Source organism: Vibrio thalassae (assembly GCF_900089835.1).
Lineage (GTDB): Bacteria > Pseudomonadota > Gammaproteobacteria > Enterobacterales > Vibrionaceae > Vibrio > Vibrio thalassae.
Window position 1 is genome coordinate 1 of sequence record NZ_OANU01000037.1, and the last position, 57,143, is coordinate 57,143.

At 45.4% G+C, this 57,143-nt stretch carries 60 protein-coding genes (1 of these 60 running past the window's edge); 23 read left to right on the forward strand and 37 right to left on the reverse strand.

What is annotated here, in order from left to right:
- Positions 1 to 422: 422 nt before the first annotated feature.
- Positions 423 to 971, forward strand: a complete 549-nt coding sequence (locus tag VTH8203_RS12385; protein WP_096993951.1) for a gamma carbonic anhydrase family protein — start codon at positions 423 to 425, stop codon at positions 969 to 971.
- Here the strand turns inward: VTH8203_RS12385 and VTH8203_RS12390 are convergent.
- From VTH8203_RS12390 to tsaC, 4 genes are all read right to left on the reverse strand, one after another.
- Positions 968 to 1,231 (reverse strand): DUF1488 family protein, encoded by a 264-nt coding sequence (locus tag VTH8203_RS12390; RefSeq protein ID WP_096993952.1) that lies wholly within the window; start codon positions 1,229 to 1,231, stop codon positions 968 to 970. The genes VTH8203_RS12385 and VTH8203_RS12390 overlap by 4 nt on opposite strands.
- Before the next feature lie 3 nt (positions 1,232 to 1,234).
- Positions 1,235 to 2,062 (reverse strand): shikimate dehydrogenase, encoded by an 828-nt coding sequence (aroE, locus tag VTH8203_RS12395; RefSeq protein ID WP_096994019.1) that lies wholly within the window; start codon positions 2,060 to 2,062, stop codon positions 1,235 to 1,237.
- A gap of 79 nt (positions 2,063 to 2,141) precedes the next feature.
- Positions 2,142 to 3,047, reverse strand: coding sequence for an oxygen-dependent coproporphyrinogen oxidase (gene hemF, locus VTH8203_RS12400; protein WP_096993953.1), 906 nt, complete (start codon positions 3,045 to 3,047; stop codon positions 2,142 to 2,144).
- 9 nt (positions 3,048 to 3,056) lie between these two features.
- Positions 3,057 to 3,614, reverse strand: coding sequence for an L-threonylcarbamoyladenylate synthase type 1 TsaC (tsaC, locus tag VTH8203_RS12405; RefSeq protein WP_096993954.1), 558 nt, complete (start codon positions 3,612 to 3,614; stop codon positions 3,057 to 3,059).
- A gap of 183 nt (positions 3,615 to 3,797) precedes the next feature.
- Here tsaC and purE point away from each other — a divergent pair, with 183 nt between their 5' ends.
- Entirely contained in the window at positions 3,798 to 4,283 is a 486-nt protein-coding gene (purE, locus tag VTH8203_RS12410) for a 5-(carboxyamino)imidazole ribonucleotide mutase (RefSeq protein WP_063604588.1), read from the forward strand.
- 2 nt (positions 4,284 to 4,285) lie between these two features.
- Positions 4,286 to 5,416: a 5-(carboxyamino)imidazole ribonucleotide synthase gene (locus VTH8203_RS12415; RefSeq protein ID WP_096993955.1), complete on the forward strand. Its 1,131-nt coding sequence runs from the start codon at positions 4,286 to 4,288 to the stop codon at positions 5,414 to 5,416.
- Between the two features lie 52 nt (positions 5,417 to 5,468).
- Here VTH8203_RS12415 and VTH8203_RS12420 read toward each other — a convergent pair whose 3' ends face one another.
- The 4 genes from VTH8203_RS12420 to VTH8203_RS12435 are packed head-to-tail and all read right to left on the reverse strand — an operon-like array spanning position 5,469 to position 8,738.
- Entirely contained in the window at positions 5,469 to 6,041 is a 573-nt protein-coding gene (locus VTH8203_RS12420; protein ID WP_096993956.1) for a DNA topoisomerase family protein, read from the reverse strand.
- 36 nt (positions 6,042 to 6,077) lie between these two features.
- Entirely contained in the window at positions 6,078 to 6,554 is a 477-nt protein-coding gene (locus tag VTH8203_RS12425) for a DUF494 family protein (RefSeq protein ID WP_096993957.1), read from the reverse strand.
- Positions 6,555 to 6,556: 2 nt separating this feature from the next.
- Entirely contained in the window at positions 6,557 to 7,657 is a 1,101-nt protein-coding gene (gene dprA / locus VTH8203_RS12430; RefSeq protein ID WP_096993958.1) for a DNA-processing protein DprA, read from the reverse strand.
- Complete coding sequence (locus tag VTH8203_RS12435; protein WP_096993959.1) at positions 7,650 to 8,738, reverse strand: LysM peptidoglycan-binding domain-containing protein; 1,089 nt, start codon at positions 8,736 to 8,738, stop codon at positions 7,650 to 7,652. Before VTH8203_RS12435 ends, dprA begins: the two co-directional genes overlap by 8 nt.
- 115 nt (positions 8,739 to 8,853) lie before the next feature.
- On the opposite strand from VTH8203_RS12435, the gene def reads away from it, so the two are divergent.
- The 5 genes from def (at position 8,854) to VTH8203_RS12460 (ending at position 14,594) form a co-directional block, all read left to right on the forward strand.
- Complete coding sequence (def, locus tag VTH8203_RS12440; RefSeq protein ID WP_006073002.1) at positions 8,854 to 9,363, forward strand: peptide deformylase; 510 nt, start codon at positions 8,854 to 8,856, stop codon at positions 9,361 to 9,363.
- A 17-nt stretch (positions 9,364 to 9,380) separates the two neighbouring features.
- Complete coding sequence (gene fmt / locus VTH8203_RS12445) at positions 9,381 to 10,328, forward strand: methionyl-tRNA formyltransferase (protein ID WP_096993960.1); 948 nt, start codon at positions 9,381 to 9,383, stop codon at positions 10,326 to 10,328.
- 89 nt (positions 10,329 to 10,417) lie between these two features.
- Positions 10,418 to 11,695 (forward strand): 16S rRNA (cytosine(967)-C(5))-methyltransferase RsmB, encoded by a 1,278-nt coding sequence (rsmB, locus tag VTH8203_RS12450; RefSeq protein ID WP_096993961.1) that lies wholly within the window; start codon positions 10,418 to 10,420, stop codon positions 11,693 to 11,695.
- Between the two features lie 67 nt (positions 11,696 to 11,762).
- Positions 11,763 to 13,139 (forward strand): Trk system potassium transporter TrkA, encoded by a 1,377-nt coding sequence (gene trkA / locus VTH8203_RS12455; RefSeq protein WP_096993962.1) that lies wholly within the window; start codon positions 11,763 to 11,765, stop codon positions 13,137 to 13,139.
- 9 nt (positions 13,140 to 13,148) lie between these two features.
- Complete coding sequence (locus tag VTH8203_RS12460) at positions 13,149 to 14,594, forward strand: TrkH family potassium uptake protein (protein ID WP_096993963.1); 1,446 nt, start codon at positions 13,149 to 13,151, stop codon at positions 14,592 to 14,594.
- On the opposite strand, the gene trhA is transcribed toward VTH8203_RS12460, so the two are convergent.
- Complete coding sequence (gene trhA / locus VTH8203_RS12465; protein ID WP_096993964.1) at positions 14,591 to 15,244, reverse strand: PAQR family membrane homeostasis protein TrhA; 654 nt, start codon at positions 15,242 to 15,244, stop codon at positions 14,591 to 14,593. The genes VTH8203_RS12460 and trhA overlap by 4 nt on opposite strands.
- Positions 15,245 to 15,312: 68 nt before the next feature.
- On the reverse strand, positions 15,313 to 16,113 hold the full coding sequence (locus tag VTH8203_RS12470; RefSeq protein ID WP_096993965.1) for a sporulation protein: 801 nt from the start codon (positions 16,111 to 16,113) through the stop codon (positions 15,313 to 15,315).
- 302 nt (positions 16,114 to 16,415) lie between these two features.
- On the opposite strand from VTH8203_RS12470, the gene VTH8203_RS24775 reads away from it, so the two are divergent.
- The 5 genes from VTH8203_RS24775 to VTH8203_RS12495 all read left to right on the forward strand — a co-directional run bounded on the left by VTH8203_RS24775 (position 16,416) and on the right by VTH8203_RS12495 (position 20,295).
- Complete coding sequence (locus VTH8203_RS24775; RefSeq protein ID WP_096993966.1) at positions 16,416 to 16,583, forward strand: hypothetical protein; 168 nt, start codon at positions 16,416 to 16,418, stop codon at positions 16,581 to 16,583.
- 116 nt (positions 16,584 to 16,699) lie between these two features.
- Positions 16,700 to 16,966 carry a YihD family protein gene (locus VTH8203_RS12480; RefSeq protein ID WP_096993967.1) on the forward strand — a complete coding sequence of 89 codons (267 nt, stop codon included), beginning with the start codon at positions 16,700 to 16,702 and terminating at the stop codon, positions 16,964 to 16,966.
- A 215-nt stretch (positions 16,967 to 17,181) separates the two neighbouring features.
- Entirely contained in the window at positions 17,182 to 18,600 is a 1,419-nt protein-coding gene (gene ccoG, locus VTH8203_RS12485; protein ID WP_096993968.1) for a cytochrome c oxidase accessory protein CcoG, read from the forward strand.
- Positions 18,601 to 18,661: 61 nt separating this feature from the next.
- Complete coding sequence (locus tag VTH8203_RS12490; protein ID WP_096993969.1) at positions 18,662 to 19,645, forward strand: serine/threonine protein kinase; 984 nt, start codon at positions 18,662 to 18,664, stop codon at positions 19,643 to 19,645.
- A gap of 50 nt (positions 19,646 to 19,695) precedes the next feature.
- Positions 19,696 to 20,295, forward strand: a complete 600-nt coding sequence (locus tag VTH8203_RS12495) for a thiol:disulfide interchange protein DsbA/DsbL (RefSeq protein ID WP_096993970.1) — start codon at positions 19,696 to 19,698, stop codon at positions 20,293 to 20,295.
- 41 nt (positions 20,296 to 20,336) lie between these two features.
- Here VTH8203_RS12495 and yihG read toward each other — a convergent pair whose 3' ends face one another.
- Positions 20,337 to 21,221: a 1-acylglycerol-3-phosphate O-acyltransferase, YihG family gene (gene yihG / locus VTH8203_RS12500; protein ID WP_096993971.1), complete on the reverse strand. Its 885-nt coding sequence runs from the start codon at positions 21,219 to 21,221 to the stop codon at positions 20,337 to 20,339.
- Positions 21,222 to 21,420: 199 nt separating this feature from the next.
- Here yihG and VTH8203_RS12505 point away from each other — a divergent pair, with 199 nt between their 5' ends.
- On the forward strand, positions 21,421 to 22,407 hold the full coding sequence (locus tag VTH8203_RS12505; protein ID WP_096993972.1) for a DUF2860 domain-containing protein: 987 nt from the start codon (positions 21,421 to 21,423) through the stop codon (positions 22,405 to 22,407).
- Between the two features lie 196 nt (positions 22,408 to 22,603).
- Here VTH8203_RS12505 and VTH8203_RS12510 read toward each other — a convergent pair whose 3' ends face one another.
- Entirely contained in the window at positions 22,604 to 24,127 is a 1,524-nt protein-coding gene (locus tag VTH8203_RS12510; RefSeq protein WP_096993973.1) for a YifB family Mg chelatase-like AAA ATPase, read from the reverse strand.
- A gap of 485 nt (positions 24,128 to 24,612) precedes the next feature.
- On the opposite strand from VTH8203_RS12510, the gene ilvG reads away from it, so the two are divergent.
- The 5 genes from ilvG to ilvA are packed head-to-tail and all read left to right on the forward strand — an operon-like array spanning position 24,613 to position 30,905.
- On the forward strand, positions 24,613 to 26,259 hold the full coding sequence (gene ilvG / locus VTH8203_RS12515; protein WP_096993974.1) for an acetolactate synthase 2 catalytic subunit: 1,647 nt from the start codon (positions 24,613 to 24,615) through the stop codon (positions 26,257 to 26,259).
- On the forward strand, positions 26,259 to 26,561 hold the full coding sequence (ilvM, locus tag VTH8203_RS12520) for an acetolactate synthase 2 small subunit (RefSeq protein WP_096993975.1): 303 nt from the start codon (positions 26,259 to 26,261) through the stop codon (positions 26,559 to 26,561). The genes ilvG and ilvM overlap by 1 nt, the downstream gene beginning before the upstream one ends.
- Entirely contained in the window at positions 26,554 to 27,507 is a 954-nt protein-coding gene (locus VTH8203_RS12525; protein ID WP_096993976.1) for a branched-chain amino acid transaminase, read from the forward strand. The genes ilvM and VTH8203_RS12525 overlap by 8 nt, the downstream gene beginning before the upstream one ends.
- A 12-nt stretch (positions 27,508 to 27,519) precedes the next feature.
- Positions 27,520 to 29,361 (forward strand): dihydroxy-acid dehydratase, encoded by a 1,842-nt coding sequence (ilvD, locus tag VTH8203_RS12530; RefSeq protein ID WP_096993977.1) that lies wholly within the window; start codon positions 27,520 to 27,522, stop codon positions 29,359 to 29,361.
- Between the two features lie 5 nt (positions 29,362 to 29,366).
- Positions 29,367 to 30,905 (forward strand): threonine ammonia-lyase, biosynthetic, encoded by a 1,539-nt coding sequence (ilvA, locus tag VTH8203_RS12535; protein ID WP_096993978.1) that lies wholly within the window; start codon positions 29,367 to 29,369, stop codon positions 30,903 to 30,905.
- 31 nt (positions 30,906 to 30,936) lie between these two features.
- Here the strand turns inward: ilvA and punR are convergent, their stop codons facing one another.
- Positions 30,937 to 31,836 (reverse strand): DNA-binding transcriptional activator PunR, encoded by a 900-nt coding sequence (punR, locus tag VTH8203_RS12540; RefSeq protein ID WP_096993979.1) that lies wholly within the window; start codon positions 31,834 to 31,836, stop codon positions 30,937 to 30,939.
- Positions 31,837 to 31,975: 139 nt separating this feature from the next.
- Between punR and punC the strand changes: the two genes are divergently transcribed.
- Positions 31,976 to 33,181 carry a purine nucleoside transporter PunC gene (punC, locus tag VTH8203_RS12545; RefSeq protein WP_096993980.1) on the forward strand — a complete coding sequence of 402 codons (1,206 nt, stop codon included), beginning with the start codon at positions 31,976 to 31,978 and terminating at the stop codon, positions 33,179 to 33,181.
- A gap of 38 nt (positions 33,182 to 33,219) precedes the next feature.
- Here punC and VTH8203_RS12550 read toward each other — a convergent pair whose 3' ends face one another.
- Positions 33,220 to 33,996, reverse strand: coding sequence for a transporter substrate-binding domain-containing protein (locus tag VTH8203_RS12550; RefSeq protein WP_096993981.1), 777 nt, complete (start codon positions 33,994 to 33,996; stop codon positions 33,220 to 33,222).
- 92 nt (positions 33,997 to 34,088) lie between these two features.
- Between VTH8203_RS12550 and VTH8203_RS12555 the strand changes: the two genes are divergently transcribed.
- A complete protein-coding gene (locus VTH8203_RS12555) occupies positions 34,089 to 34,832 on the forward strand; it encodes an amino acid ABC transporter permease (protein ID WP_096993982.1) in 744 nt (247 codons plus the stop codon).
- A gap of 56 nt (positions 34,833 to 34,888) precedes the next feature.
- Here the strand turns inward: VTH8203_RS12555 and glmU are convergent, their stop codons facing one another.
- From glmU to VTH8203_RS12670, 23 genes are all read right to left on the reverse strand, one after another.
- Positions 34,889 to 36,250, reverse strand: a complete 1,362-nt coding sequence (glmU, locus tag VTH8203_RS12560) for a bifunctional UDP-N-acetylglucosamine diphosphorylase/glucosamine-1-phosphate N-acetyltransferase GlmU (protein ID WP_096993983.1) — start codon at positions 36,248 to 36,250, stop codon at positions 34,889 to 34,891.
- Positions 36,251 to 36,403: 153 nt separating this feature from the next.
- On the reverse strand, positions 36,404 to 36,826 hold the full coding sequence (locus VTH8203_RS12565; RefSeq protein ID WP_096993984.1) for a F0F1 ATP synthase subunit epsilon: 423 nt from the start codon (positions 36,824 to 36,826) through the stop codon (positions 36,404 to 36,406).
- A gap of 18 nt (positions 36,827 to 36,844) precedes the next feature.
- Positions 36,845 to 38,248, reverse strand: coding sequence for a F0F1 ATP synthase subunit beta (gene atpD / locus VTH8203_RS12570; RefSeq protein WP_096993985.1), 1,404 nt, complete (start codon positions 38,246 to 38,248; stop codon positions 36,845 to 36,847).
- Positions 38,249 to 38,283: 35 nt separating this feature from the next.
- On the reverse strand, positions 38,284 to 39,150 hold the full coding sequence (gene atpG / locus VTH8203_RS12575) for a F0F1 ATP synthase subunit gamma (RefSeq protein WP_096993986.1): 867 nt from the start codon (positions 39,148 to 39,150) through the stop codon (positions 38,284 to 38,286).
- 41 nt (positions 39,151 to 39,191) lie between these two features.
- Positions 39,192 to 40,733: a F0F1 ATP synthase subunit alpha gene (atpA, locus tag VTH8203_RS12580; RefSeq protein WP_096993987.1), complete on the reverse strand. Its 1,542-nt coding sequence runs from the start codon at positions 40,731 to 40,733 to the stop codon at positions 39,192 to 39,194.
- A 13-nt stretch (positions 40,734 to 40,746) separates the two neighbouring features.
- Positions 40,747 to 41,280 carry a F0F1 ATP synthase subunit delta gene (atpH, locus tag VTH8203_RS12585; protein WP_096993988.1) on the reverse strand — a complete coding sequence of 178 codons (534 nt, stop codon included), beginning with the start codon at positions 41,278 to 41,280 and terminating at the stop codon, positions 40,747 to 40,749.
- Between the two features lie 14 nt (positions 41,281 to 41,294).
- On the reverse strand, positions 41,295 to 41,765 hold the full coding sequence (gene atpF / locus VTH8203_RS12590) for a F0F1 ATP synthase subunit B (RefSeq protein ID WP_096993989.1): 471 nt from the start codon (positions 41,763 to 41,765) through the stop codon (positions 41,295 to 41,297).
- Between the two features lie 82 nt (positions 41,766 to 41,847).
- Entirely contained in the window at positions 41,848 to 42,102 is a 255-nt protein-coding gene (gene atpE, locus VTH8203_RS12595) for a F0F1 ATP synthase subunit C (RefSeq protein ID WP_006073065.1), read from the reverse strand.
- 60 nt (positions 42,103 to 42,162) lie between these two features.
- Positions 42,163 to 42,969, reverse strand: a complete 807-nt coding sequence (gene atpB, locus VTH8203_RS12600) for a F0F1 ATP synthase subunit A (RefSeq protein WP_006073067.1) — start codon at positions 42,967 to 42,969, stop codon at positions 42,163 to 42,165.
- A gap of 8 nt (positions 42,970 to 42,977) precedes the next feature.
- Positions 42,978 to 43,367 carry a F0F1 ATP synthase subunit I gene (locus VTH8203_RS12605; RefSeq protein WP_096993990.1) on the reverse strand — a complete coding sequence of 130 codons (390 nt, stop codon included), beginning with the start codon at positions 43,365 to 43,367 and terminating at the stop codon, positions 42,978 to 42,980.
- Positions 43,368 to 43,558: 191 nt separating this feature from the next.
- On the reverse strand, positions 43,559 to 44,440 hold the full coding sequence (locus tag VTH8203_RS12610) for a ParB/RepB/Spo0J family partition protein (protein WP_096993991.1): 882 nt from the start codon (positions 44,438 to 44,440) through the stop codon (positions 43,559 to 43,561).
- A gap of 23 nt (positions 44,441 to 44,463) precedes the next feature.
- Entirely contained in the window at positions 44,464 to 45,237 is a 774-nt protein-coding gene (locus tag VTH8203_RS12615; RefSeq protein ID WP_038224165.1) for a ParA family protein, read from the reverse strand.
- Between the two features lie 13 nt (positions 45,238 to 45,250).
- Positions 45,251 to 45,886 (reverse strand): 16S rRNA (guanine(527)-N(7))-methyltransferase RsmG, encoded by a 636-nt coding sequence (rsmG, locus tag VTH8203_RS12620; RefSeq protein ID WP_167385819.1) that lies wholly within the window; start codon positions 45,884 to 45,886, stop codon positions 45,251 to 45,253.
- Positions 45,883 to 47,778 (reverse strand): tRNA uridine-5-carboxymethylaminomethyl(34) synthesis enzyme MnmG, encoded by a 1,896-nt coding sequence (gene mnmG / locus VTH8203_RS12625; protein WP_096993992.1) that lies wholly within the window; start codon positions 47,776 to 47,778, stop codon positions 45,883 to 45,885. Before mnmG ends, rsmG begins: the two co-directional genes overlap by 4 nt.
- A gap of 471 nt (positions 47,779 to 48,249) precedes the next feature.
- The gene (gene mioC, locus VTH8203_RS12630; protein WP_096993993.1) at positions 48,250 to 48,687 is read right to left on the reverse strand and encodes an FMN-binding protein MioC; all 438 of its coding nucleotides are present in this window, start codon (positions 48,685 to 48,687) and stop codon (positions 48,250 to 48,252) included.
- 9 nt (positions 48,688 to 48,696) lie between these two features.
- Positions 48,697 to 50,058, reverse strand: a complete 1,362-nt coding sequence (gene mnmE / locus VTH8203_RS12635; protein WP_096994021.1) for a tRNA uridine-5-carboxymethylaminomethyl(34) synthesis GTPase MnmE — start codon at positions 50,056 to 50,058, stop codon at positions 48,697 to 48,699.
- A 111-nt stretch (positions 50,059 to 50,169) separates the two neighbouring features.
- Complete coding sequence (yidC, locus tag VTH8203_RS12640; RefSeq protein WP_096993994.1) at positions 50,170 to 51,792, reverse strand: membrane protein insertase YidC; 1,623 nt, start codon at positions 51,790 to 51,792, stop codon at positions 50,170 to 50,172.
- A 2-nt stretch (positions 51,793 to 51,794) separates the two neighbouring features.
- Entirely contained in the window at positions 51,795 to 52,052 is a 258-nt protein-coding gene (gene yidD / locus VTH8203_RS12645) for a membrane protein insertion efficiency factor YidD (protein ID WP_096993995.1), read from the reverse strand.
- Positions 52,019 to 52,375 (reverse strand): ribonuclease P protein component, encoded by a 357-nt coding sequence (rnpA, locus tag VTH8203_RS12650; RefSeq protein ID WP_096993996.1) that lies wholly within the window; start codon positions 52,373 to 52,375, stop codon positions 52,019 to 52,021. Before rnpA ends, yidD begins: the two co-directional genes overlap by 34 nt.
- Before the next feature lie 9 nt (positions 52,376 to 52,384).
- Positions 52,385 to 52,522 (reverse strand): 50S ribosomal protein L34, encoded by a 138-nt coding sequence (gene rpmH / locus VTH8203_RS12655; protein ID WP_004400210.1) that lies wholly within the window; start codon positions 52,520 to 52,522, stop codon positions 52,385 to 52,387.
- Between the two features lie 218 nt (positions 52,523 to 52,740).
- Entirely contained in the window at positions 52,741 to 53,478 is a 738-nt protein-coding gene (locus VTH8203_RS12660) for an amino acid ABC transporter ATP-binding protein (RefSeq protein WP_096993997.1), read from the reverse strand.
- Entirely contained in the window at positions 53,475 to 54,146 is a 672-nt protein-coding gene (locus VTH8203_RS12665) for an amino acid ABC transporter permease (RefSeq protein WP_096993998.1), read from the reverse strand. The genes VTH8203_RS12660 and VTH8203_RS12665 overlap by 4 nt, the downstream gene beginning before the upstream one ends.
- A gap of 69 nt (positions 54,147 to 54,215) precedes the next feature.
- A complete protein-coding gene (locus VTH8203_RS12670) occupies positions 54,216 to 54,980 on the reverse strand; it encodes an amino acid ABC transporter substrate-binding protein (RefSeq protein ID WP_096993999.1) in 765 nt (254 codons plus the stop codon).
- 393 nt (positions 54,981 to 55,373) lie between these two features.
- Here VTH8203_RS12670 and dnaA point away from each other — a divergent pair, with 393 nt between their 5' ends.
- A complete protein-coding gene (gene dnaA, locus VTH8203_RS12680) occupies positions 55,374 to 56,780 on the forward strand; it encodes a chromosomal replication initiator protein DnaA (RefSeq protein ID WP_096994000.1) in 1,407 nt (468 codons plus the stop codon).
- Between the two features lie 87 nt (positions 56,781 to 56,867).
- Positions 56,868 to 57,143: the 5' end (the start) of a DNA polymerase III subunit beta gene (gene dnaN, locus VTH8203_RS12685; RefSeq protein ID WP_096994001.1), read on the forward strand. Its footprint extends 825 nt past the window's final position; only the first 276 of its 1,101 coding nucleotides appear in the window; the start codon lies at positions 56,868 to 56,870; its stop codon lies beyond the right edge, outside the window.

The window sequence follows — 57,143 nt, forward strand, 5'->3', positions numbered from 1 at the left end:
TGGTCACTTCGTTTCATTGAAACCTAATTTGATACCGCTCTTTATTAAGAGAAATATCTAATTTGATTATCATCAACGAGTGCCCACACAGATTGATAGGTTTATATTGTTAAAGAGCTTGTTTTGAGCTTCACTCAAAACGGACGGCCATTTTAGCGAGATAAGTTGTCGTGTCAACCACTTTTTTCAACTTATTTTGCTAAGCTTCTTTGAAGCTTGAGACCTTCTGACTGGATGCGAACTTTCGTCTGCGTTCCCGTGTCAGCGAGGGGGCATTATAGAGATCGAAATCTTCTTGGCAATAGTCAAAATACATTTTTTTCCGTTTTTTTGTTCGGATGGTTATATTTTGCTCTCAAACACTATAAATAACCGAAATTTATCGCCAAACTAAAGGCTAAATGTAAAATTTAGGGCACATTATGACTTCAATACGTAGCTATAAAGGTATCTCTCCTAGCTTTGACGACTCCGTCTATATAGATAAGACCAGCGTCATTGTTGGAGATGTGCGTTTAGGAAAGGATGCCAGTATCTGGCCTTTGGTTTCTGCAAGGGGGGATGTGAATCATATCGTTATTGGTGAGCGTACTAATATTCAGGACAATAGTGTTCTTCATGTGACTCACAAGAACAACGACAACCCTGATGGTTATCCACTCGTTATAGGAAATGATGTCACGGTCGGCCATAAAGTCATGCTTCACGGTTGTATTATTGAAGATCGCGTTTTAGTGGGGATGGGGACGATTATTCTCGATGGTGTTGTTGTTGAATCTGATGTAATGATTGGAGCTGGTAGCTTAGTACCGCCAAACAAACGACTAGAAAGTGGTTATCTGTATGTAGGCAGTCCAGTAAAACAAGCACGTCCTCTCACAGATAAAGAACGTGCTTTTTTGCAAAAATCAGCGGATAACTATGTTCAGAATAAAAACGATTATATGCATAAGGTCCATTCCATTCGTTAACGAATGATAATCTTACCTTGTTCATCAAAGCTCTCATCTTCTATGAGAGCTTCTGCTATCTCCTCAATATCAAAGCGAACCGAATCAAAAATTGCTACAGCTTCGTGTTTAGCAACCTCTTTTTGGTACGCTAGCTGCGCTAGCTTTTCTAAACTCACTAAACAAACAATAAGCATACCTGACTGATGTGCATGAAACTCTACCATTTCAGTTGTGTCGTCCCACGTCACTTGATCAGAGAATAAAATAGATTGATTCATGACTTAAGCCTCAAGGTTCTTTCGTAACTCTCTAAGAATTTGTTTCGTTCCAGGTCTTAATCCACGCCAGAGTACAAAGCTTTCTGCTGCCTGTCCTACAAGCATACCTAATCCATCATAGACACTCCGAGCGCCGGATGTTTTGGCCCACTGATTAAATGTGGTAAGCCCTTGACCATAAGCCATATCATAACTCACCGTATTGTTATCGAAGATCACGTCACTAATATCAGGCACTTGCTTATATAAGCTTGCAGATGTCGAATTGATGACTACATCGTAGGCGCAATCAATATCGTTTATCCCAACCGCTTGTATCATGCCAAAAGGAGAAAACAGTTCTGTCAGTTGCTGAGCCTTTTCAAAAGTTCGGTTAGTGATGGTCACACAGCTCGGCTTTTGATCGAGTAACGGCTTAAGTACACCCCGAGCAGCGCCGCCAGCTCCTATCATTAAAATAGAAGCGCCCTCTAATGGTACTTGATGCTGCAACAGGTCTTGAACCAGCCCTTCTCCATCGGTGTTATCTCCAATGATTTCACCATCGTCCAATTTCTTCAGTGTATTGACAGCTCCGGCTAGTTTGGCGCGCTCAGTTAATCGACCGGCAAACTGAAATGCCTCTTCTTTAAAAGGAGCAGTAATATTGCAACCTCGACCACCATCAGCAAAAAACTGACTCACAGCTTGAGTAAATTCGCCCTCTTCCGGTTGCAAACGTCCGTATTCAATATTTTGTGACGTTTGACGTGCAAAAAGTGTGTGTATGTAAGGAGACTTGCTTTGTGAGATGGGGTTTCCAAAAACGACGTACTGATCGGGCTTACTCATGTCCTTGCCTGCTGCGTGCCAAAGTGAATAGTTCGACACTATCACTTCGGCACACATTCGCCAAGTTATGCCTGTCGCATTACCAGTCTCGCGCTTGAAGGTAGTGGGCGTAAAGCTCGTGTTCTGGTGAACCCTCTTCAGGCTGATAGCTATATTCCCAACGAGCGAGTGGTGGCATCGACATTAAAATAGACTCTGTTCGCCCACCACTTTGCAAGCCAAATAAGGTGCCTCGATCGTAGACCAAGTTAAATTCGACATAGCGACCACGTCGATAAAGTTGAAACTGACGCTCTCTCTCTCCGAATTCTGTCTGCTTTCGTTTCTGTACGATCGGCAAATACGCCTCGGTATAACCCGAGCCAACGGCTTTCATATAAGCAAAGCTGCGTTCGAAGCCCCATTGGTTAAGGTCATCAAAAAATAATCCCCCCACACCACGAGTTTCGTTTCGATGAGGCAGGAAGAAGTATTCGTCACACCATTTTTTGTGTTCGTTATAGACTTGTTCACCAAATGGCGCACAAATATCCTTCGCCACTTGATGCCAATGCTGACAGTCCTCTGCAAATGGATAAAACGGCGTAAGATCAAAGCCACCTCCAAACCACCAGATAGGGGCTTCACCTTCTTTTTCAGCGATAAAGAAACGCACATTGGCATGAGAAGTTGGAATGTAAGGGTTCTTTGGATGAATAACTAAAGACACCCCCATTGCCTCAAACTTTCGACCAGCTAACTCTGGCCGATGAGCTGTCGCAGAAGCTGGCATCTTGTCGCCAAAAACATGCGAAAAGTTAACGCCACCTTGCTCAAAAACGAGGCCATCTTTTAGTACTCGGCTGCGTCCACCGCCGCCCTGCTCACGCTGCCACTCATCCTGCTGAAATGTTGCGCCACCATCTTCGTGCTCAAGCTTTTGGCAAATATCGTCTTGAAGCTGCAGTAGAAAAGCTTTGACCTGGTGTTTATCCACTTGTTGCATCTAATATCCTCAGCCTTGTCTCAATACTTTTAACGTTCTTGCATCTCGAATTTCACTAGGTTTATTGCGACCACCTGTTTCACCATCAAGGATTTGTGCCAGGCGATCACCAAGTTGCGTTTTGACTTCTCCAGTTGTCATGCAAGATGGCATTCCAGACAAATTAGCACTAGTCGAGGTAATTGGCTTGCCGTAAGAAAGACAAAGTTTCTGTACTAGCTCGTGATCCGTGACACGAACGGCAATCGTATCGAATGCACCACTTAACCACGAGGAAACTCGGTCGCTCGCTGGCATAATCCAAGTATAAGGACCAGGCCACGTTTTTCTCACACTTTCGAGCTGAGACGATGTCAATTGACTCTCATCCACATAAGGTCGAAGCTGTTCATAGTTGGCAGCAATTAGGATCAATCCTTTCTCTGCTGGTCGCTGCTTAACTGCCAATAGCTTTTTAATTGCACTGACATCATCAGGGTCACAACCAACACCAAATACTCCTTCAGTCGGATAAGCAATCACTTCACCTGATTTCAGTGCGGCTACTGTATTTTGAAAATTATCCACCGAGACTTCCTTTTATTAAAAGCTAAACAATTAATTTACATTTCAACGGCACTATGCGGAAAAGCGGCATGAGAATCCAGAAAAAAACACAAAAACCACCCACGCAAACGTTTTCCTTAGAAAAAAATCCTCGTATAATGCGCGCAAGTTAGTCCATTTGCACACGCCTTGAAGGAGCTTCGGATGAAAGTCGGCATTATTATGGGTTCAAAATCAGATTGGCCAACCATGAAACTAGCAGCAGAGATGCTTGATCAGTTTGGTGTAGATTATGAAACCAAGGTTGTTTCTGCGCACCGCACGCCTCAACTATTAGCAGACTATGCAACGACTGCAAAAGAGCGTGGTATCAAAGTTATTATTGCTGGTGCAGGCGGAGCGGCACACCTTCCGGGCATGGCGGCAGCGTTTACCAGCGTTCCAGTACTTGGCGTGCCTGTACAGAGCCGAGCACTTAAAGGAATGGACTCATTACTGTCTATCGTACAAATGCCAAAAGGTATTGCCGTTGGCACTCTAGCCATTGGTGAAGCTGGTGCGGCAAATGCTGGCATCTTGGCGGCACAAATCATTGGTGTTCATGATGACGCTGTGATGGAAAAAGTTGAAGCCTTCCGCAGCCAACAGACCGAAACCGTCCTTGCTAACCCAGATCCGTCTGAGGACTAATAATGAAACACGTCTTAGTACTTGGTGCAGGTCAGTTAGCGCGAATGATGTCGCTAGCGGGTGCACCTCTTAATATCAAGATCTCTGCTTTTGATGTTCATAGCGAAAACATTGTGCACCCACTGACTCTGGAAGTGCTTGGACAAGGTCTAGAGCAAGCAATATCACAAGCTGACGTCATTACCGCTGAATTTGAACATATCCCTCTTGATGTCCTAGCTGTTTGCGAAGCAAGTGGCAAGTTTTTACCATCGACAGACGCGATTAAAGCTGGTGGCGATAGGCGTATTGAAAAAGCGCTACTTGATAACGCTGGCGTTAAAAACGCAAAGTATGCGGTTATTAACGAGCGTAATGGTCTTGATGCCGCTATCGCCTCCGTCGGGTTACCTATGGTCCTGAAGAGTGCGCTGGGCGGCTACGACGGCAAAGGACAGTGGCGACTTAAAACACTCGATAATCTAGAGCAAATATGGACAGAGATGGCGCAATGTATTGCTGATTCAAATAATCAAGCCATCGTAGCGGAAGAGTTTGTGCCGTTCCAACGTGAGGTATCACTTGTGGGTGCTCGCAACCAACACGGTGATATTGCCATTTATCCGCTGGCAGAAAACGTACACACTGACGGAGTGCTTACTCTGTCTACAGCTATTGATGAGCCTGAGCTACAAGCACAAGCTACCCAGATGTTTACCGCTGTGGCTGAGTCTCTCGACTATGTCGGTGTGCTGGCGTTGGAGTTTTTCGATGTGAACGGCCAACTTCTCGTCAACGAAATTGCACCGCGAGTACACAATTCAGGACACTGGACTCAGCAAGGTGCCGATACCTGTCAGTTCGAAAACCACTTACGTGCAGTTTGTAATATGCCTCTTGGTTCCACCGACGCCGTTAGAGCAACCTCTATGGTAAATATTCTCGGCGAAGACTCTGTTCCTGATGCTGTTTATGCTCTAGCTGGATGTCATGTTCACTGGTACGGCAAAGAAAAGCGGGCTGGACGCAAAATGGGCCATATCAACGTCTCGGCTGCAAATCAACGCGACCTCAAAGCAACGCTTATTCAACTTGCCGACCTACTGGATGAGTCGGCCTACCCTGCGTTAAGACCTGCAGCAAAAACTTTGTAAGCATTAGTCGATTCAATACTTAGTAAAACGGCTCCCATTTAGGAGCCGTTTTTTATTCTTGTATTTTCTGACAACGTCTCGAGGCACATTCCAATACCGTTCCTGCTGCGCGTTTTTTCTCCACCAGCAACGAGTAGCCACAATATTGGCACACACCAGTAACCGGCGCATGATTCACGGCAAACTTGCATTTAGGATAGCAATCGCAAGCAAAGAACACCTTTCCATAACGCGATTTTCGCTCCTTGAGCGTTCCCTTGCCACACTCTGGACAGCGAACAGAATCTTTTGCTTCTTGTTCAGGTTCATCTTGTTTATTTGGCGACTGAATAAAATGACAGTCAGGATAATGACTGCACCCAATAAACATACCAAAACGTCCTTGACGTAATAACAACTCTGAACCGCACTCTGGACATGCAACGCCAAGCTCTTTGATGATATGGCCATCATTCTGGTGCAGAGGTTTAATATAATCGCAGCTTGGGTATTGGTCGCAACCTAAGAACGGGCCATGTTTACCATTCTTAAGTAACAATTTGCCTGAATGACATTGTGGACACGGCTCATGATCCAACGCATGTTCATGAGCCGAGAAAAGTTGCTGATTGATTTTACCACTCATGGGTGTCTCTTAACTTACTGCCAATATTGGCCTCGTTTAGTGGACTACACCCCTCTCTGCGGTGTAGATCAACTCTTCCATGAGAGTGTATGCGTTTTCGTTACCAGGAACATTGAACAAAACCATCAAAATAATCCATTTCAGGTCGTCCAATTCAAAATCGTTGGTTTCCAACCCCATGACACGATCGATAACCATCTCACGAGTTTCCGCAGTCAACACGCCAACTTGTTCCAAAAACAGCAGCAAACCACGACTTTTTACATCCATGCGTGACATTTCTTGCGCGGTATAAATGCGTGTCGACGTGGCCGCACTGGTTGCAATCGCCGATTGGTTATCCGCATTTTGCAACTCGGCTAAGTCTTCTAACCACTCCAGCGCTTTGTAAATGTCTTTTTGCTTAAAGCCTGCTCGCAGCAGTTCATCCTCAAGTTCGTCTTGGTCTACCTGCAGATCTGCATCACTATGCACGTAGGTTTCGAACAGGTACATCAGTATGTCCATCATCATAGCTAGCCTCTCCCCTTAAGAATATAACCACCGTTAACTGCAACAACATGCCCTAATAACTCAAGCTCTAGTAGTTGTTGCATGACCTCTTGCACAGGAATATGGGTCTTTTGCGCTAAAATATCAACTGGTGTTGCCTCTATTCCTACGTTAGCCAACAGATCAGGAAATGGCAATTCTTCTTTATCAATAAATTGGTCAAAAAGTGTCGGCTGTACTTTTTTAGACCAGTTGGTGAGCGATTCTATTTCACTCAGGAGATCATCAGGAGACTGCACCAAACACGCTCCTGATTTGATCAGGGAATGACAGCCAGTATGAAAAGGGTGGTGAATCGAGCCCGGAATAGCAAAAACATCTCGTCCTTGTTCAGCGGCATACTTGGCTGTAATCAACGAACCACTTTTCTCTGTCGCTTCAACCACCAGTACCGCTAAAGATAATCCACTTACGATTCGGTTACGACGCGGGAAGTGCTCAGCCCTAGGTTTTACCGACGGTAAATGTTCACTGACTAACGCTCCACGCTCTGCGATACGAGAAGCCAATGACTGGTGACGTGCAGGGTAGACTTGCGATAAACCAGAGCCCAATACCGCAATAGTAGAGCCTTGTACATCCAGCGCCCCTTGATGAGCGTGACCGTCAATACCCAATGCTAAGCCACTGGTCACGCAGTAGCCATGCTGGGCAAATATCCCAGCGTAGCGGCGCGCAATATCTAACCCTTCTACAGTCGCATTTCGACTTCCCACCATAGCAATTTGAGGCTTTGTCAGTAATGGTAACTGCCCTTCAATAAATAACGCTGGTGGCGCCCCCCTAGTTTCACTCAAAAGTGGTGGATACAACGAATCACCGCTAGTAACGATAAAGCGGTGTTCCCCCTCCGCCCACGCGAGTGCTTGTTCGGCTAGGGCTATTGATTGCTGATGGATAAATACGACTTGATTCGGCTTCAAGCCAATGGCTGTCAGTTCCTGTTTTGTGTAATTGACAATATTGATAGGACTATCTATCGCTCGGAGCTTTTCGAATGTAATCGCACCGATTCCTGGACATAGAGAAAGCCTCAACCAAGCGAGAATATGAGCCTCACTCATGCATCGTTCCATCAATATTCGGTGCATTAACCATCACTTGCTGGGTGATGGGCTCTGTCGCTTCGGTAATAAGCGCAACACTAAAGCCTTGATAGCTTTGAATGACCAACAAACGTCCTATTTCTATCAACGGAAACCGAGAATTGGCTGTAGGTGCGTCATCGCTGCCACCCAGGCCTTGTCGACCACCGGAATAAATAAACGTTTCACTGGGCCTTGTTAGTATGTAGCTGCTGCCTTGAACAACAGAAGCGTCTCTGCCTGCATTCAATACTACCGTTTGACCTTGAACCGCAAAATGCAGCGAGCTAAGCATACCGATAATACCAATGTCCTTTACTTTAGGGCCTGTTTTTGGCTCAAAAAGCCTCGTTGTCTTATCGTGAATAAGATCGGAGATGGGAATAGCAATATCTCCTCGCCTAAGTTCATGCGCAACATCGCTCAACTGTAAAATAGCGATACCATCAACCTGTTTCGTCAAACGGGCGGTAGCCAGACGCTTAATCTCTCTCATAGTAAAGCGCTCATCATCATGATGATACGAGTTGCCGACTCGATAAATGACCCAAGTTTGTTCACTACCTTGATAATCGATATACACTTCATCTTGCTGAGAGATGTAATCCAAACCTCGACTGGATCCTATTATTTGGGGATACATCACCAGCTCACTCTCTAATATCAATCTCTCTTGTTCTCGATAATGAGAGAGAAAACGAGGATTAACCGTATTCGATGGTTGTTTTCGCGTAACCGTCATCACAGGAGAAAGATGCTTTACCCTTTTGTTCATTAATTGCGGTTGTCCCGCCACCCAGATCAATAACAGTGTGTCTCCTGGGTAAATTTTGTGAGGGTTGGTGATATGAGAATTCTGCTGCCAAAGTTCAGGCCAACGCCAAGGAGAGGACAAATACCTTCCTGACAGCGCCCAGAGTGTATCGCCGGACTTAACAACATAATGTCGCGGAGCATCTGGTTTGAGAACATCACTGACGTTAGCGTAAGATTGAGTAGCCCAAAAGGTGACAGGGGCAAGAGATAAAAGAGTCAATAACAGACATGTTACCTGCTTCATACACCGCAATCCTTCGCTTTGTTTCAAGGGATGCTGTCATTTAGGTGCGAAAATGTCTAGAATTGAACCAACGAAGTCCATGCCTATTCGGCACAGTTCAACATTTTGAGTGTATATGTCTGTATTACAAGTATTAACTTTCCCGGATGATCGCCTAAGAACGGTAGCTAAGCCCGTTGAAGCCGTAACGCCGGAAATCCAAAAAGTCGTCGATGACATGATTGAAACCATGTATGACGAAGAAGGCATTGGCCTTGCAGCAACGCAAGTTGACTTTCATCAGCGAATTGTTGTGATTGATATTTCAGATACTCGCGACCAACCAATGGTACTGATCAACCCTGAAATTACCGAAAAGCGCGGTGAAGATGGTATTGAAGAAGGCTGCCTGTCGGTTCCTGGTGCGCGCGCACTGGTACCACGCGCCGCTGAAGTGAGTGTCAAAGCGCTGAACCGCGATGGTGAAGAGTTTACGTTTGATGCAGATGACCTATTGGCGATTTGTGTGCAGCATGAGCTTGACCACTTAGAGGGCAAGTTATTTGTTGATTACCTGTCTCCTCTAAAGCGTAAACGCATCAAAGACAAACTCGAGAAAATTAAGCGCTTCAACGCTAAACAATAATATTAAGTGAGGTTTCCGTGAGCCAATCATTACGTATTGTGTTTGCCGGTACTCCAGACTTCGCCGCCCGTCACTTGGCGGCGTTATTGTCTTCGGAGCACGAGGTTATCGCTGTTTACACCCAGCCAGACAGACCTGCAGGTCGAGGCAAAAAGCTAACGGCAAGTCCGGTCAAAAACATTGCTCTTGAGCATGATATTCCGGTTTACCAACCTGTGAATTTTAAATCTGACGAAGCTAAGCAAGAGCTCAAAGACCTTAATGCCGATATCATGGTCGTCGTCGCTTATGGCCTATTGCTACCACAAGCGGTTCTTGATACGCCAAAGCTAGGTTGCATCAATGTGCATGGTTCCATCCTGCCTCGCTGGCGTGGTGCCGCACCTATTCAACGCTCTATTTGGGCTGGAGATGCTCAAACAGGTGTCACGATTATGCAGATGGATATTGGCCTAGATACGGGTGATATGCTGAAAATCTCTACGCTGCCGATTGAAGCTACAGATACCAGTGCAACGATGTACGATAAACTGGCAGAGCTTGGCCCACAGGCCCTAGTTGAATGTCTTGCTGACATTGCCTCAGGTAATGCTTTACCAGAAAAACAAAATGACGATGAAGCGAACTACGCCAGCAAGCTAAGTAAAGACGAAGCGAAGATCGATTGGAATCAGCCAGCAGAATTCATTGAACGCTGCGTTCGTGCTTTCAATCCATGGCCAATGAGCTTCTTCTCTGTAGAAGAGAACAACATCAAAGTTTGGCAATCACGTGTGGAAGCCAAAGCGACAGAGTCCGCAGCTGGGACTATTCTTAAGGCTGATAAAACAGGAATTTACGTCGCTACCGGCCAAGACACCTTAGTATTAGAGCACATTCAAATACCAGGTAAAAAAGCCATGCCAGTGAGTGATGTATTAAACTCTAAGGCCAGCTGGTTTGAAGTGGGTAGCATTCTGAGTTAACAACGCAGGTGCTCATTGATAGTTAGGGCCAGCACGTTAAGTGCAGGCCTTATTTTGTTTTTAATGTCGATAAAATTTAGGTAACCAACATGAATGTTCGCGCTGCTGCGGCCAATATCCTTTTCCAAGTGGTTGATAAGGGTCAATCTCTATCGAGTGCCCTGCCATTGGGCCAGCAACAAGTAAAACCTAGAGACCAAGCCTTATTGCAAGAAATTTGCTTTGGTGCACTGCGCATATTACCTCGTTTGGAGTCGGTTGCCTCCGAGCTGATGGATAAACCCTTAAAGGGTAAACAGCGTGTATTTCATCACCTAATTTTGGTCGGCATCTATCAGATTGGTTACATGCGTATTCCAGCTCACGCAGCCGTAGGGGAAACCGTTGAGGCAACCAAAACGCTCAAAGGCCCAAAACTACGCGGCCTTATCAATGCCGTGCTGCGAAACTACCAACGCAACCAAGAACAGCTTGATGAAATTTCTGTCAGCCACAATGCCGGAAAATACGGCCACCCAGGTTGGTTACTCAAACTCCTACAAGAGAGCTATCCACAACAATGGGAAGCGATCGTCGAGGCGAACAACACCAAAGCCCCAATGTGGCTGCGTGTCAATCACCAACATCACAATCGCGACGACTACCAAGCACTCCTTAAAAATGAAGGCATAGATTCCACCGCTCACCCCGAAGCTTTGGATGCTCTAAAATTGGCCGCTCCTTGCGATGTGAATACTCTTCCTGGTTTTGACAAAGGTTGGGTGTCGGTACAAGATGCCGCTGCTCAGCTTTCTATCAACTATTTAGAGCCTAAAGATGGTGAATTGATTTTGGATTGTTGTGCAGCTCCTGGAGGCAAGACCGCGCATATCCTAGAGCGAACAAAAGATAGCCAAGTAGTGGCTATTGATTGTGATGAAACTCGATTAAAACGCGTTCATGACAACCTTAAACGCCTAAAACTACAAGCTAAAGTAGTCTGTGGCGACGCGAGAACACCAAGTGAATGGTGGCAAGGTGAACAATTTGACCGCATTCTATTGGACGCACCATGTTCTGCAACCGGAGTGATTCGTAGACATCCGGATATCAAATGGCTACGCCGCGCTGATGATATTGAGGCACTGGCAGCGCTACAGAGTGAAATTTTCGATGCCATGTGGCAACAACTAAAAGTAGGTGGAACCTTAGTGTATGCGACCTGTTCAATCACACCACAAGAAAATAAACAGCAAGTAAAAGCGTTTCTTGCTCGCACAAATAATGCAACGCTAATTGGGTCAGACATCGATAACCCAGGGCGTCAGATTCTTCCTGGAGAAGACGATATGGATGGTTTCTATTACGCTGTGCTAAAAAAGGCGTAGAATGCCAACCTACTGATAGTTATGCTAGTGACTCGTTAAGTCGAATTGATCAAAAGAGCGAAATGTTATGAAAATCATCATTCTTGGAGCAGGTCAAGTTGGTGGCACACTCGCAGAAAACCTTGTGGGTGAAAACAACGATATCACCATCGTCGATCGCAACAGTGACCGTTTACGGGAGCTGCAAGATAAATACGATTTGCGAGTCGTCAATGGCTACGCTAGCCACCCTGATGTATTGCGTGAAGCTGGCGCGCAAGATGCGGACATGCTGGTGGCCGTGACCAATATGGATGAAACCAACATGGCTGCGTGCCAAGTGGCCTTCTCTTTGTTCAATACACCAAACCGTGTTGCTCGAATTCGTTCACGTGAGTACCTGATTGAGAAAGAAAGCCTCTTCAATTCAGGGGCAATTCCAGTTGATCACTTGATTGCGCCAGAAGAGTTGGTGACCAGCTATATCGAGCGATTGATCCAATACCCAGGCGCGCTGCAGGTCGTCAGTTTCGCAGATGAACGAGTAAGCTTGGTTGCGGTAAAAGCCTACTATGGCGGTCCGCTCGTTGGTAATGCGTTGTCGACACTACGTGAACACATGCCACACATTGACACCCGTGTTGCGGCTATTTTCCGCCAAGGACGCCCAATTCGTCCTCAAGGCACAACCATTATTGAAGCCGACGACGAAGTCTTCTTCGTAGCCGCAAGTAACCATATTCGTTCGGTAATGAGTGAGCTACAACGCCTCGAAAAACCATATCGCCGTATCATGATTGTTGGTGGCGGTAACATCGGTGCAAGCCTTGCTAAACGTCTAGAGCAAACGTACAGCGTCAAGCTTATCGAGCGCAGTTACCAACGTGCTGAAAAGCTATCAGAAGAATTAGAGAACACCATCGTGTTCTGTGGTGATGCCGCAGATCAAGAGTTATTAACGGAAGAAAACATCGACCAAGTGGATGTATTCATCGCGCTAACCAATGAAGATGAAACCAATATCATGTCTGCGATGTTGGCGAAAAAAATGGGCGCCAAAAAGGTAATGGTACTGATTCAACGCGGTGCGTATGTTGACCTTGTACAAGGTGGCACTATTGATGTCGCAATTTCACCTCAACAAGCAACGATCTCGGCGTTGCTTACCCACGTTCGTCGTGCTGATATCGTTAACGTATCTTCGCTTCGTCGTGGCGCGGCAGAAGCCATTGAAGCCATTGCACACGGTGATGAGACCACATCGAAAGTGGTGGGCAAAGCGATTGGCGATATTAAATTACCTCCAGGCACTACCATTGGGGCGATTGTACGTGGTGAAGAGGTACTGATTGCTCACGATCGCACCGTGATTGAGCAGGATGACCACGTTGTCATGTTCCTCGTGGACAAAAAATACGTGCCTGACGTTGAGGCATTGTTCCAACCAAGTGCATTTTTCTTATAAGGCACTCTAATGGTTAACGCTCGTCCCGTTTCATTTGTTATAGGGCTAGTGCTATCAAAACTAGCCCTATTTATGTATGTACCAACACTCGTTGCTTTTTTCACAGGTACCGATGGTTTCCTTGATTTTGGTTTAGCGGTTGTTATTACCCATTTTGCCGCTTTTGTTTGCCTCTCTTTAGGGCGTACCAAAGACTTCAAACTCAGCGTGCGTGACATGTTCCTGATCACCAGTTTGGTTTGGACCATAGCCAGCGCATTTGCCGCTCTCCCTTTTGTGTTTATCAATCATATTAGTTTTACCGATGCCTACTTTGAAACTATGTCGGGTATCACTACGACAGGTTCGACCGTCCTCAGTGGTTTAGACAACATGGCACCGAGCATTCTATTATGGCGCTCACTATTGCAATGGTTGGGTGGCATTGGGTTTATTGTTATGGCGGTAGCCGTGTTACCTATGCTTAACGTGGGGGGAATGCGCCTATTCCAAACCGAATCGTCAGATTGGTCAGATAAGAGTAGTCCACGAGCCAAAACCGTCGCGAAAAATATCGTGTTGGTTTATTTAGTCCTAACCGTTTTGTGCTTGCTCGGGTATATTTTCACGGGTATGGATCTGTTCGATGCGATTAACCATTCATTCACGACGCTCTCTACTGGCGGCTATTCCACATCCGACGGCTCCATGAACCACTTTTCCGAAGGTGCTCATTGGGTTGGAACCATCTTTATGTTCTTGGGTGGGTTACCATTCCTACTCTTTGTCGCTGCCTTAACAAAACGTGACCCTAAGATACTGCTAAAAGATGCCCAAGTTCGCGGCTTCAGCTATCTATTTTTGATATCGAGCACGGTGGTCGCACTATGGCTGTTTTGGGAAGATGGCTACGCGTTAGATGATGCGTTTCGTGTCTCGATGTTTAATATCGTTTCTGTGGTGACAACAACAGGTTTTGGCTTGGAAGACTTCACCGCTTGGGGCCCGTTACCCTCGGTTATCTTTGCTTTTATGATGATGGTTGGCGCATGCTCTGGCTCTACGTCCGGCGGCATCAAAATATTCCGCTTTCAAATTGCTGTCACTTTGCTCAATAAGCAAATGATGAAACTTATTCATCCATCTGGTGTTTTTGTTCAGCGCTACAACAACCGTCCCGTCAATGACGATATCGTCCGTTCCGTTGTCGCCTTTGTGTTGATGTTTTTTGTCACCATTATCGTCATCGCTGCAGGTTTGAGTGCGATGGGGCTGGATCCAGTGACCAGTATTACAGGCTCCATAACAGCAGTGGCCAACGTGGGGCCGGGGATGGGTGATATCATAGGTCCAACCGGTAACTTTGCCCCTCTTCCTGATGCCGCTAAGTGGTTACTCAGTTTTGGTATGTTGATGGGACGTTTGGAAATTCTTACCTTGCTCGTTCTCTTCTTCCCTGCATTTTGGCGCCGCTAGACCGGCGCTACATACCAATACACTGCAAAAAAATGACAAGCGGCGCCAGCGAGCACAAACAGGTGCCAAATCGCATGATTATAAGGGATCCGTTTGTTGGCATAGAACACAACGCCTAGAGTATAAATCGCTCCGCCCAGTGCCAATAACATCAAGCCGGGAGGAGCTAAATGCTTAGCTAACTGATAGATAACAATGACCGATAACCACCCCATCACTAGATAAGTAATCAACGAAGCGCGCTTAAAACGATACACAAAGAACAGCTTCATAACGATACCAATCAGTGCCAGAGCCCAAATCACGACCATGAGTCCTATCGCTAAAGGTGTCCTGAGACTCACCAACATAAACGGTGTGTAGCTGCCGGCAATCAGTAAAAAAATGGCGCAATGATCGAAGGTTTTTAACCAGCGTTTGCTGTTAGGGTTGCCAATTGAGTGATACAAGGTTGAAGCAAGAAACAAGGTGATCATGCTAGCGCCATACAGACTCATACTGGTAATTGTCAGTGCATCGGCGTGCGCATCCAGTGCTTTTTGTAGTAGCAGCACCAAGCCAACAATGGACAGCAGTACCCCAATACCATGAGAGATACTGTTGGCCCACTCTTCACGTGTGCTATAACTAGAATTGATTACTGAGGACATTAAGGCATACTCTAAACAGATAGTGATTAAAGAGTATGCCACACTCAGCTAACATGTGTTAGCTGAAATTAGGTCGTTTGCTCTAGATAAGCTAGAACTTGCTGACCCGCTTCTTTACCAGAGAGCGAACATGGAAGCTGCATTTCTCGTTTCAACTGTCCTAATCCAATAAGACTCGAGAGCATGCCTTTTACCCCCTCTTTGTTTCTATCGATTTCAAACCACAACTTAAGCTCGTCTTCGCTGCGGTAAGCAATGATCTCAAGTTCGCGCCAGCGACCATGGTAAGGCCCTGTCGTTGGAACAAATTCAAACTCTTGAACAAACGGCATCGCAAAGCCCTTTGCCGCTTCACATTCTACCTGACGAATCCGTAGCCCTTGATCTTCTAACGCAGAGAATATGCCATCAAGTAGAGGATCAGGGCGCACTGTCAGCATGTCTTTGTCGGTTGGATCGGCAGCCAAGGCGATATCTAGCCCGGTTTCCAACCATACTTTAGAGTCGCCAATCGTAACTGGTGTATTCCAAGGTACATCGAGCTCCACTTCAAAATCTCGAGTTTCTCCAGGCTCAATGGTGAACGTATAAGGCAACTTCCACGTTTGCAGTGCAAAGGTTTTTGATACTCGCTTCTTCGGTGTTCCTGGTTGATTGCTGTTATTGTGATTGCTACGTGCCACCTCATCGATGTAGCGACAACAAAGCCTCATATTGATGTTATCCACTGTCTGAGCAGTTTTGCCACCGTATACATGAATCGTGACTTTGGCTGTTTCACCCGGGTAGAGGTACTCTTGGTGAAGAACAGAATCCACTCGCGCGGCGCCAATACCAAAACTTGCTAAGGTTTTCTTAAAAAAAGACATACGCACATCCATTTATATCCCGAGGTAGTGCTACCGTTTTATCGCAATTTGGTAGAGAAAACAAATATCCGACGCACAAATGCACTGTAGAAAAAACAACCAAACAATTCACCCTAAACTATCGAATCCACACAAACTTGATGGTATTCTATGCACGATATGCATGCATATCGTTATTCCTGATTGTTTATTTGGAGTGACATAAGTCAAAAAAGAGTGACATTGAAGGTCATTTCAATGTTCTCATAAGCAATCAGGCCATTAGATTGGCAATGGAATTGCCTGACTTGTTAGGTTAAAAAATGCGCCCAACTCCCGTCAGGTTTTCGTACTCAAATAATGGTGCGTCGCGTCGTCGCAGTGGTTTCACTTCTGCTCTTGTCGCGAAAAACATCGCCCCTTCAATGACGCTTGTTGAGCCTAGTGTTCCTTCAACACCAGCTCCAACTAAAGTTGTTAAAGCGGCATAATAAAAAGCGCAGTCACCCTGCGCTTTTTTTTGTGTCCAATTCCTTCATATATTGGTATTAGCCCTGATTTTTGGTACTTTTACTCAAAAATACTTATAAATATTGTGGAGAAAGTTATGAAGTGCCACCGCGTTAATGAACTGATTGAGTTAATACACCCAGAATGGCAAAAAGAACCAGACCTTAACTTGCTGGAATTCATTGTAAAATTGTCTGACGAAGCAGGATACAAAGGTAAGCTTGAAGAGCTGACAGACGATGTGCTGATCTATCACCTTAAAATGCGTAATAGCGAGAAAGACGAAATGATTCCGGGATTAGCCAAAGATCAAGAGGACGATTTCAAAACCGCCCTACTGAAGGCTCGCGGCATCATCAAATAACCAAATATTCTAAAAACGACTCTCTAAGGGTCGCTTTTTATATGAGGCGACGCTAATTTTGTTGTTAAAGGTTGATAGCGTTAAAGAAATAAAATTGTTATCAGGGTTATAATCGCTGGGTTTTAATACTGCGTACAGAACAAAGAGTCGCAGCAATGTCGGAATAGATAGAGTGCGTCAAAACGCACCGTCAGCCCTAGAAGGACAGCCTCAGCATGAGTCAGGATAAGATTGACGTAAAGGATGTAACACCCAAAACGTTCAACCCCAAAACCCACAAAGGTAACGGCGATCGATTTAACCCCAGCAATCGCATCTACGTTCGTGAAAGTAAAGGCACCTTTCAAAAACTTAGACGCTACGGCGGCTGGTTTTTACTCCTATTGTTCGCACTGGTACCTTGGATACCTTATGGCGAGAGACAAGCGGTATTGCTTGATATTGGTAATCAGCAATTTAACTTTTTTGGCACCACACTTTATCCGCAAGATCTCACTCTACTCGCGTTACTGTTTATGGTGGCCGCGTTTGGCCTGTTTTTTATCACCACGTTTTTAGGTCGAGTATGGTGTGGCTACTTATGTCCACAGACCGTCTGGACCTTTATGTACATCTGGTTTGAAGAAAAGTTAGAAGGCAGCGCCAACAAACGACGCAAGCAAGACAGCGGAAAACTCAGTCCCAATCTCATAGTACGTAAAGGCCTTAAGCATGTTGCTTGGTTAGCGATTGCATTAGCAACTGGCTTTACCTTTACCGGTTATTTTGTACCAATTGGTGCGCTCGTTAGCGACTTTTTCACCTTAAATGCCAGCTTCTGGCCCGTATTCTGGGTGCTGTTTTTTGCCGGTTGTACATACGCGAATGCTGGCTGGATGCGCTCTATCATGTGTATTCATATGTGCCCTTACGCTCGTTTCCAGTCGGCCATGTTTGATAAGGACACCTTTATAGTTGGCTACAACAGTCAACGAGGTGAAACTCGCGGTCCACGCTCTCGTAAAGCGGATCCCAAAACGCTGGGCTTAGGTGACTGTATTGACTGTGATCTTTGTGTGCAAGTGTGCCCAACAGGCATCGATATTCGTGATGGCTTGCAGTACGAATGCATCAACTGCGGCGCTTGTATTGACGCGTGTGATAAGACCATGGACAGAATGGGTTATGAGAAAGGCCTAATCAGCTACACCACCGAGCACCGCCTCTCAGGTAAACACACTAAAGTCATGCGACCAAAGCTGCTAGGCTATGGCTCGGTATTACTGGTGATGATTGCCCTGTTCTTTGTGCAGATTTCGGCCGTCGACCCCGCGGGGCTGAGTGTTCTTAGGGATCGTAACCAACTGTTTAGAGTTAACAGTGATGGTCTGGTTGAGAATACCTACACCTTGAAGGTCATCAATAAAACACAACAAAAGCAACAATATACGCTCAGTGTTTCTGGACTAGAAAATGCAACTTGGTATGGACGACAAACCATCTCCGTTGAGCCGGGAGAAGTTTACAACCTACCAATCAGCTTAGGTGCCGATCCAGAGCAACTCAGTTCACCTGTGTCGACAATTCAGTTTATACTGAACGACAACAATGACTTCTCAACAGAAGTAGAGAGTCGATTTATTAAGAAGCTCTAACCGATGCGTTAGCTACCTATTACAGGAAAAGGGCTCAGTAATGAGTCCTTTTATTTTATACATGACAGATAAAGCCTTTAACTTTGATGCTCTCACTCCCGATTTCATGTGGTATGCCTTAGAAAGCATAGGTGTTCGAGCTGAGTCAGGTTTGCTTGCGCTTAACAGCTACGAAAACCGCGTTTACCAATTCACTGACGAAGATAGAAAGCGCTTTGTGGTCAAGTTTTATAGACCACAACGTTGGAGCCGTGAACAGATCCAAGAAGAGCACGATTTTTCCAATGAGTTGGTCGACAACGACGTGCCGATTGCGGCACCGCTATCGATTAACGGAGAGACCATTCATGAGTATCAAGGTTATCTATTTACTTTGTTCAATAGCGAAGGTGGCCGCCAGTTTGAGGTCGATAACTTAGAACAACTAGAATGGGTCGGACGATTTATGGGCCGCATCCACCAAGTTGGTGCAAAGAAGAACTTTATTCACCGCCCAACTATTGGTCTGGAAGAGTACGTGTATCAACCAAGAAAACTGTTACAGTCGTCCACATTCATCCCTGCGCATTTAGAAAATGCTTTTTTTAGTGATTTAGATTTGTTGATCTCGCAAATTGAAGCGCATTGGCAATCTAGTGAAACCATTCGTCTACATGGTGACTGCCACCCAGGCAACATACTTTGGCGTGACGGCCCTATGTTTGTCGATCTAGACGATGCTCGTAATGGGCCTGCAATTCAAGATCTATGGATGTTGCTCAATGGTGATCGCCAGGACAAGATGATGCAACTTGATGTTCTGTTAGAGGGATATCAAGAATTTAGTGACCTAGCGAACGATCAATTGAAACTAATTGAGCCTTTACGCGGTCTACGTATGGTGCACTACATGGCTTGGCTAGCGAAACGCTGGCATGATCCGGCCTTTCCACAGGCCTTTCCTTGGTTCAATGATGCCAAATATTGGGAAGGACAAGTGCTAGGTTTTAAAGAGCAGATAGCCGCGCTGAATGAAAAGCCACTTTCATTACAACCGCAGTGGTGACAAACTATTCCCATTCCTGTTAAGGATTTGTTTTACACATGGAGAAAATAATGAAAAAAATCATCGCATTATTTGCGACGCTTCTAGTCAGTCTGGGAGTAAGTGCAGCACAATTTCAAGAAGGTACACATTACAAAGTCCTCGATTTAGAAAAGTCCTCTAAACCTATCGTTACTGAGTATTTTTCTTTCTACTGCCCACACTGCAACAGTTTCGAGCCTATCATTGCTCAGCTTAAGAAAAAGATTCCTGCCGATGCTAAGTTGCAAAAGAACCACGTTTCGTTTATGGGCGGCAACATGGGCCTTTCAATGAGTAAAGCTTACGCAACGATGGTGGCGTTAAAGATTGAAGACAAGATGGTGCCTGTTATGTTTAACCGCATTCATAACATGAACAAACCGCCTCGCAATGATGAAGAACTGCGTCAAATCTTCTTAGATGAAGGCGTGGACGCGAAGAAGTTTGATGCCGCATTTAACGGCTTTGCTGTAGATTCTATGGTACGTCGTTTTGATAAACAGTTTAAAGATAGCGGACTATCCGGCGTTCCTGCGGTTATCGTCAACAACAAGTACCTAGTCGAAGCTGGTGGCATTCAGTCTCTAGATGAGTACTTTGAGCTAGTGAACTTCTTACTGAAGAAGTAGTCTCGATTGAGTTAAAAAACGAGCGAATATCGCTCGTTTTTTTATTTGGTATGAATATCTTTCAACGTTTGGTCTTTCTGCCGCCAGACATCGCCTAACCATTTTTGGAAGTCCCGCTTATAACGTTTATCGTTGAAGTAATCTCCCAGTACCTGATCATCGACAGGTAACACCCTCACTTTTACAACGATCCTGTTCATTTTCCCCATTAACGCGTCTTTGAAAGGTTGGTCCGTGTTGTCTGGGTAAGCAAGGGTCACGTCAATAATGGTCTCGAACTGATCTCCCATCGCCGCCAACGTATAAGCAATACCACCCGATTTTGGCTGAAGTAGGTACTCATACCCTGCACGGCCTCGGGCTTGCTTTTCAGCCGTAAAACGAGTCCCCTCCACATAGTTAACGACCGTTGTCGGGGTATCTTTGAATTTGGCGCAAGAGCGTCTTGTCGTCGCTAAGTCTTGTCCGCGCTTTTCTGGATGCCGAATTAAGTACTCGCGTGAGTAACGCTTCATAAATGGCATATCTAAAGCCCAACACGCCATACCGAGAAACGGAACATACAATAGTTGCTGCTTTAAAAAGAACTTGGGCATTGGAATAGTATCTTTAAAAACACTGCAGAGCACCACGATGTCAGTCCAACTCAAATGGTTGCTGATCATCAAATACCAACCATCCTTATTGAGACAATCTACCCCTTCTACTTGCCATTGTAATTTACGGTTTACCAGATGAATAATTCCGTGGTTACACGTCGCCCACAACCACATAAATCGGTTCGCTAAAGATGTGCACAGCCGCTGTAACGGTTTTATGGGCAGCAGAAACTTCAAGAGGCCAAACCCAAGGATAGGAATAGAACAAAATGCGGTATTAATAATTACCAGAGAGGCACTAACAATAAAAAGTAGGTATCCAAGCATAACCAACTATCTATGATTCTTTTGTAACAATTTTATGGCGGTTAATTGTACAAGCCAGACCATCTGTTGCAATGGTTTTATCATTGGTCTGATTTGTGTTGTAACTCATAGAAAACAAGCTTATTCTGAACTAATAACATAGCATAAACATATAATTACATTCTCGACCAAAATAATCAGAATATGATGAGGATCCGTTATGAAAACGACATGGAGTGTCTTGGCAGTGTCGCTTGGTCTTATCTCACAGAGTGCAGTGGCTAAGTTAGGTGAAAGCAACGGCTTTAGTGGTGAAATTGCATTGAATGCGGCTTACGCAAGTAAAACATCAAATCTTACTAACACTGACGATGAGTTTCGTAAATACACAGGCGGTCAACAAGAAGATAGCGGCGCATTGGTGCTACCCTTGGGTAGTCTTCAATACACATTTGGCTCGCAGTCCACTCATCAATTGTTTTTAGGTACCTCACGCGCTGACATTGCCGTTGGTACCGTCGCACTTGAAGCGGGTTACAAGCATCTCTTTAGTGATAGAACCAAAGTCAGTATTTCTTTCTTGCCAACTATTTTAGAAGGCAAAGTCTGGCAAGACCCTTACACCATGGATGCTCGCCAAACAACGAAAGAAAACGGCAACGCTTATCGTCTCCAAATAGACAACATTGCCGGATCATTATTCAGCTTGGACCTTGCTTACGGTAAACGCGAACTGGATGAGGAACGCTCTGGTACGGGGGTTCCAATCTTGTCGCCACAGGAGGCGCAACTACTCAATCGTAACGCCGATATCCTCTACGGCAAGTTCAAAATGATGCTACCCGTAAACCGACAAGTATTGCTTTATCCCGCCCTAATTTATACCCAGCAGGATGCTGATGGCAATGCCATGAAACACAATACCTATGGCGCTGAATTGTCATCATTTATGTCGTTTGGCAACCATAAACTAGCACTAACCTTGGGCTATTTGAAACGTGATTACGATGCATCAAACCCTCTCTTTGACCAAACCCGTAAAGATGATGAATGGAAAGCTTTTCTAGCCTATGAATATCCAGGAATTTTCTATTCCAATGACGTATCACTGGTTGCTTTTGCTGGTGCCGCTAATAGCGATTCCAACATCGACTTCTACGATGAGAAAGATTGGATCACCGCCGTCGGCCTAAGCTGGAAATTCTAATAAGCTCCAAGCACATCCATTCCCTTATACATGGCTTGGCAACGTAGTTTGCTAAGCCATTTTTTCGCTCAGACTCATCGTGTTGATGAAAAGTACGGCGCATTTTTGGCTTATGAATATCTTTGTTTGTGGAATGTTGATTCGTTGTCTTTTATCTCTCTTTCGGGCTATAACGCAACGGATTCCTCTATTGCCTCTAAACCGATTGCGCCGTCAACTGCTTTAATAATCGATCCATCGCCCGATAACCTAACGCTTCTGCTAAATGAACTCTTTGGATATTCTGTTCATTGGCAAGATCAGCAATCGTACGAGCTACTTTGATAATTCGATGATAGGCGCGTACCGATAATCCCAATCGATGTAGTGCATTTTCGAGAAACTCAGCGTCGGTTTTTTGTAAATGGCAGAAGTCCTCAATCTCACCACTATGTAGCAGCGCGTTAACCTTGCCACTTCGACTTAACATGATATCCCGAGCTTGATGAACACGCTGTCGTACTACGTGCGTCGATTCACCTCGTTCCCCTCCCTCTGACAACGTCCCTTTCGGTAACGACGGTATTTCGATCGACATATCAAACCTGTCGAGTAATGGTCCCGATAATCGACTTAAATAACGCAAGATAAGTTGTGGATTGGTACGAGACTGATTGCCCTCATAGTAACCTGTAGGACTGGGGTTCAACGCACCAACAAGCTGGAATCGCGCCGGAAAACGCGTCTTACCTTGCGCACGTGAAATGATAATTTCTCCGGACTCAAGTGGCTCACGCAACGAATCCAATACTTTCCTTTCAAATTCAGGCATCTCATCTAGGAACAAAAGCCCATTGTGTGCCAACGAAATTTCTCCAGGTCTCGGTATGGACCCGCCGCCAACTAATGCGGCCATCGAACTGGAATGATGTGGAGCACGAAAAGGTCGTGTTTTCCAATTCTCTTCATTGATTTCTTGTTGCGTGAGCGACGCGACCGATGCGGTTTCCATCGCTTCTTGCTCACTCATTTCCGGTAGCAAGTCACACAACCGCGACGCCAACATGGTTTTTCCTGTTCCTGGTGGGCCAAGAAAAAGCAGGTTGTGGTTACCTGCCGCTGCAATCTCTAGTGCACGCTTTCCCTGCTGCTGACCGATAATGTCTTGAAGATCGCGAGTTTTGAGTGCCATTTTGTTTGGTTTGGTGTCGGTATACAGAGACAACGCTTGCTGTCCCATTAAGTACGCACATACCTCTAACAGTCCTGAAGCGGATTTGTGGTCATCTCGACCGACTAGCGCTGCTTGATTCCCATTGCCTTCTGGCACCACCAAACATCGACCGCTTTTATTCGCCGCCAATGCAGCTGGCAACACACCTTTTACAACTCTCAGCTCTCCCGACAGTGCCAACTCCCCAACAAATTCATGAGCAAGCAATTTATCATGCGGTAACTGTTCAGATGCTGCCAAAATGCCTAACGCAATAGGAAGATCAAACCGCCCTCCCTCTTTAGGCAGATCCGCAGGAGCAAGATTTACCGTAATCCTTTTGGCAGGAAATTCGAAGCGAGAATTGATGATTGCACTGCGAACTCTGTCTTTTGATTCCTTGACTGTGGTTTCAGGAAGTCCTACCAGTGTAAAGCCTGGCATGCCGTTACTGATATGGACTTCAACCGTTACCAGTGGAGCTTCAACACCAACGCTCGCTCGACTATAAATAATCGATAATCCCATGAAATCCCTTTTTCCTTCCGACTTCTCTCACTTAGATGGTTAAAAGTCAGAGTTTTATATATACCCTATGTTATACAGCCACATTTAATGCTGAGTAAATGTGAAAAAAGTATGATTTTTTGCTTGTCAGGTAACAGAAATTTGTGATACCACTAGTGACGCAAACATTTTCGTTAGAATTAACGCAACGATTTAGAAACAAGATAATGACTTTTAACGCTCACTCTCACACTCTGATTAGCCTGATTATTGTGGTCCTGATTGGTACTACACGGGGGCATGTGGGCGGAAAATAACCACGAGATTCAAAAAAACCCCCGCACTGAAAAGTCCGGGGGTTTTTTTACAAACTCAAAATATAAATTTGATAATGATCACTCATAGAAACCTCACTCGGTGGAAATGATAGGAAGAAATGGAGCACACCATGTGCAATCGAACGACAAATGGTCACGACAGCAAGCGTGACAATCAAGGAGGCTATAATGACAGGTGCTGAATTAGTTGTAGCCGCATTGAAGCAGCAAGGTATTGAAACGGTTTTTGGTTATCCTGGCGGGGCCATCATGCCAATCTACGATGCTTTGTACGATGGTGGGGTTGAACATATCCTTTGCCGACACGAACAAGGCGCCGCAATGGCAGCCATAGGATTGGCAAGAGCCACTAAAGACGTTGCAGTTTGTATGGCCACCTCCGGCCCCGGCGCCACCAACCTAGTAACCGGCCTTGCCGATGCTTTCCTCGATTCCATCCCCCTAGTCGCTATCACTGGTCAAGTCGCCAGTTCCCACATCGGTACCGATGCATTCCAAGAAATGGATGTCATTGGTATGTCACTCTCCTGTACTAAGCATAGCTATCTAGTCACAGAGATTGAAGAACTCGCCCCAACCCTTGCCGAAGCATTTGAAGTTGCCAAAACAGGCAGACCCGGACCTGTTATTGTCGATATTGCTAAAGATGTCCAACTTGCTAATGCTCCGGTCGATGTCCTACCACCTTTCACACCACCAGCAATGCCGGTCGCATCACAAGAGCAGATTCAATTAGCACAGCAGTTGCTTGATCAGAGCTCTCGCCCGGTTCTTTATGTGGGTGGAGGAGTGCAACTTGCCCATGCTACCGAGTCTGTTCGTGAATTTTTACGACTCAATCCTATGCCTAGTGTCAGCACACTCAAAGGCTTGGGAACGATAGAAAGACACAATCCCCACTACTTAGGCATGTTGGGCATGCACGGAACAAAAGCCGCAAACTTAGTCGTTCAAGAATGTGACCTTTTGATCGTGGTTGGTGCTCGTTTTGATGACCGAGTGACAGGAAAACTGGATACCTTTGCCCCTCATGCCAAAGTGATTCATATCGATATTGATGCCGCAGAATTCAACAAGCTCAGAAAAGCTCATGCCGCACTTCGTGGTGACATCAATGTCATATTGCCACAGCTTGAAATGTCGAAAGATATTGCCTCTTGGGCACATCATAGCGAAAGCTTACGTGACGGCTTTAAGTGGCGTTATGACCATCCTGGTGACTTAATTTTCGCTCCGCTACTTCTGAAGCAGCTATCCGATATGATGCCAGATTCATCAATTGTATCGACAGATGTGGGCCAGCATCAAATGTGGGCAGCACAACACATCCAACCGAGGTTGCCAGAGAACTTCATTACTTCAGCAGGGCTCGGCACTATGGGCTTTGGCCTTCCTGCCGCTATGGGAGCAGCTGTCGGTTGCCCTGAAGACCAATCCATATTAATTACTGGTGACGGTTCATTCATGATGAATGTTCAAGAGCTAGGCACACTGAAGCGCCGACAAATACCCGTCAAAATTGTGCTGTTAAATAACCAACGTCTTGGTATGGTTAGACAGTGGCAGTCACTGTTTTTTGATGGTCGACACAGCGAAACGATTTTGGATGATAACCCTGACTTTGTCATGCTTGCTAAAGCATTCGATATCCCAGGAAAAACCATCACTCGCAAAGAAGAAGTCGAGCCTGCGCTCAAAGAAATGCTAGAGAGCAAAACCGCGTACATGCTTCATGTGTTGATAGATGAAGAAGAAAACGTATGGCCTTTGGTTCCACCAGGCGCCTCAAATAGTGACATGTTGGAGAATACCTAATGGACAGATATTTACTAGACATCAAAGCCGATGACAAACCTGTCTTACTAGAGCGCGTTTTGCGCGTCATTCGCCATCGTGGCTTTATCATTAAACAAGTGGCTGCAACACAAAACCATGAAAGTAAGATTGCCAGTGTTGAGATCATTGTTGATAGCAATCGTCCTATCACGACGTTAATCAACCAGATTGAGAAGCTTTGGGATATTCGCACCATTGAGGTGACAGAGCTTAAACACAACGAACTGACCAATCATAACCTACAAGAACAAATGCATAAGGAAGGAATGCTAAATGGCTAAAAGTACAGCAGATTTTATTTGGTTTAATGGTGAGATGGTTCCATGGGCTGAGGCGAACGTTCACGTCTTAACTCATGCAATGCACTATGGTACTTCTGTTTTTGAAGGGGTTCGTTGTTATAACACGCCTAATGGTCCTGTCGTGTTCCGTCATCCAGAGCATGCCAAGCGCCTGAAAGATTCCGCTAAAATTTACCGCTTCCCAATTCCTTATACTGAAGAAGAAATCATGGAAGCGACCCGTGAAACGCTACGCCAGAATAAGCTTGAATCCGCTTATATTCGCCCATTGGGTTTTGTCGGTAATGTTGGTTTGGGGGTTTGTCCTCCAGAAGGCACACAAATGGAACTCATCATCGCTGCTTTCCCTTGGGGCTCTTACCTAGGTGAAGAAGCACTGGCAAACGGTGTTGATGCGATGATCTCAAGTTGGAACCGCGCCGCACCCAATACCATTCCGACCGCTGCAAAAGCAGGTGGTAACTACCTTTCTTCATTGCTGGTTGGCGGTGAAGCGCGTCGTCACGGCTATGACGAGGGCATCGCTCTTAGCGTTGATGGTTACCTATCAGAAGGGGCTGGTGAGAACATTTTTGTAGTCAAAGATGGTGTTATCACAACTCCACCAGCAACCAGCGCCATCCTACCGGGCATCACACGCGACTCGATCATGACGATTGCAAAAGATATGGGCTACGACGTTCGTGAAGCTAATATTGCTCGTGAAGCACTTTACCTCGCAGACGAGGTATTTATGACCGGCACCGCCGCTGAAATCGTTCCGGTACGCAGCATTGATAAAATCGATGTTGGCACAGGTAAACGCGGTCCAATTACCAAAGTTATGCAAGACGCGTATTTTGGCTTATTCAATGGCACCACTGAAGATAAGTGGGGCTGGCTAGATTACGTATACCCAGAACAAAACCCAGCATCAGCAAAATAAGGAAGAAGTACAATGCCTAAATATAGATCAGCCACCACAACTCATGGTCGCAACATGGCTGGTGCTCGTGCACTTTGGCGTGCAACAGGTGTCAAAGAGGAAGATTTCGGTAAGCCAATTATTGCTGTTGTAAACTCGTTTACCCAGTTTGTTCCGGGTCACGTTCACCTTAAAGATCTTGGCCAACTGGTCGCCAAAGAAATTGAAGAAGCGGGCGGCATCGCCAAAGAGTTCAATACCATTGCCGTTGACGATGGTATCGCGATGGGTCACGGCGGTATGTTGTACTCACTACCTTCACGTGAACTTATTGCCGACTCTGTGGAGTATATGGTCAACGCCCACTGTGCAGACGCTATGGTGTGTATCTCCAACTGTGACAAGATCACTCCGGGGATGTTGATGGCTTCAATGCGCCTGAACATTCCAGTGATCTTCGTGTCTGGTGGCCCGATGGAGGCTGGGAAAACTAAGCTTTCTGATCAGATCATCAAACTCGATCTGGTTGACGCCATGATCCAAGGTGCTGATCCTACGGTTTCTGACGAGCAAAGTGAGCAAGTTGAACGTTCAGCTTGCCCAACTTGCGGTTCTTGCTCAGGCATGTTTACTGCTAACTCGATGAACTGTCTAACAGAAGCGTTAGGTCTTTCTCAACCAGGTAACGGCTCACTACTTGCGACTCACGCAGACCGTGAAGTACTGTTCAAAAATGCTGGTAAGCGCATCGTTGACCTGACTAAGCGCTACTACGAGCAAGATGATGCAACGGCCCTTCCACGTAACATCGCGACCAAAGATGCTTTTGAGAACGCGATGGCGCTTGATATCGCTATGGGTGGTTCAACCAACACGGTGCTTCACCTATTGGCAGCCGCACAAGAAGGTGAAGTAGATTTCGATATGGAAGATATCGACCAAATGTCTCGCCGTGTCCCAAACCTGTGTAAAGTGGCTCCTTCAACCCCTAAATACCATATGGAAGATGTTCACCGTGCTGGTGGGGTGATCGGTATTTTGGGTGAACTTAATCGCGCTGGTTTGCTTAACAATCAAACTAAGACCGTTCTAGGTCTTACCATGGAACAACAACTCAATCAGTACGACATCATGTTGACAGATTCCGAGGAAGTTAAGTCGTTCTATCGCGCAGGTCCTGCTGGTATTCGCACTACTCAAGCATTCTCGCAAGGTTGTCGCTGGGATACCTTAGATGATGATCGTGAGAATGGCTGTATCCGTACAAAAGACAACGCCTACAGCCAAGATGGTGGACTTGCCGTGCTCAAAGGTAATATCGCTTTAGACGGCTGTATTGTTAAAACCGCTGGTGTAGATGAAAGCTGTCTTGTATTCCAAGGTCCCGCTGTTGTTTTTGAAAGCCAAGAAGATGCGGTTGATGGCATTTTAGGCGGCAAAGTAAAAGCGGGCGATGTTGTGGTTATTCGCTACGAAGGGCCAAAAGGCGGTCCAGGTATGCAAGAAATGTTATACCCAACGACATACCTAAAATCGATGGGCCTAGGAAAAGAGTGTGCACTTCTCACTGATGGTCGATTCTCTGGCGGTACTTCGGGTCTATCTATCGGTCACGCCTCTCCTGAAGCGGCCAATGGCGGCACAATCGGCCTTGTTAAAGATGGAGACACCATTAGCATTGATATCCCATCACGCAGCATCACATTAGACGTTGCTGATTCTGAACTTGCTGCTCGACGCGCAGAACAAGACAAGCTGGGCTGGAAACCAGTAGATCGCGAACGTATCGTTTCGCTAGCACTTAAAGCTTATGCCAACCTTGCCACCAGTGCAGACAAAGGTGCGGTGCGCGATAAGTCGAAACTCGAGGGCTAACAGCGATGAGTGCAGCAGATAATCATCCTGAATCTGGCGCAGAATATCTGCGCCAGATACTCAGAGCTCCGGTTTATGAAGTGGCGACCGTAACGCCACTTCAAGACATGCCAAGACTGGCAGCACGCATCGGTAACCAGGTACAAATCAAGCGCGAAGATCGCCAGCCGGTACACTCGTTTAAGTTGCGTGGTGCCTACAACATGGTGGCTAACCTAACCGATGAGCAGAAGCGTGCTGGGGTGATAGCCGCATCAGCGGGTAATCATGCTCAAGGCATGGCACTCTCAGGCACTAAATTAGCTATCAATACCACCATTGTCATGCCTAAAACGACTCCAGATATCAAAGTAGAAGCCGTTCGTGGATTTGGGGGTAACGTGGTTTTGCATGGCAGCAACTTTGATGAAGCCAAAGCCGAAGCTCAGCGTCTGTCCGAAGAAAATGGCTACACCTTTGTACCGCCTTTCGATCATCCACTAGTGATTGCTGGACAAGGCACGATTGGTATGGAGATGCTGCAACAAAACGGGCATCTCGACTATATCTTTGTTCCAGTTGGCGGAGGCGGTCTTGCCGCAGGTGTTGCCGTGTTGGTTAAACAGCTGATGCCTGAGATAAAGGTCATCGCTGTTGAACCAGAAGATTCTGCGTGCCTTAAAGCGGCGTTGGATGCTGGAGAGCCAGTGGTCCTCGATCAGGTCAGTATGTTTGCAGATGGTGTTGCGGTAAAAATTATTGGTAATGAAACCTTCAGGCTGTGCCAAAAGTACATTGATGGCCACATTACCGTTTCCAGTGATGAAATCTGCGCTGCAGTAAAAGATATCTTCGAAGATACTCGCGCTATTGCCGAGCCATCAGGTGCACTGGCACTCGCTGGTCTGAAAAAGTTTGCAGAGAAGAATCAACTACAAGGCAAGCAGCTAGGCACGGTACTGTCAGGTGCTAATACCAATTTCCACGGTTTGCGTTATGTCTCTGAACGGTGTGAACTCGGTGAAAAACGTGAGGGTATTCTCGCGGTGACCATTCCAGAGCGTCAGGGCGCCTTTTTCGATTTCTGTCGTATTATTGGCGGCCGAGCGGTTACTGAGTTCAACTATCGCTATAATGATGACAAATTAGCCAACATTTTCGTCGGTGTGCGTCTCGTCGGTGGTCAAGAAGAACTGGATGGCATCATTAGCGATCTCAGAGCAAGTGGCTACCCTGTGGTTGACCTTTCTGATGATGAAATGGCAAAACTGCACATTCGCTATATGATTGGTGGCAGACCGTCTAAACCGCTTAAAGAGCGCCTATACAGCTTTGAATTCCCAGAGTATCCAGGAGCGCTACTTAAGTTCTTAAGTACACTAGGAACACATTGGAATATCAGTTTATTCAATTATCGCAACCAAGGCGCAGATTACGGACGCGTTTTGTGTGGTTTTGAATTAGAAGACAGTGATTTGAACGAGTTCTCTGCTCACCTGAGAGAACTAGGCTATCAGTGCAAAGATGAGACCGATAATCTGTCTTATAAATTCTTTTTGTCTTAATCAGAAAATGGGAAGCGACAGCTTCCCATTTTTATTTCAACCAATCGTGATACAGCTGGTCTTCATCTCCTAGATACTCCACCATCCAATCCAAAAGATTATGATTATCGTGCTTTCTCCACACCAAGCAGCACTCACTTGGGGTTTGGGCATCTTCGAGAGTTCGCTCCACCAGCATGCCATAATCGATAAGTGGTTGAGCAATATGTCTTGGCATATAACCAATGCCCACATTTTTCTTCAAGCACTCAATAGCAGTAAACCAATTAGGCAGTAATAGCCGTCGTTGTTGCGGGTAGTGTTCATTGTGACGTTTAGGTAATACTCGCGACGTGTCATCAATGCATATAGCCGTATATTGACTGACAAAATCTTCATCCAAACGCTCCTGGTGGGCGCATGGATGCGAAGGAGACATGACCAAAGCCCAATCTAAGCTACCTATTTTCTTTACGCCATATTCACCACTAACAGGAATCGCACTTGTCGCGCCGATCACGATATCCGCTCGTTGTTGGGAGATCGCCTCCCAGGAGCCGTTATAGACCTCCATATTGATCTGCAGCTCGGCAAATTCAAACTCTTGATAAAAGTTCTCTATCAAATCAGAGAGTTTATCTACTCTAACCACATTGTCTAAGGTCAGCTTTAAGCTATTTTGCCACCCGAGAGCGGTACGTCGTGTCTGATGCGTCAGTTCATCCATTTTGCGCAGCATTTGCCGAGCTTCTACCATGAAGACTTCACCAGCCGCGGTTAATTCAACCTTTCTTGGAAGACGAGTAAACAGTTTTACACCGAGCTCTTGTTCAATTTGCCGCACGCTGTAGCTAATCGCTGAAGGCACCTTATGGAGCACATCGGCAGCGGCACTGAAGCTTCCTAGACGAGCAACAACGTCTAGCATTTTTAGTGATGAGCGAGAGTACATACTTTAGCTTTCAAAATTTTTGATAGATAACCACAAAATATAGCGTTTTATTTTTATAAGATCCAAAAATAGAATACACGCCATCAGCAGTATGGGCTGGCGCCAATTCATTCCTGTGAAAGTATTTCAAGGAATAACAATGAAAATAACCAAACTACAACTCAGCTATCTTGCGATATTATCCATGTTGGGCTTCATTGCTACCGATATGTATTTGCCTGCGTTTAAACTTATCGAGCAAGATTTTGCTACCGGACCAGAACAGATCGCTCTGTCATTAACGGTCTTTTTAGTCGGTATGGGTCTTGGACAGTTCTTATGGGGACTTGCCAGTGACCGTTTTGGACACCGCAAAACGCTCTTTGCCGGACTCATTATCTTTACTATTGCCTCTATCGGCTTAGCCTGGAGCCAAGAAGTATGGCAATTGTTGGCACTGCGTATGCTGCAAGCGATTGGTGTTTGTGCTCCAGCCGTGATTTGGCAATCTATGGTGATCGACAAATTCGATAAAAGAACTAGCCAGCAAATCTTCGCTACGATCATGCCTCTTGTTGCCTTGTCTCCAGCACTAGCGCCGCAACTTGGTGTGCTATTAACAGATTTATGGGGATGGCACAGTATCTTCGTCGTATTAGCGATTACAGGTGCCCTATTAGCCGCGATCACCTTATCGATGAAAGATCATAAAAAAGCACAGCGTCAACGATCATCGGTAGGCGCTGATCTTAAGAGTCTATTCGGATCACGTGAATACGTGGGTAACGTAATGTTGTTCTCTGTCGCTTCTGCGGCGTTCTTCGCTTACCTAACAGGTATGCCCGAAATCATGAGTCAACTTGGTTATTCAGCCAAAGACATCGGTTTAAGCTTCATCCCACAAACTATCGCATTTATGCTTGGTGGTTACATGGGCAAGAAGTTAGTCGCTAAGTTAGGTGATGACGTGGTACTGAAACAGCTACTAGGATTGGAAACGGTCGCTATACTGTTGGTATTTACAGCGTGTCAGTGGGAGCTCACCAGTGTATGGCCAATCCTAGCACCTTTCTGCTTGCTAGCAGTTGCAAACGGCGCTTTGTATCCGATTGTAGTGAACCGTGCCCTATCAAGCGCACCACATTGCTCAGCAACGGCCGCAGGATTGCAAAACAGCGTACAGATTGGTATTAGCAGTTTAGCCAGCGCTCTTGTTGCAGCATTTGCAGTGTTCGCTCAATCAGCGGTTGGTTATGTGATTCTTGGTTGTTTAGCCTTAATGTGGGTCGGTTACCTGATTGCCACACCGGCACTAACCGAAGAGCTAACGATACCAGATAACTCTCGAGTCGTAAGCGACGAGTAATGAAAAAATGGGCGAGTGAATCGCCCATTTTTCTTGTATTACAGGCTTTGTAATCCCCACTTTTTCGCGGTTTCTTCAAAGAAACCCTGTGTCTTTTTCAGCTCCACCCAATGATTCACATAGTTAATCCAAATCTGGTCACTTTGCGGTAGTAGCATCGAAATAGGTGTTGGCTTTCGAGGGTCTTTCACGGGCACAATGGCAAGTTGCTTAAACTTGGTGACTAACGTTGCTGCTTCTACATTTGAGGTCACAGACACATCAGCGCGACGTGCGAGTAATTCTTGGAAATCACGAGCCGGCGCTTCAATAACAATGTGTTCTGCATCAGGGAAAAAGTCTTTCACCATCTTCTCTTGTACTGTGCCTAGTGTGGCCGCTACTTTAATATCAGGTTTGTTAAAATCTGCCCAATCAGAGAACTTCTCTAAGTCTTTCTTTTGGACAACAGGAACAAATGCTAGATAGAAATAGGGCTGACTGTATCCCGCCACTTTGGCACGAGACATATTCAGAGAGGCACTGCCCGTTATATCGTATTTGTTAGCGGTAATGCCATTCACCAACGTTTTCCAATCCGTCGCCACATATTCCACTTTCACACCAAGATCTTTGGCAAGCTGTGTCGTCACATCAATATCGAAACCTCGATACGAATTGGTCGCTGGATCTTTCATGGTCATGGGGTTCCAATCACCTGTTGTCCCCACGCGCAATACACCAGAATCCAAAATCTTTTGCAGACGACTCGTTTCCGCTGCGACCTGACCGATAGAAAGAAAAGTAATAATAAAGCCCAGAATCCACTTCTTCATTGAATAGTCCCTAAAATTATTAAACATTAGTGGTACATACTTGATAACATAGCAGTAACAGATGGATTTTTCAGAAATAATTAGGGACGATTGTGAGCTATCGACTACTTGCTGTTGTTTTATGTCTGCCACTACTAAGTGGTTGTTCTGACTATGAGTGGGGCTGGTATGTACTCAACCCTTCAACGGAACAAGGAAAAACTAACCTCGGTTTCCTATTAGCGGGATTTAAAGACACCATCTATGTCTCCTTGCTCAGTATGGTATTTGCTATGCTGTTAGGTCTGCTTGTCGCCTTTCCAGCCTTGTCAGAGAAGCCTTGGCTGCGCGCTATTAATCGAATCTATGTCGAAGTGATTCGCTCCATACCGGTTCTCGTTTTGTTACTGTGGGTATACTACGGCATGCCCACATTATTAGACATTTCTCTCAATCATTTTTGGGCCGGAGTGATAGCACTTACTATCGCGGAAAGTGCCTTTATGGCAGAGGTGTTTCGTGGCGGTATTCAGGCAGTGACCCGTGGTCAGCATGAGGCAGCTGAGTCACTTGGCCTCAATTATTGGCAGAAGATGCGACTGGTTATCTTACCGCAAGCTTTTCGTCAGATACTACCGCCACTGGGTAACCAGTTTGTCTACATTCTCAAAATGTCATCATTAGTAAGTGTTATCGGGCTTAGTGACCTGACTCGAAGAGCGAACGAGTTGGTTGTAAATGAGTACTTACCTTTAGAAATCTATACTTTCCTCGTTCTCGAGTATTTAGCATTAATTCTGTTGGTATCACAAGCTGTGCGCTGGCTTGAAAAGCGTATTGCGATTCCAAGCCACTAACAATAAGTTCAGAGAGACAAAAAGGGCCTCAATGAGGCCCTTTTTAATGAAGGAGACTATTTCTGCTTGGTTGGACGCTGCCAGCCTGAAATTTTGCGCTCTTTTGCACGAGTAATCACTAACTCACCTTCAGCGACATCTTTAGTTAACGTGGTACCCGCACCAATCGTCGCCCCATCAGCGATAGTCACAGGGGCAACCAGTTGACTGTCAGAGCCGACAAAAACGTCATTGCCAATCACCGTCTTAAACTTATTCGCCCCATCGTAGTTACAAGTGATAACACCTGCACCAATGTTAGTACGCTGGCCAATGTCGGCATCACCTAGGTATGTTAAATGGTTCGCTTTCGAGCCTTCACCTAGACGAGCATTTTTCACTTCAACGAAGTTGCCAACGTGAGCGTCATTTCGTAGCTCTGCTCCAGGGCGTAAACGCGTAAATGGACCAACCGTACACTCTTCACCGATTGTCGCGCCTTCGATTACGCTGTATGGACGTACGATGGTATTGTCGTCAATTTTACAGTCTTTTAGCACACAACCCGTACCGATAACGACGTTATCACCAAGCGTGACACTCCCCTCAATGATAACATTGGTGTCAATCTCTACATCCATACCACACTGTAGCTCGCCACGAAGGTCAAAACGAGCTGGGTCGCGTAACATCACTCCCTGCTCGAGCAGCTTCTGTGCTTGCATGGATTGAAAGGCTCGCTCTAAACGCGCTAGCTGGGCGCGGTCGTTAACCCCTTCAACTTCAATCGGATTTGCGGGGTGAACCGCTTCTACCGCACGACCTTCATTATGAGCGGCGGCAATCACGTCGGTCAGGTAATACTCACCTTGCGCGTTATCATTGCTAAGACCAGATAACCAGCGCTTTAGATCCCCCCCGGTAGCCACCATCACACCGGTATTGATCTCTTTAATGAGCTTTTGCTCTTCCGTTGCATCTTTCTGCTCAACAATAGCGACTACTGGACCATTCTTACGCACAATACGGCCATAACCCATCGGGTTATCAAGGACAACGGTTAACAGTGCAATACCACCGGTGGGTTGAGCATCGAGTAGGTTTTCAATGGTCTCTTCAGAAATAAGCGGAACATCACCATAGAGAACAAGTACTTTTTCATCATCAGCAAAATGTGGAGACGCCTGATCGACAGCATGACCCGTCCCTAATTGATCCGCTTGCAGCACCCAATTTACCTGCTCTTGCTGCAAAGCCGCTTGCATCATTTCACCACCATGACCATACACTAGGTGGATATTCTGAGAACCTAAGCTTTCACAAGTGTCGATGACATGTTTTACCATCGGTTTGCCAGCCAGAGTATGCAATACTTTAGGTATGTGGGAGTACATGCGGGTTCCTTTCCCCGCAGCAAGAACGACTGCACTAAATTTCATTATTATTGAACCATTGACGTTAATTAAGCTAACGTCATTCTAGCGATGAATGCCAGCAGTGTTAAATAGATTGGAAAAATTTCTGATAAAAATTAAGCAAAAAGGCGACCCTAAGGTCGCCTTTTTCATCGCGGTTAGTTCAGTTTACCTGAATTAACGACGTTTTTTTGTCAGCTCGATTACTCGTAGCTGAGCAATGGCTTTAGCCAGTTCACTGGCCGCTTGCGCGAAGTCCATGTCGCCATGCTGATTCTGGATATGCTCCTCAGCTTTGCGTTTGGCTTCTTCTGCCTTAGCTGCGTCTAGTTCCTCGCCACGGATAGCAGTATCAGCCAGTACTGTAGCAGTACCCGGCTGAACTTCTACGATACCACCAGAGACATAAATGAACTCTTCTTTACCGTATTGAGTAACGATACGCACCATACCAGGCTTGATAGCGGTCAGCAGCGGTGTGTGTCCATGGTAAATACCAAGTTCACCTTCGCTACCGGACACCTGAAACGTCTCAACACGACCTGAGAAAAGTTTTTTCTCCGCGCTTACTACGTCTAGGTGAAAGGTTATTGCTGCCATATCGCCTCCTAATTAGCCTTATAGCTTCTTCGCATTCTCGATAGCATCGTCGATAGTACCGCAGTACATAAACGCTTGCTCTGGAATGTCATCGTAGTCACCAGCTAGTAGACCTTTGAAGCCACGTAGAGTCTCTTTAAGAGGTACGTAAACACCTGGGTCGCCAGTAAATACTTCTGCTACGTGGTAAGGCTGAGTTAGGAAACGTTCAATCTTACGAGCACGAGATACGACTTGCTTATCTTCTTCAGATAGCTCATCCATACCTAGGATCGCAATGATGTCTTTCAGCTCTTTATAGCGCTGCAGCGTCTGCTGAACACCACGTGCTACATCATAGTGCTCTTGACCAACAACAAGTGGGTCAAGCTGACGAGATGTAGAATCTAGTGGGTCGATCGCAGGGTATAGACCCATAGCTGCGATGTTACGGTTAAGTACAACCGTTGCATCCAAGTGCGCGAACGTCGTTGCAGGAGACGGGTCAGTCAAGTCATCCGCAGGTACATATACAGCCTGTACAGACGTGATAGAACCTGATTTAGTTGACGTGATACGCTCCTGTAGAACACCCATCTCTTCTGCAAGAGTTGGCTGGTAACCTACCGCAGATGGCATACGACCTAGAAGGGCCGATACCTCTGTACCTGCAAGTGTATAACGGTAGATGTTATCAACGAACAGTAGTACGTCACGACCTTCGTCACGGAACTTCTCTGCCATTGTTAGACCAGTCAGGGCAACACGTAGACGGTTTCCTGGTGGCTCGTTCATCTGACCGTAAACCATTGCTACTTTTGATTCTTCAGGCTTCTCAACGTTTACAACGCCCGCTTCCTGCATTTCAAAGTAGAAGTCGTTACCTTCACGAGTACGCTCACCTACACCCGCAAATACGGATAGGCCAGAGTGTTGAAGTGCGATGTTGTTGATAAGTTCCATCATGTTAACGGTCTTACCTACACCTGCACCACCGAATAGACCGATTTTACCACCCTTAGCGAATGGGCAAACCAAGTCGATTACTTTAACACCAGTTTCTAGAAGCGCAGTCTCGTTAGATTGCTCTTCGTAGCTTGGCGCTTCACGGTGAATCGCATAGCTTTCTTCTGCACCGATCTCACCACGCTCGTCAATCGCATCACCAAGAACGTTCATGATACGACCAAGCGTCTTAGTACCTACTGGTACTGAGATTGGCGCGCCTGTGTTTACTACTGTTACGCCACGACGTAAACCATCAGAGCTACCCATTACGATACAACGAACTACGCCACCGCCTAGCTGTTGTTGAACTTCAAGAACAAGACGCTCTTTAGAGTCCGTTACGTTTAGAGCGTCGTATACACTTGGTACGTCACTCTGCGGGAACTCTACGTCGACTACCGCACCGATGATCTGTACGATCTTACCTGTAGCCATCGTTAATCCTCTAATCTATTTCGTTTTACCTAAGCTTAAACCGCAGCTGCGCCGCCAACGATTTCTGATAGTTCTTGTGTGATAGCCGCTTGACGCGCCTTGTTGTACACAAGCTCTAGATCATCAATCAAGTTGGTCGCATTGTCCGTTGCAGCTTTCATTGCAATCATTCGAGCCGCTTGCTCACAAGCAAGGTTCTCTACCACACCTTGATACACTTGAGATTCGATAAAACGAAGCAATAGTGCGTCTAGTAGTGGTTTTGGCTCAGGCTCATAAATGTAGCCCCATGAATGTTCGCGCTGCATCTCTTCACTGTCAGATTTAGGCAGAGGTAGCAATTGATCGATCGTTGGTTCCTGAATCATAGTGTTAACAAAGTGGTTATACACTACGTACAGGCGATCCAATTCGCCTTCGTCATACTTCTTCAGCATCACACCAACAGTACCGATAAGGTCTTCTAAGCTAGGCTCATCACCCAAACCCGATACCTGTGCCGATACTTTTGCGCCGCTGTTGTTAAAGAATGCTGTCGCTTTTGAGCCAATCACAGCTAGCTCAACTTCAGCACCTTTTTGTTTCCAATCCTGCATCTCTAAGACAGCTTTTTTGAACAAGTTAATGTTCAAGCCGCCACAAAGACCACGGTCGGTAGAAATAATGACATAACCAACACGCTTGGCTTCACGCTCTTCTAGGTACGGATGTTGGTACTCTAGATTTGCGTTAGCCAAATGACCGATCACTTTACGCATAGTTTCAGCGTATGGACGAGAAGCTTCACGCGCATCTTGCGAACGACGCATTTTTGAAGCTGCTACCATTTCCATCGCTTTCGTAATTTTCTGAGTGCTTTTCACACTACCGATTTTATTACGTATCTCTTTTGCGCCGGCCATCGTTACTCTCCATAAGTGGTGACCAAAAGGTCACCCACCAATTACCAAGTCTGAGTTGCTTTGAAATCGTCAGTCAGTTTCTTAAGCTGAGCTTCGATATCATCGTTGTAAGCACCCGTAGTGTTGATCTCTTTTGCAAGATCAGCATATTGACTGTGAGCATACGATAGAAGCGCTGCTTCGAAGTCTAGAATCTTGTTGATTTCAACATCATCTAGGTAGCCGCGCTCAACAGCAAAGATAACTAGTGCTTGGTCAAATACAGACATAGGAGCGTATTGTTTCTGCTTCATTAGTTCTGTAACTTTTTGACCGTGGCTTAGCTGACGCTTAGTTGCATCATCTAGGTCAGATGAGAACTGTGCGAACGCTGCTAGTTCACGATAAGCCGCTAGTGCAGTACGGATACCACCAGATAGCTTCTTAATGATCTTAGTCTGCGCTGAGCCACCTACACGAGATACTGAGATACCTGGGTCAACAGCTGGGCGAACACCCGCGTTGAAGGCTTCAGTTTGTAGGAAGATCTGACCATCGGTAATCGAGATTACGTTTGTCGGTACGAATGCAGAAACGTCACCAGCTTGAGTTTCGATGATAGGAAGAGCAGTTAGAGAACCAGTCTTACCTTTCACTTCACCGTTAGTGAAACGTTCTACGTACTCTTCGCTTACACGAGCTGCACGCTCTAGTAGACGTGAGTGGAGGTAGAATACGTCACCTGGGAATGCCTCACGGCCTGGTGGACGTTTAAGTAGTAGAGAGATCTGACGGTAAGCTACCGCTTGCTTAGATAGGTCATCATAAACAATCAGAGCGTCTTCACCGCGGTCACGGAAGTATTCACCCATTGCACAACCTGCGTATGGCGCTAGGTATTGCAGTGCAGCAGATTCTGAAGCAGATGCTACAACCACGATAGTGTTTTGTAGTGCACCGTGCTCTTCCAGTTTACGCACAACGTTTGCGATAGTAGAAGCTTTCTGACCAATCGCTACGTAGATAGAGAAGATACCAGAGTCTTTCTGGTTGATGATTGCATCGATCGCCATCGCGGTTTTACCGATCTGACGGTCACCGATGATAAGTTCACGCTGACCACGACCGATTGGGATCATTGAGTCAACTGACTTATAACCAGTTTGTACTGGCTGATCAACCGATTTACGGTCGATTACACCAGGTGCAATCACTTCTACTGGTGACGTAAGCTTCGCTTCAATTGGACCTTTGCCATCGATTGGCTCACCTAGTGTGTTTACAACACGACCAAGCATTTCAGGACCAACTGGAACTTCAAGAATACGACCAGTACCTGTTACTTTCATGCCTTCCTTAAGGTCAGCATATGGGCCCATTACTACCGCACCAACCGAGTCACGCTCAAGGTTAAGTGCTAGTGCATAACGGCCACCCGGTAATTCAATCATTTCACCTTGCATCACGTCCGCTAGGCCGTGGATGCGAATGATACCATCGCTTACCGATACGATAGTACCTTCATTACGAGCTTCACTCACAACATCGAAAGATTCGATACGCTGCTTGATTAGGTCGCTAATTTCTGTGGAATTAAGTTGCATGCTCCAATCCCCATCAAGACTGCATTGCTTCACTCAGTCGGTTCAAACGACCGCGTGCTGAGTTGTCAATTACCAGATCTCCGGCTCGAATAATAACCCCACCAAGTAGGGTCTCATCTACACTGCAATTCAGCTTAACTTTACGCTCAAGACGCTTTTCAAGTTTGTCACTGATCGCTGCACGTTGCTCATCGCTTAGATCCGATGCTGAAATCACTTCAACATCAATTTGTTTTTCTAGCTCTTTTTTGAAAGCTACAAATTCATCTAAAACGCATGGCAAAGCGGCTAGTCGACCATTTTCAGCCATTACTTTAATCAAGTTTTGACCGAATTCATCAAACTGTTCACCACCAACAGCAATAAAGATATCCGCGACTTTTTTCGCAGTAATAGACCCTGATAACAGGTCTGCAATATCTTCATTTTTGGTGATTTCAGCGGCAAAAGTTAGCATCTCAACCCATTGGTCTAATGCTTGCTTTTCTACCGCAAAGTCAAATGCTGCTTTAGCATAGGGGCGTGCGATTGTAGTCAATTCAGACATATGCGCCCCTCGCCTTAAAGTTTCGCAGTAATATTGTCGAGAATATCTTTTTGCGCATCTTTATCGATAGTACGCTCAAGAATCTTCTCAGCACCAGCTACAGCCAGAGTTGCAACTTGTTTGCGCAGCTCATCACGGGCACGGTTACGTTCAGCTTCAATTTCTGCTTCTGCTTGCGCAAGAATCATTTGGCGTTCTGCCAAAGCTTCTTCACGAGCTTCATCGATAATTTGTGCTTTACGCTTATTTGCCTGTTCAATGACCTCTGTTGCAGTGCGCTTCGCTTCCTTCATTTGGTCAGAAGCGTTGGCTTGTGCTAGATCCAAGTCTTTAGCAGCGCGTTCAGCCGCTACTAGACCGTCAGCAATTTTTTTCTGACGTTCTTCAATCGCATTCATGATTGGCGGCCATACATACTTCATGCAGAACCACACAAACAGTGCAAATGAGATTGCTTGACCTAGCAGAGTTGCGTTCATATTCACAACAGCTACCCCTCTAATAGTTCATTGACGAGCTAAAGTTTAATCAGGTGACAAGTCCGAAACTTGTCTGAGAAAAAGCTGATTAACCTAGCTGACCAACGAACGGGTTCGCGAATGTGAATAGCAGTGCGATAACAACACCGATCATAGGAACCGCATCAAGTAGACCTGCGATGATGAACATCTTAACTTGAAGCATCGGAGCCATTTCAGGTTGACGAGCCGCGCCTTCAAGGAATTTACCACCTAGAAGACCAAAACCGATCGCCGTACCAAATGCTGCCATACCGATAATGATACCTACGGCGATTGCAGAAAAGCTCAGTAAAGTTTCCATTACTATCTCCAATTTATAGTTGTTGGCTTAAATTTGCCCAAATAAAAAGCGTTAATAAAGTTAGTGATCGCTGTCTTCGTGTGCCATTGATAGATAAACAATCGTTAGCATCATAAACACGAAGGCTTGAATCGTAATAACCAGAATATGGAATATCGCCCATGGTAGTGAGCCCATCCATTGTAAATACCATGGTAGCATTGCAGCACAAAGAATGAAGACCACCTCACCCGCAAACATGTTACCGAACAGACGCATACCGAGAGACAGTGGCTTTGAAAGCAAAGACACAACTTCGATCAGCATGTTGAAAGGAATCATGATTGGATTGTTAAATGGGTGTAGAGTCAATTCTTTTGTAAAGCCAACTAGACCTTTTACTTTGATGCTGTAATAAATCATCAGAGCAAAAACACCTAGCGCCATAGCCATGGTGATATTGACATCAGCAGAAGGAACCACTTTGAGGTAAGGGATGCCCATCTGCTCTGCAGGGTAAGGTAAGAAGTCAATTGGAACAAGGTCCATGACGTTCATTAAAAATACCCAACAGAAGATAGTTAGTGCTAAAGGCGCGATTAGCGCGTTGCGTCCATGAAACGTTTCTTTGACGTTGTCGTCAACGAATTCCACGATCATTTCAACAAAACACTGCAGCTTGCCCGGCACACCAGCTGTTGCTTTCTTAGCTACTGAACGAAATACTCCAAGGAATATCAGACCAGTAAACACAGAAAAAAACAGGCTATCGATATGTACGTTCCAGAAACTCGTCTCCTCCACTAAACCCAGACTTCCTAACGAAAGGTTGGTCAAGTGGTGAGTGATATATCCGGCCGATGTTAGCGCTTCACCTGGCGCAGCCATAACTCATCCTATTTTTTGTTGTTGACGAATATTACTGGTGCCATAAGGTTAATTAAGACGGCCAGTAAAAAAGTGAGATTCAAGGGAATCACTTCCACCTGAATATACATGTAAGCCATTGAGAATAGAGCAACCGTAATGAGGATTTTCAGAGTCACTCCTGCGTAGAAAGACGCGGCAACCTTTTTCGCTGCTCGAGCCCCACTAAACAAAAATGCACACAATGCAAAAACCGCATTAGCGATAACAAAACTGCCACCACCAATGAGCGCTGAAATTCCCCACTCAGCATTTACAGCCACTGCCATTCCAACAGCTACCAATGTAACCACGCTGGCTTGGATCAGTAACAATCGCTTTGCAAGCTCTCGTCCTGGTCTAGCTAGCACAGCTACCATGTATTCTTTCCTATAGTTTTTTCCACAATGCACCTAAATTACTACTGTGCTGGGAGATTCGCGAAAATTATACTTTCCGACAAAGTTATTGCAATCAAACACCACCAAAAAGGTGCTATTTCATTCACAAAACCGTAACTTTCGCACAAAATTTCAATTTATAAATAATTGACCTACATCAATTATCTCATTTAGCTCTCAAGCTTGGCAATAAGTTGCTCCAATTTGTGAGGTTCATCAAGACTTATCGTTACTTTTGCTTTTCCGCTTGCATTTCGGACAAGAGACACTTTTGCACCTAGAATTTCACTTAAACGATGTGAAATTTCTTTAGCATCACGGTCTTCTGACTGTTTTTTCTCTAGAGAGTTCGGTTTTAAGCACTTTTTCACTAAATCTTCGGTTTGACGAACTGTCAGCTGTTTCTTAGCAACCGTGTTTGCCACCTCACATTGAACTTCACCTTCCAATGCCAAAAGTGCACGAGCATGACCCATATCTATCTGTTTAGATTCAACCAGTTTCTTAACTGATGATTCCAGTTGATTCAGACGAAGTAAATTACTCACCGCTGTACGTGACTTACCAATCACATCCGCGACTTGCTGGTGGGTTAATTCAAATTCATCCTGCAATCGTTCTAAAGCTTGCGCTTCTTCAATCGCATTTAAATCTTCACGTTGGATATTTTCGATCAGTGCCATCGCAACAGCAGCACGGTCTTGCACATTCTTAATGAGACAAGGCACCATTTTCAGGCCAGCTTGTCTTGCGGCACGCCAACGCCTCTCACCTGCGATGATTTCAAATTGGTCGTGACCGACTCTTCTGACGACAATAGGCTGAATAATGCCTTGCGATTGGATGGAGGCTGCAAGCTCCTCGAGCGCTTCGGGAGCCATATCTTTGCGTGGCTGGTAAATACCTGGACGCAGACTGTTAATTGAAAGCTCAGCCAAATCACCATCCGTTGATAAGCTTTGACTTTGCGTTGCGACTTGTTGTTTTTCTCGGGCCATAGAGCTCGTCGACAGCAGAGCGTCGAGCCCTTTTCCTAAACCACGTTTAGACATTGAATCTATTTTCCTTAAGAGCGTTAAGCCAATACTTCTTCGCGTCGTAGCATCTCACCAGCAAGAGCAAGGTAAGCTTTGGCACCAGCGGAATACTTATCGTAATACATCGCTGGTTTACCATGGCTTGGCGCTTCTGCGAGGCGTACATTCCTAGGGATAACGGTTCGATAAACCTTATCGCCGAAGTGCTTTTTCAACTGTTCAGACACTTCATTAGCGAGGCGATTACGAGGGTCGTACATGGTACGAAGTAACCCTTCAATCTTCAGGTTTTCATTGACTACCGCTGCCAACTTACTAATGGTATCCATCAATGCCGTCAGTCCCTCTAAGGCAAAGTATTCACATTGCATTGGCACTAACACTGAGTCAGCAGCGGCCATTGCATTAATTGTAAGTAGGTTCAAAGAGGGAGGACAATCGATAAAGATGAAATCATAGTTATCGCGGATTGGCGCAAGTGCATGTTTTAAACGCACTTCTCTGGCAAATACTTCCATGAGTTTAATTTCTGCAGCCGTGACATCTCCATTCGCTGCAATAAGGTCAAACTGACCGGAAGTGTCCTGACAAACTACCTGTTCAAAAGGAAGCTCATCAACCAGTAAATCGTAAGCAGTTGTTTCAACCTGATACTTATCGACGCCACTGGCCATCGTCGCATTTCCCTGCGGATCAAGATCTATCACCAATACCTTACGTTTGGTGGCAGCCATTGATGCCGCTAAATTTACACACGTGGTAGTTTTACCAACGCCACCTTTTTGGTTCGCAATAGCGACAATTTTTCCCACGACAACCTCTCCATTATCCCTTCTTGGATAAGATTACAAGATGACGGTCACCTTCCAACTCAGGAACTTGCAAAGGTTTGACATCGATCACAGAACACCATTCCGGCAGCTCTGAGACTTCCTGTTCGTGAAGTTGACCTTTTAGTGCATAGAAGCGACCGGTTTGCGACTTTGGTAAATGCTCACACCAATTTACCATATCCGTCATCGAGGCAAATGCCCGACTCAACACACCGTCAAAACCATTTTCTGGATCAAACTCTTCGACACGAGATTGCACGGCTGTGACATTTTTCAGTTTAAGTTCGTGAACGACTTGTTTAATAAATCGAATACGCTTTCCTAAACTATCAAGTAGAGTGAATGAGCTCTGTGGGTGCATGATAGCCAGAGGTATCCCAGGAAGCCCTGGTCCAGTACCAACATCAATAAAACGCTCGCCCTCAAGGTGTTCACCAACAATGATGCTATCGAGGATATGTTTCACTAACATCTCTTCTGGATGACGTACTGAAGTCAGATTGTAAGCTTTGTTCCACTTATCAAGTAACTGCACGTAGCCAACAAGCTGTTGCTTTTGAAGCTCAGAGACCTCTAACGAGGTCTCTGCGAGTAATTGTTCAAGTTTTACGATTAAGTTGTTGCTCACGCGGCTTCACCTTTTTTAAGCAATCCTTGTTTTTTCAAGTAAACCAGCAAGATAGAGATCGCAGCTGGGGTAATACCTGATATACGTGATGCGATACCAACCGTTTCTGGTTTCGCTTCTGAAAGCTTAGCGACAACCTCATTCGATAGCCCTTTCACGTCACTGTAATTGAGATCCGCAGGGATCTTAGTATTTTCATGACGCAATGACTTCGCGATCTCGTCTTGTTGACGTTGGATATAGCCTTCGTATTTCACTTGAATTTCAACTTGCTCACTGGCTTGTTGATCATCCATCGCTGGAGCAAAAGCGTCCAAAGAGGTCAATTGTGAATAATTTAGTTCCGGACGACGCAACAGATCTTCACCGCTTGCTTCACGAGAAATTGGTGTTTTCAGCAACGCATTCAGTGCTTCGATACCAGAAGATTTTGGGTTAACCCAGGTTTCTTTTAAACGCTGACGTTCGGTCGCCATATTGTTTAATTTCTCGTTGAAACGAGCCCAACGTTGCTCATCAATCAAGCCTAATTTGTGCGCGTGCTCAGTCAAACGAATATCGGCGTTGTCCTCACGAAGCAATAAACGGTACTCGGCGCGAGAAGTAAACATACGATAAGGTTCTTTCGTTCCCATCGTCGACAAATCGTCAATGAGCACACCCATGTACGCTTGATCGCGACGTGGGCTCCAGCCCTCTTTGCCTTGTGAGTACAAACTTGCGTTTAGACCGGCCATTAAACCTTGTGCAGCGGCTTCTTCGTAACCTGTGGTACCGTTAATTTGACCCGCAAAGAACAGACCAGATATAAACTTAGTTTCATAAGTTTGTTTTAAATCACGCGGATCGAAAAAGTCGTATTCTATCGCATAACCAGGGCGGACAATGTGCGCATTCTCAAAACCCTTCATTGAGCGGACGATTTGTACCTGAACATCAAATGGCAGACTGGTTGAGATACCATTTGGGTATAACTCATGTGTAGTGAGTCCCTCAGGCTCGATAAAGATCTGGTGACTATTTTTATCCGCAAAACGCATTACCTTATCTTCAATCGATGGGCAATAACGAGGTCCAATACCTTCAATCACGCCTGCATACATCGGGCTGCGATCTAGGTTGTTGCGAATAACGTCATGGGTCGACTCGTTGGTGTGAGTGATAAAACACGGAATCTGTGTCGGATGCTGAGTTCGGTTACCCATGAAAGAAAAAACAGGCGTTGGATTATCGCCGTGCTGAACCTCTAGCACAGAGAAATCGACGCTTCGAGCATCAATACGTGGTGGCGTACCTGTTTTTAAACGATCAACTCTAAACGGCAATTCTCTTAGACGTGCAGCCAAAGCAATAGAAGGCTGATCACCCATTCGACCACCAGAAGAGCTTTCCATACCGATGTGGATCTTTCCGCCAAGGAAAGTACCAACTGTTAATACCACCGATCTTGAATGGAATTTCAATCCCATTTCAGTAACAACGCCACGGACTTGATCTTGTTCTACGATCAAGTCATCGACGGATTGTTGGAATAACGTCAGGTTTGGCGTGTTCTCTAATGAGCTGCGCACATAAGCTTTGTATAGTGCTCGGTCTGCTTGAGCGCGAGTTGCACGAACTGCTGGACCTTTTGACGCGTTCAGAGTTCGAAATTGAATACCTGCATGATCAATGGCCTCAGCCATTAAACCACCCATAGCATCCACTTCTTTAACCAAATGTCCTTTACCTATGCCACCAATGGCTGGGTTGCATGACATTTGACCTAACGTATCAATATTATGAGTTAGGAGTAGTGTTTTTTGCCCTGTACGAGCAGATGCGAGTGCGGCTTCCGTTCCTGCATGTCCGCCACCAACAACGATGACGTCAAATGTTTCGTGATAAAGCATGAACCGACCTCAGTATTCAATCGATAAATTTAGACAAACCAAAAGGAGCGATATTCTACCGCTTTTCTTGAAGTGAGAAAAACGGTTTTCACATTTTTTGGATCCAAGAAATAGATAGTATAAAGATAAGATCTATATATATGATCTTTTATTAGATCTATTATTAGGATCCTCGTTTTCTGTGGATAACTCAAAAATGATCAACAAATCCATAGATCTTTTAATGATCGCTTGTTGTGATCTAGTGTTGATCTGATTCTGTATTAGTTGGGATCAAAATGCATGGTTATACACAGGCGTTTGAGGGAGATTAAGTTGTTCTTTGGATAAATATAGGTTTTTCACCGGAAAGATCATGTTTTATCCACAGTCTGGTTGGGTGATTATTGTACAGTATGAACTGATTGAAGTTGAAAAGTTACGCACAGGCATAAAAAAAGCGGCTAAAGCCGCTTATGGTTAGGGTTACTTCTAATTAAACTTGCTCATATGCTCGTTAAGCCAAACTTCTGCGGCGTCTTCGGGTACAGGATCGTTTAATACATCGATTTCTAGGCAGTCGGTTAACGGAGTTGCACCTATGCTTTCCAATAGCTCATAGGCATGTTTTCCAGCTGCGCAAAATGTGTCATAGCTAGAGTCGCCAATACCAACAACCGCGTATTTTACGTTTGACATGCGAGGTGGTGTATCTTGCAGAGCCGCGATGAAAGGTTGAATATTATCTGGGTAATCACCCGCTCCATGTGTTGACGTGATTAATAGCCAAATCCCTTCGGCCTCTATGTCACTCAGTTCAGGCTGATTGTGTATTGTGGTTTCTAACCCTTGTTCTATCAGTAGGTCACTCAAGTGATCACCGACATATTCCGCACCGCCAAGTGTGCTACCTGTGATGATATGAATCATTAATGTTCCTTATTTACCAATACAGAATGAAGAGAAGATTCGTCCAAGCAGATCGTCGGAGCTGAACTCTCCAGTAATCTCATTCAGATGTTGTTGGGCAATACGTAGCTCTTCAGCCAGAATTTCGCCCGCCATATAGCCTTCAAGTTGCTGCTGTCCAATATCGAGATGTTCAGCCGCTCGTTCTAGCGCATCGAGGTGTCGACGTCTTGCCATAAAGCCACCTTCATTGGCGCCAGAGAAGCCCATGATTGCTTTAAGGTGTTCTCTTAGTGCTGGCACCCCTTCGCCTGTTCGTGCTGAGAGTCGAATTAAGGTTGGATCGTTAACGTGACAGATCCCAAGCATTTCACCGGTTTCATCCACTTTATTACGGATCACGGTAATGCCGATCGAGTTTGGTAAGCGATCGATAAAGTCAGGCCAAATCTCTTTCGGATCCGTAGCATCAGTGGTGGTGCCGTCTACCATAAACAGCACGCGATCGGCTTGCTCGATTTCTTCCCATGCTCGCTCGATACCAATACGTTCCACCTCATCAGAGGCATCGCGAAGACCTGCGGTATCGATAATATGCAGTGGCATGCCGTCAATATGGATATGCTCTCTTAGGACATCTCGAGTTGTGCCAGCGATATCGGTAACGATAGCTGACTCTTTCCCTGATAGGGCGTTGAGCAGGCTCGATTTACCTGCATTTGGGCGACCAGCAATGACCACTTTCATCCCTTCACGCATAATCGCACCTTGATTGGCTTCTTTGCGCACCAATTCAAGATTATCAATGATGTGTTGCAGATCACCTGCGACTTTACCATCAGCGAGAAAATCGATTTCTTCTTCTGGGAAGTCGATAGCCGCTTCGACATAAATACGCAGGTGGATCAGCGACTCAACCAGCACTTGAATGCGTTTAGAGAATTGACCTTGAAGTGATTGCAGTGCTGACTTTGCCGCTTCTTCTGAGCTAGCATCAATCAAATCCGCAATGGCTTCTGCTTGGGTTAAATCCATTTTGTCGTTGAGGAACGCGCGCTCACTAAATTCGCCAGGTCTTGCTGGACGGACGCCTGGAATGAGCAGGATGCGTTTAATTAGCATATCCATAACAACAGGGCCGCCATGTCCTTGCAGTTCAAGAACATCTTCACCGGTAAACGAGTGTGGGTTAGGGAAGTAAAGGGCGATCCCTTGGTCAAGCTCGCTGCCATCTTGTGCTCTAAATGGCAGATAATCAGCGTAGCGTGGCTTCAGCGTTTTCCCTGTCACTTGTAAGGCAACCTCTGCAGCAAGAGGGCCTGATACTCGTATAATGCCCACGCCACCGCGGCCTGGGGCTGTGGCTTGTGCCACAATAGTGTCTGTTGTCATTGTGTTGCCTAATCGCAGTACTTTAGCCAAATTGTAATCATGGTAAATGAAAAAGGCGACCATTTAGGTCGCCTTTTATTCTATTCGTTTATCGTCAACGAATCAGTAGGACTACTTAGAGTGTAATCCTTTCTTTTCCAGCGAACGATAAATCAAGGTTTGCTGAATCAGAGTCACGATGTTCGATACCAACCAGTAAAGCACAAGGCCTGATGGGAACCATAGGAAGAAGAAAGTAAACATAACCGGCATAAAGGTCATGATCTTCTGCTGCATCGGGTCGGTTACCGTTGTTGGGCTCATCTTCTGGATCATGAACATACTTGCACCCATTAATAGAGGCAGAATGTAGTATGGGTCTTGAGCTGAAAGGTCATGAATCCAACCGAAGAACGGTGAATGACGCAGTTCAACTGACTCCATCAGTGCCCAGTAAAGCGCAATAAAGATTGGCATTTGTAGCAAGATTGGAAGACAGCCACCGAGAGGGTTTACTTTCTCTTTCTTGTACAGTTCCATCATCTCTTGACTCATGCGTTGACGGTCATCGCCGATACGCTCACGCATTGCTTGCAGTTTAGGCTGAAGCATACGCATTTTCGCCATAGAGGTGTATTGCGCTTTTGTTAGTGGGTACATGGCACCACGAACAATGAAGGTCAAAAAGATGATCGCTACACCCCAGTTTCCAACGAAACCATGAATAAACGATAGTAACGAATGAAGTGGTTTTGCGATAAACCATAACCAACCATAATCGACAACAAGATCTAGGTTTGGCGCGGTTTCAGCCATCTGTTGTTGTAGTTTAGGGCCTGCCCAAAGCGTCGCTTTCAGTGTTGCCGATTGACCATCTGCAATAGTGGTGTTTGGCATGCGAACGCCGATGTCACCTAGGTTACCGATCACTCGAGTGTAAAGGTTAGTACCTGGTGCTTCACGAGGAATCCAAGCGGCTGCAAAGTAATGCTGGATCATCGCCGCCCATCCTTGGCCATCAGTCAGGTTGAGGGACAGATTACGCTCTTGCATGTCCTCGAAGCTGTATTTTTTGTAGCGAACATTTTGTGTGGAGTATGCACCACCAGTGTAGGTTGGCATAGTGATGCTGCCACCTGCATCTTGAAGGTTTTGACGAAGATGAGCGTACATACCAAATGTGGCATTTTGACCAGATTTGTTGTCCACAACGTATTCTACATCCAATGCATAATAGCCGCGCTTGAGTACAAATGTTTTGGTGTAGCTAATACCATTTGCTTCATAAACAAGTGGAATGCGCAATTCATCTTGACCATCTGCAAGAGTGAGATTATCTGTTGCCACAGTGTAAGATGGACGCGTTGTACTGCTCAGATCAATGCCTTGAGGACCCACCAGACCACTTTGAGCGATAAATTGGTGTCCTTGGGAATCTTTTAGAAGTTCAAACGGTTCGCTAGATTCTAACTCAGTTGTGTAATCGTTTAATTTTGCGGTTACTACATCCCCGCCAACGGTGTTGATGCCGAGTGTTAAAACGTCAGTTTTCACTGTAATGATTTTTTCTGCTGCCGTCTGGGTTTGACCAGGTGCAGGATCATGCTCATCAGCGAAAGATGGCGCAGGTAGAGTACTGCTTTGCGTCTGTTGAGTCGGAGCTGGTGCTGGATTCTTGTACGATTGCCATTGTTGGAATAGCAAAAAAGAAACCAAAGCCAAACCGATTAACAGAATATTACGTTGAGAATCCATCGTTATTTATCTCTGTCTTGTTTTTGGACTGGTGGAACGGGGTCAAATCCCCCTTCATTCAAAGGATGGCATTTTAATAGACGTTTGCCTGATAACCAACATCCTTTTACAAAACCGTGAGCTTTCAAGGCTTCTATTGCGTAAAGAGAACAGGTTGGGGTGAACCGACAGCGAGGTCCGATTAGAGGACTAATGACCCATCGATAAAGATGGACGAGTCCGATAGCTAACCACGCGAAGGGCGAGACAGGCGATGCCATAGCTTATCTAGAAGTTTGAACATTTCTTCATTGCTTAGAGTTTGCGCACTCTTCTTTGCAATTACAACAAAATCTTTGCTTGGAAGCTCATGTTGTTTGTTACGAAAACTTTCACGTACCAGACGCTTGAAGTGGTTTCTATCTACAGCTGTTTTTATCTGCTTTTTAGGAACCGCAAGACCAAGGCGAGGGTGAGAAAAAGAGTTTTTACGAGCAATGATGGTGAAATGAGGGGAGCCAGCTCGATGAGCTTGCTTAAATACGGTTTGATAATGCTCGGGAGTTAACAAACGTAACTCCCGATTAAAGGCGTGCTTATTCAAAATAGGAAATTATTTTGATAGGCGTGCACGGCCTTTAGCACGACGTGCGTTGATTACTTTACGACCGTTCTTAGTCGCCATGCGAGCACGGAAACCGTGAGTACGCTTGCGCTTTAGAACTGAAGGTTGAAAAGTGCGTTTAGACATGGTTATTACCTTTACTGATCAGTAGTTTTAGGTTCTCGTTGAACCCGGCGTGGGACACATTTCCCTTCTTCTTTCTCTATATAGAGATAGAGAGGAAATCCGACGCCTCTCAACAAAGAGGCGGAATTGTAATCACTGACTCGTCAAGAGTCAATAATCAGTTCAACTTCAATACCGGTGGGCGAATTATACTTTTTGTGAGCCAGAGCGCAAGGATCCTATTCGATCCCAACCTGATTTAAAAATTTCTTTAGTTGGATATCTTGTGGATCGTTAAAAATTTGCTCTGGTGTTCCTTGTTCCACGATATGGCCGTCAGCCATGAAGATCACTTTGTCGGCGACTTCTTTCGCAAATTGCATTTCGTGAGTCACAACAAGCATAGTTTGATGCTGAGTTGCGAGCTTTTTCATTAGGTTAAGTACTTCACCTACCCACTCAGGATCGAGTGCTGAAGTTGGTTCGTCGAAAAGCAGCAGTTCAGGTTGTAATGCCATTGCTCGGCCAATACCGACGCGCTGCTGCTGACCACCAGAAAGGGAAGCAGGGTATTGTTCCCCTTTATCTCCCAGACCAATGTCATCGAGAATTTGTTGTGCTTTATCAAGAGCTTGTTCTTTTTTCCAGCCCTTAACTGTTATTAAGCCTTCGGCGATATTTTGCCGTGCAGTCATGTGCGCGAACAGTGCGTAGTTCTGAAACACAAAACCGGTTTTACGTCGCAGAGCCAGCACTTCTGCTTTACTATGACGCTGACAATCGACCCTGACATCGTCGATGGTGATGTGGCCTTCATCAGCTTGTTCGAGGAAATTGACACAACGTAATAAAGTGGACTTTCCGGTACCACTCGAACCAATTATGACAATAATCTCACCCTGTCTGATATCAATATCGATGCCTTTTAGCACTTCAGTGTTACCGAATCGCTTGTGGATATTTTTTAGTGTAATCATCGTTGATAAGCCTTATTCAATTTCTGCTCTGCCACGATTTGTACGCGAGTAAGCACTAACACTACACCCCAATAAATCAATGCAACGGCTAGAAACGCTTCAAAAAATCGGAAGCTAGATGACGCTTCCATTTGTGCTTTTGCCATAATTTCTGCGACACCAAGCGTGAAAGCCAATGATGTGGATTTGATCATATCAATGAAATAGTTCATCAATGATGGCAAAGCGACGCGTGTCGCTTGTGGCAAAATTATTCGACGCATGGCTTGGCTCGTTGTCATCCCTACTGACAAGCTGGCTTCCATCTGACTTCTATCAATACCAATAATTGCAGCGCGAATACTCTCTGCCATATAAGCGGCAAAATGTAACGTCAGCCCTATGACCGCCGCACTAAATGCATTCAGCCCGACCATCCAAGGAAAAATTTGTGGTAACCCGTAATAAAGAAGGAAAAGCTGCACTAGTAATGGTGTGCCACGAAAAAAGCTAATGTAGAGCTGACTGAGTTGATCCAATACCGGGATCTTAAACACACGAATATTGGCCAGAATAACGGACAGAATCAGTGAGAAAACCAGTCCCCACACTGCCATTTCCATTGTTGTACTCAAATACTTTAATAGTATCGGCATCAACTCAAGCATGTATTGAAAATCAAATCCCATAACAGTACCACACTCTTAGAAAAACAAACGCCCACTACAGAGAGTAGTGGGCGTATTAATAGTAATCACTTACTTCTTAGTGATATCAGCGCCAAACCACTTCTCAGAGATTGCAGCTAGCGTCCCATCTGCACGCATGTCAGCAAGCGCGCTATTGACCTCTTGTTGCAGTTTTTGACCTTTGTCATTGTTCACAAATGGCCAAGCATTCTCGATGGTTTCAAAAGGTTGACCGGCAAGTTGCAGTGGTAGGCCTGTTTTTTTGATAAGTTCAAGGGCAGAGAGACGATCCATTACAAATGCATCGGCGCGACCTAAAGCCACATCATGCTCAATACCTGTGTCGTAAGTTTTGATAGTGATTTTGCCGTCTTTATCATGACTACGTAGTAATTGCTCGAAGTTGGAACCAAGGTTTACAGCGACGGTTTTGCCAGCCAAATCATCGATGCCTTGAATGCTGTCATTGCCTTTACGAACAGTAATCTGAGCACCATCAACGACGTAAGGGTCAGCGAACAGATATTTCGCTTTACGAGCATCTGTCATAGTGATCTGGTTAGAGATAGTGTTGATACGACCTGTCTCAAGTAAACCAAATAAGCCTGAGAAATTTGCTGTCACGTATTCAACGTTATAGCCATTACGGCGACCAATTTCATCCCATAGGTCAACCTCAAACCCTTGTAGCTTATCTTGTTTAACAAATGTAAATGGGAAGTAACGACCAGACATGCCGACTTTCACTTCTTGTTGTGTAGCAGCATATGCTGCTTGAGATACGGTTGCAGAAAGCGCTAAAGCTGTAAGAAGGCCTTTTATCCAGTTTTTCATATTACTACTCCTACCTGTGTATGGAGAAGGATGTTACTGGCAAATATGTCGATAAGTTAAATAACTAGTTGTTATTAAACATAACAAACCCGGGGTTGAACGTTGGCTTTTTCGTCACTCTTTTCGTGATCAGTAAAAAGATAATGACAGCTTTAATGTGGATCTATGCACAAGTTAGATCAACATAGTGTTTTTGTGGGTAGATCTGTGTTTTGTGCATTCATTTGTGAGTAAAATTAGGGGAAATTGTGCGGATCAAGCGAATTTGGCCGAAAAAATTGTGAATAACTTAGATCTTATTCACTGGATCGCCGATCATTTGCTGGCGATCTTGGTTATCAACAGGTAAAATTACCAATCTTTTCCAATTCAAATTAATAGAGTGAGAGCACCGTGTCATCTTCGCTTTGGTTGCAATGTTCGCAACGACTACAAGAAGAGCTACCCGCTACCGAATTCAGCATGTGGGTCAGACCATTACAAGCTGAACTTAATGACAACACCCTAACTCTATTTGCGCCTAATCGCTTTGTATTAGATTGGGTACGTGACAGATACTTAAACAGCATCAACCGCCTACTGAAAGAGTATTGCGGTAATGACGTACCGAACTTACGTTTTGAAGTTGGTAGCAAGCCAGTGTCTGCGCCACCAGCGCCTAAGCCTGTAAAGACTGCGGCTGATGTTGCCGCAGAGTCTTCAGCGCCAGCACAGCTGCAAGCACGTCAGCCTGTGCATAAAACGTGGGATGATGAGACTGAAGTTTCCGATATTAATCATCGCTCTAACGTTAACATCAAGCATAAATTCAATAACTTCGTAGAAGGTAAGTCGAACCAACTCGGCTTAGCTGCCGCGCGTCAAGTTGCCGATAATCCTGGTGCAGCATACAACCCACTGTTTTTATACGGCGGTACAGGCCTGGGTAAAACGCACTTGTTGCATGCGGTAGGAAACGCGATTGTTGATAACAAGCCAAACGCTAAAGTGGTGTACATGCACTCTGAGCGTTTTGTTCAAGACATGGTAAAAGCGCTACAAAATAACGCGATTGAAGAATTTAAACGCTACTATCGTAGCGTTGATGCATTGCTTATCGATGACATTCAGTTCTTTGCCAATAAAGAACGTTCACAAGAAGAATTCTTCCATACCTTCAATGCGTTATTAGAAGGTAATCAACAGATCATTCTTACCTCTGATCGCTACCCTAAAGAGATAAATGGGGTAGAAGATCGTCTGAAATCTCGTTTCGGCTGGGGTTTGACGGTGGCGATCGAGCCTCCAGAGCTTGAAACCCGCGTGGCAATTTTGATGAAGAAAGCAGAAGATCATCAAATTCACCTTGCTGATGAAGTTGCGTTCTTTATTGCTAAGCGTCTGCGCTCCAATGTGCGTGAGTTGGAAGGGGCGTTGAACCGCGTTATTGCTAATGCAAACTTTACAGGTCGCCCAATTACTATCGACTTCGTTCGAGAGGCGCTACGTGATCTCTTGGCATTGCAAGAGAAGCTGGTGACCATAGATAACATTCAAAAAACGGTTGCTGAGTACTATAAAATCAAAGTGGCAGACTTGCTGTCAAAACGACGTTCTCGCTCGGTCGCACGCCCTCGTCAGTTAGCGATGGCGCTGGCGAAAGAGCTAACCAACCACAGTCTTCCGGAAATTGGTGATGCATTTGGTGGCCGTGACCACACAACGGTGCTTCATGCTTGCCGTAAGATTGCTCAGCTACGCGAAGAAAGTCACGATATTAAAGAAGACTATTCGAACTTAATTCGCACGCTTTCTTCATAATAGTGGCATAATCGCTATAATTAGCATTCAAGTTATTGTATTTCGCATATAAGTGGCATGGATTGCCAGCTTTACGAAGAGTTATCTATGAAATTTACTATCGAACGTCATCACTTATTAAAGCCGTTACAACAAGTCTCTGGCGCACTAGGTGGCAGACCAACACTACCTATTTTGGGCAATTTGCTATTGAAGGTTGAAGAAGGGGTGCTTTCCCTTACTGCAACCGACTTAGAAGTTGAACTAGTAAGTAAAGTGACGTTAGAGAGTGAGTTTGAGGCAGGCAGTGTCACTGTGCCTTCGCGTAAATTCCTAGATATTTGTCGTGGATTACCAGATGACTCTAACATCACTATCGTTTTA

Coding starts and splice junctions, on each gene's coding strand:
- VTH8203_RS12565 (WP_096993984.1), bottom strand. CDS start 36,826: ATGGCAGCAATAACCTTTCACCTAGACGTAGTAAGCGCGGAGAAAAAA.
- VTH8203_RS12505 (WP_096993972.1), top strand. CDS start 21,421: ATGAAAACGACATGGAGTGTCTTGGCAGTGTCGCTTGGTCTTATCTCA.
- ilvA (WP_096993978.1), top strand. CDS start 29,367: ATGAGTGCAGCAGATAATCATCCTGAATCTGGCGCAGAATATCTGCGC.
- VTH8203_RS12665 (WP_096993998.1), bottom strand. CDS start 54,146: ATGGGATTTGATTTTCAATACATGCTTGAGTTGATGCCGATACTATTA.
- mnmE (WP_096994021.1), bottom strand. CDS start 50,058: ATGACAACAGACACTATTGTGGCACAAGCCACAGCCCCAGGCCGCGGT.
- mnmG (WP_096993992.1), bottom strand. CDS start 47,778: ATGCTTTATCACGAAACATTTGACGTCATCGTTGTTGGTGGCGGACAT.
- ilvG (WP_096993974.1), top strand. CDS start 24,613: ATGACAGGTGCTGAATTAGTTGTAGCCGCATTGAAGCAGCAAGGTATT.
- atpA (WP_096993987.1), bottom strand. CDS start 40,733: ATGCAACTTAATTCCACAGAAATTAGCGACCTAATCAAGCAGCGTATC.
- VTH8203_RS12480 (WP_096993967.1), top strand. CDS start 16,700: ATGAAGTGCCACCGCGTTAATGAACTGATTGAGTTAATACACCCAGAA.
- ilvD (WP_096993977.1), top strand. CDS start 27,520: ATGCCTAAATATAGATCAGCCACCACAACTCATGGTCGCAACATGGCT.
- VTH8203_RS12670 (WP_096993999.1), bottom strand. CDS start 54,980: ATGAAAAACTGGATAAAAGGCCTTCTTACAGCTTTAGCGCTTTCTGCA.
- VTH8203_RS24775 (WP_096993966.1), top strand. CDS start 16,416: ATGCGCCCAACTCCCGTCAGGTTTTCGTACTCAAATAATGGTGCGTCG.
- atpB (WP_006073067.1), bottom strand. CDS start 42,969: ATGGCTGCGCCAGGTGAAGCGCTAACATCGGCCGGATATATCACTCAC.
- def (WP_006073002.1), top strand. CDS start 8,854: ATGTCTGTATTACAAGTATTAACTTTCCCGGATGATCGCCTAAGAACG.
- VTH8203_RS12610 (WP_096993991.1), bottom strand. CDS start 44,440: ATGTCTAAACGTGGTTTAGGAAAAGGGCTCGACGCTCTGCTGTCGACG.
- atpD (WP_096993985.1), bottom strand. CDS start 38,248: ATGGCTACAGGTAAGATCGTACAGATCATCGGTGCGGTAGTCGACGTA.
- atpH (WP_096993988.1), bottom strand. CDS start 41,280: ATGTCTGAATTGACTACAATCGCACGCCCCTATGCTAAAGCAGCATTT.
- VTH8203_RS12660 (WP_096993997.1), bottom strand. CDS start 53,478: ATGATTACACTAAAAAATATCCACAAGCGATTCGGTAACACTGAAGTG.
- ilvM (WP_096993975.1), top strand. CDS start 26,259: ATGGACAGATATTTACTAGACATCAAAGCCGATGACAAACCTGTCTTA.
- yidD (WP_096993995.1), bottom strand. CDS start 52,052: ATGGCATCGCCTGTCTCGCCCTTCGCGTGGTTAGCTATCGGACTCGTC.
- atpG (WP_096993986.1), bottom strand. CDS start 39,150: ATGGCCGGCGCAAAAGAGATACGTAATAAAATCGGTAGTGTGAAAAGC.
- aroE (WP_096994019.1), bottom strand. CDS start 2,062: ATGAGTAAGCCCGATCAGTACGTCGTTTTTGGAAACCCCATCTCACAA.
- ccoG (WP_096993968.1), top strand. CDS start 17,182: ATGAGTCAGGATAAGATTGACGTAAAGGATGTAACACCCAAAACGTTC.
- trhA (WP_096993964.1), bottom strand. CDS start 15,244: ATGTCCTCAGTAATCAATTCTAGTTATAGCACACGTGAAGAGTGGGCC.
- VTH8203_RS12510 (WP_096993973.1), bottom strand. CDS start 24,127: ATGGGATTATCGATTATTTATAGTCGAGCGAGCGTTGGTGTTGAAGCT.
- trkA (WP_096993962.1), top strand. CDS start 11,763: ATGAAAATCATCATTCTTGGAGCAGGTCAAGTTGGTGGCACACTCGCA.
- dprA (WP_096993958.1), bottom strand. CDS start 7,657: ATGAGTGAGGCTCATATTCTCGCTTGGTTGAGGCTTTCTCTATGTCCA.
- VTH8203_RS12605 (WP_096993990.1), bottom strand. CDS start 43,367: ATGGTAGCTGTGCTAGCTAGACCAGGACGAGAGCTTGCAAAGCGATTG.
- yihG (WP_096993971.1), bottom strand. CDS start 21,221: ATGCTTGGATACCTACTTTTTATTGTTAGTGCCTCTCTGGTAATTATT.
- rpmH (WP_004400210.1), bottom strand. CDS start 52,522: ATGTCTAAACGCACTTTTCAACCTTCAGTTCTAAAGCGCAAGCGTACT.
- atpE (WP_006073065.1), bottom strand. CDS start 42,102: ATGGAAACTTTACTGAGCTTTTCTGCAATCGCCGTAGGTATCATTATC.
- purE (WP_063604588.1), top strand. CDS start 3,798: ATGAAAGTCGGCATTATTATGGGTTCAAAATCAGATTGGCCAACCATG.
- VTH8203_RS12460 (WP_096993963.1), top strand. CDS start 13,149: ATGGTTAACGCTCGTCCCGTTTCATTTGTTATAGGGCTAGTGCTATCA.
- VTH8203_RS12490 (WP_096993969.1), top strand. CDS start 18,662: ATGACAGATAAAGCCTTTAACTTTGATGCTCTCACTCCCGATTTCATG.
- punC (WP_096993980.1), top strand. CDS start 31,976: ATGAAAATAACCAAACTACAACTCAGCTATCTTGCGATATTATCCATG.
- hemF (WP_096993953.1), bottom strand. CDS start 3,047: ATGCAACAAGTGGATAAACACCAGGTCAAAGCTTTTCTACTGCAGCTT.
- VTH8203_RS12525 (WP_096993976.1), top strand. CDS start 26,554: ATGGCTAAAAGTACAGCAGATTTTATTTGGTTTAATGGTGAGATGGTT.
- VTH8203_RS12550 (WP_096993981.1), bottom strand. CDS start 33,996: ATGAAGAAGTGGATTCTGGGCTTTATTATTACTTTTCTTTCTATCGGT.
- VTH8203_RS12470 (WP_096993965.1), bottom strand. CDS start 16,113: ATGTCTTTTTTTAAGAAAACCTTAGCAAGTTTTGGTATTGGCGCCGCG.
- VTH8203_RS12435 (WP_096993959.1), bottom strand. CDS start 8,738: ATGAAGCAGGTAACATGTCTGTTATTGACTCTTTTATCTCTTGCCCCT.
- punR (WP_096993979.1), bottom strand. CDS start 31,836: ATGTACTCTCGCTCATCACTAAAAATGCTAGACGTTGTTGCTCGTCTA.
- mioC (WP_096993993.1), bottom strand. CDS start 48,687: ATGATTCATATCATCACAGGTAGCACACTTGGCGGTGCGGAATATGTC.
- rsmB (WP_096993961.1), top strand. CDS start 10,418: ATGAATGTTCGCGCTGCTGCGGCCAATATCCTTTTCCAAGTGGTTGAT.
- VTH8203_RS12495 (WP_096993970.1), top strand. CDS start 19,696: ATGAAAAAAATCATCGCATTATTTGCGACGCTTCTAGTCAGTCTGGGA.
- VTH8203_RS12390 (WP_096993952.1), bottom strand. CDS start 1,231: ATGAATCAATCTATTTTATTCTCTGATCAAGTGACGTGGGACGACACA.
- VTH8203_RS12425 (WP_096993957.1), bottom strand. CDS start 6,554: ATGATGATGGACATACTGATGTACCTGTTCGAAACCTACGTGCATAGT.
- VTH8203_RS12420 (WP_096993956.1), bottom strand. CDS start 6,041: ATGAGTGGTAAAATCAATCAGCAACTTTTCTCGGCTCATGAACATGCG.
- yidC (WP_096993994.1), bottom strand. CDS start 51,792: ATGGATTCTCAACGTAATATTCTGTTAATCGGTTTGGCTTTGGTTTCT.
- glmU (WP_096993983.1), bottom strand. CDS start 36,250: ATGAAATTTAGTGCAGTCGTTCTTGCTGCGGGGAAAGGAACCCGCATG.
- VTH8203_RS12385 (WP_096993951.1), top strand. CDS start 423: ATGACTTCAATACGTAGCTATAAAGGTATCTCTCCTAGCTTTGACGAC.
- VTH8203_RS12415 (WP_096993955.1), top strand. CDS start 4,286: ATGAAACACGTCTTAGTACTTGGTGCAGGTCAGTTAGCGCGAATGATG.